51 protein-coding genes (2 of these 51 only partly in view) are annotated in these 57216 nt (G+C 73.1%); 20 read left to right on the forward strand and 31 right to left on the reverse strand.

Annotated elements, in window-relative coordinates; translation table 11 throughout:
* The 14 genes from ACWF79_RS14690 to ACWF79_RS14755 all read right to left on the reverse strand — a co-directional run.
* On the reverse strand, positions 1-134 hold the 5' end (the start) of the coding sequence (locus ACWF79_RS14690; RefSeq protein ID WP_453728464.1) for a sugar phosphate isomerase/epimerase family protein. Its footprint begins 766 nt before the window's first position; 134 of the gene's 900 nt are visible here — the first part of the coding sequence; the start codon lies at positions 132-134; its stop codon lies beyond the left edge, outside the window.
* Positions 131-1381 carry an SCO3242 family prenyltransferase gene (locus ACWF79_RS14695; protein WP_453728465.1) on the reverse strand — a complete coding sequence of 417 codons (1251 nt, stop codon included), beginning with the start codon at positions 1379-1381 and terminating at the stop codon, positions 131-133. The genes ACWF79_RS14690 and ACWF79_RS14695 overlap by 4 nt, the downstream gene beginning before the upstream one ends.
* On the reverse strand, positions 1378-2490 hold the full coding sequence (locus ACWF79_RS14700) for an inositol-3-phosphate synthase (protein ID WP_453728466.1): 1113 nt from the start codon (positions 2488-2490) through the stop codon (positions 1378-1380). Before ACWF79_RS14700 ends, ACWF79_RS14695 begins: the two co-directional genes overlap by 4 nt.
* Positions 2491-2573: 83 nt before the next feature.
* Positions 2574-6257, reverse strand: coding sequence for a ThuA domain-containing protein (locus ACWF79_RS14705; RefSeq protein ID WP_453728467.1), 3684 nt, complete (start codon positions 6255-6257; stop codon positions 2574-2576).
* Between the two features lie 262 nt (positions 6258-6519).
* A complete protein-coding gene (locus tag ACWF79_RS14710; protein ID WP_453728468.1) occupies positions 6520-7524 on the reverse strand; it encodes a sugar phosphate isomerase/epimerase family protein in 1005 nt (334 codons plus the stop codon).
* A 13-nt stretch (positions 7525-7537) separates the two neighbouring features.
* The gene (locus ACWF79_RS14715) at positions 7538-8770 is read right to left on the reverse strand and encodes a Gfo/Idh/MocA family protein (RefSeq protein ID WP_453728469.1); all 1233 of its coding nucleotides are present in this window, start codon (positions 8768-8770) and stop codon (positions 7538-7540) included.
* Between the two features lie 61 nt (positions 8771-8831).
* Entirely contained in the window at positions 8832-9869 is a 1038-nt protein-coding gene (locus ACWF79_RS14720; protein ID WP_453728470.1) for a substrate-binding domain-containing protein, read from the reverse strand.
* A 53-nt stretch (positions 9870-9922) separates the two neighbouring features.
* Complete coding sequence (locus ACWF79_RS14725; RefSeq protein WP_453728471.1) at positions 9923-10951, reverse strand: ABC transporter permease; 1029 nt, start codon at positions 10949-10951, stop codon at positions 9923-9925.
* Entirely contained in the window at positions 10948-12438 is a 1491-nt protein-coding gene (locus ACWF79_RS14730; RefSeq protein ID WP_453728536.1) for a sugar ABC transporter ATP-binding protein, read from the reverse strand. Before ACWF79_RS14730 ends, ACWF79_RS14725 begins: the two co-directional genes overlap by 4 nt.
* 269 nt (positions 12439-12707) lie before the next feature.
* Positions 12708-13889: an ROK family protein gene (locus tag ACWF79_RS14735; protein WP_453728472.1), complete on the reverse strand. Its 1182-nt coding sequence runs from the start codon at positions 13887-13889 to the stop codon at positions 12708-12710.
* A gap of 178 nt (positions 13890-14067) precedes the next feature.
* Complete coding sequence (locus ACWF79_RS14740) at positions 14068-14718, reverse strand: class F sortase (protein WP_453728473.1); 651 nt, start codon at positions 14716-14718, stop codon at positions 14068-14070.
* A gap of 80 nt (positions 14719-14798) precedes the next feature.
* Positions 14799-15455 carry a hypothetical protein gene (locus tag ACWF79_RS14745; protein WP_453728474.1) on the reverse strand — a complete coding sequence of 219 codons (657 nt, stop codon included), beginning with the start codon at positions 15453-15455 and terminating at the stop codon, positions 14799-14801.
* A 100-nt stretch (positions 15456-15555) separates the two neighbouring features.
* The gene (locus ACWF79_RS14750) at positions 15556-16233 is read right to left on the reverse strand and encodes a GntR family transcriptional regulator (protein ID WP_453728475.1); all 678 of its coding nucleotides are present in this window, start codon (positions 16231-16233) and stop codon (positions 15556-15558) included.
* Positions 16234-16441: 208 nt separating this feature from the next.
* Entirely contained in the window at positions 16442-17389 is a 948-nt protein-coding gene (locus ACWF79_RS14755) for a beta-ketoacyl-ACP synthase III (RefSeq protein WP_453728476.1), read from the reverse strand.
* 253 nt (positions 17390-17642) lie between these two features.
* On the opposite strand from ACWF79_RS14755, the gene ACWF79_RS14760 reads away from it, so the two are divergent.
* From ACWF79_RS14760 to fdhD, 5 genes are read left to right on the forward strand one after another with little or no spacing between them, the layout of a single operon-like run.
* Entirely contained in the window at positions 17643-18620 is a 978-nt protein-coding gene (locus tag ACWF79_RS14760; protein ID WP_453728477.1) for a 2-dehydropantoate 2-reductase, read from the forward strand.
* Positions 18617-20563 (forward strand): molybdopterin oxidoreductase family protein, encoded by a 1947-nt coding sequence (locus ACWF79_RS14765; RefSeq protein ID WP_453728478.1) that lies wholly within the window; start codon positions 18617-18619, stop codon positions 20561-20563. Before ACWF79_RS14760 ends, ACWF79_RS14765 begins: the two co-directional genes overlap by 4 nt.
* A complete protein-coding gene (locus ACWF79_RS14770) occupies positions 20544-22487 on the forward strand; it encodes an NADH-ubiquinone oxidoreductase-F iron-sulfur binding region domain-containing protein (RefSeq protein WP_453728479.1) in 1944 nt (647 codons plus the stop codon). Before ACWF79_RS14765 ends, ACWF79_RS14770 begins: the two co-directional genes overlap by 20 nt.
* Entirely contained in the window at positions 22484-23344 is an 861-nt protein-coding gene (locus ACWF79_RS14775; protein ID WP_453728480.1) for a 2Fe-2S iron-sulfur cluster-binding protein, read from the forward strand. Before ACWF79_RS14770 ends, ACWF79_RS14775 begins: the two co-directional genes overlap by 4 nt.
* A gap of 4 nt (positions 23345-23348) precedes the next feature.
* Positions 23349-24197 carry a formate dehydrogenase accessory sulfurtransferase FdhD gene (fdhD, locus tag ACWF79_RS14780; RefSeq protein ID WP_453728481.1) on the forward strand — a complete coding sequence of 283 codons (849 nt, stop codon included), beginning with the start codon at positions 23349-23351 and terminating at the stop codon, positions 24195-24197.
* Positions 24198-24281: 84 nt separating this feature from the next.
* On the opposite strand, the gene ACWF79_RS14785 is transcribed toward fdhD, so the two are convergent.
* The gene (locus tag ACWF79_RS14785) at positions 24282-25259 is read right to left on the reverse strand and encodes a quinone oxidoreductase family protein (RefSeq protein ID WP_453728482.1); all 978 of its coding nucleotides are present in this window, start codon (positions 25257-25259) and stop codon (positions 24282-24284) included.
* A 110-nt stretch (positions 25260-25369) separates the two neighbouring features.
* Here ACWF79_RS14785 and ACWF79_RS14790 point away from each other — a divergent pair, with 110 nt between their 5' ends.
* Positions 25370-25705: an ArsR/SmtB family transcription factor gene (locus ACWF79_RS14790; protein ID WP_453728483.1), complete on the forward strand. Its 336-nt coding sequence runs from the start codon at positions 25370-25372 to the stop codon at positions 25703-25705.
* Positions 25706-25762: 57 nt separating this feature from the next.
* Here the strand turns inward: ACWF79_RS14790 and ACWF79_RS14795 are convergent, their stop codons facing one another.
* From ACWF79_RS14795 to ACWF79_RS14810, 4 genes are all read right to left on the reverse strand, one after another.
* On the reverse strand, positions 25763-27253 hold the full coding sequence (locus tag ACWF79_RS14795) for a SulP family inorganic anion transporter (protein ID WP_453728537.1): 1491 nt from the start codon (positions 27251-27253) through the stop codon (positions 25763-25765).
* Between the two features lie 156 nt (positions 27254-27409).
* Positions 27410-27820, reverse strand: a complete 411-nt coding sequence (locus ACWF79_RS14800; RefSeq protein ID WP_453728484.1) for a (2Fe-2S) ferredoxin domain-containing protein — start codon at positions 27818-27820, stop codon at positions 27410-27412.
* Entirely contained in the window at positions 27817-28338 is a 522-nt protein-coding gene (locus ACWF79_RS14805; RefSeq protein WP_453728485.1) for an isochorismatase family protein, read from the reverse strand. The genes ACWF79_RS14800 and ACWF79_RS14805 overlap by 4 nt, the downstream gene beginning before the upstream one ends.
* Positions 28339-28431: 93 nt before the next feature.
* Entirely contained in the window at positions 28432-29457 is a 1026-nt protein-coding gene (locus ACWF79_RS14810; protein WP_453728486.1) for a bile acid:sodium symporter family protein, read from the reverse strand.
* A 108-nt stretch (positions 29458-29565) separates the two neighbouring features.
* On the opposite strand from ACWF79_RS14810, the gene ACWF79_RS14815 reads away from it, so the two are divergent.
* From ACWF79_RS14815 to ACWF79_RS14840, 6 genes are all read left to right on the forward strand, one after another.
* Positions 29566-30441: a LysR substrate-binding domain-containing protein gene (locus tag ACWF79_RS14815; RefSeq protein ID WP_453728538.1), complete on the forward strand. Its 876-nt coding sequence runs from the start codon at positions 29566-29568 to the stop codon at positions 30439-30441.
* Positions 30442-30836: 395 nt separating this feature from the next.
* Positions 30837-32666 (forward strand): AMP-dependent synthetase/ligase, encoded by a 1830-nt coding sequence (locus ACWF79_RS14820; protein ID WP_453728487.1) that lies wholly within the window; start codon positions 30837-30839, stop codon positions 32664-32666.
* 110 nt (positions 32667-32776) lie between these two features.
* Positions 32777-34024, forward strand: a complete 1248-nt coding sequence (locus ACWF79_RS14825; RefSeq protein ID WP_453728488.1) for an ABC transporter substrate-binding protein — start codon at positions 32777-32779, stop codon at positions 34022-34024.
* Positions 34025-34037: 13 nt separating this feature from the next.
* Positions 34038-36824 carry an ABC transporter permease subunit gene (locus ACWF79_RS14830; protein WP_453728489.1) on the forward strand — a complete coding sequence of 929 codons (2787 nt, stop codon included), beginning with the start codon at positions 34038-34040 and terminating at the stop codon, positions 36822-36824.
* Positions 36821-37582, forward strand: coding sequence for an ABC transporter ATP-binding protein (locus tag ACWF79_RS14835; RefSeq protein WP_453728490.1), 762 nt, complete (start codon positions 36821-36823; stop codon positions 37580-37582). Before ACWF79_RS14830 ends, ACWF79_RS14835 begins: the two co-directional genes overlap by 4 nt.
* Before the next feature lie 112 nt (positions 37583-37694).
* A complete protein-coding gene (locus ACWF79_RS14840; RefSeq protein ID WP_453728539.1) occupies positions 37695-38489 on the forward strand; it encodes an aldo/keto reductase in 795 nt (264 codons plus the stop codon).
* 65 nt (positions 38490-38554) lie between these two features.
* Here the strand turns inward: ACWF79_RS14840 and ACWF79_RS14845 are convergent, their stop codons facing one another.
* Complete coding sequence (locus ACWF79_RS14845) at positions 38555-39508, reverse strand: NADP-dependent oxidoreductase (protein WP_453728491.1); 954 nt, start codon at positions 39506-39508, stop codon at positions 38555-38557.
* A gap of 103 nt (positions 39509-39611) precedes the next feature.
* On the opposite strand from ACWF79_RS14845, the gene ACWF79_RS14850 reads away from it, so the two are divergent.
* Positions 39612-40664, forward strand: a complete 1053-nt coding sequence (locus tag ACWF79_RS14850; protein WP_453728492.1) for a GlxA family transcriptional regulator — start codon at positions 39612-39614, stop codon at positions 40662-40664.
* On the forward strand, positions 40661-41125 hold the full coding sequence (locus tag ACWF79_RS14855; protein ID WP_453728493.1) for an RICIN domain-containing protein: 465 nt from the start codon (positions 40661-40663) through the stop codon (positions 41123-41125). The genes ACWF79_RS14850 and ACWF79_RS14855 overlap by 4 nt, the downstream gene beginning before the upstream one ends.
* 32 nt (positions 41126-41157) lie before the next feature.
* Here ACWF79_RS14855 and ACWF79_RS14860 read toward each other — a convergent pair whose 3' ends face one another.
* Together ACWF79_RS14860 and ACWF79_RS14865 are read right to left on the reverse strand one after the other, a co-directional pair.
* Positions 41158-42054, reverse strand: a complete 897-nt coding sequence (locus ACWF79_RS14860) for a class I SAM-dependent methyltransferase (RefSeq protein ID WP_453728494.1) — start codon at positions 42052-42054, stop codon at positions 41158-41160.
* 62 nt (positions 42055-42116) lie between these two features.
* Complete coding sequence (locus tag ACWF79_RS14865; protein ID WP_453728495.1) at positions 42117-43049, reverse strand: cupin domain-containing protein; 933 nt, start codon at positions 43047-43049, stop codon at positions 42117-42119.
* Positions 43050-43144: 95 nt separating this feature from the next.
* On the opposite strand from ACWF79_RS14865, the gene ACWF79_RS14870 reads away from it, so the two are divergent.
* Positions 43145-44005 carry an NmrA family transcriptional regulator gene (locus ACWF79_RS14870; protein ID WP_453728496.1) on the forward strand — a complete coding sequence of 287 codons (861 nt, stop codon included), beginning with the start codon at positions 43145-43147 and terminating at the stop codon, positions 44003-44005.
* Here ACWF79_RS14870 and ACWF79_RS14875 read toward each other — a convergent pair.
* Entirely contained in the window at positions 43992-44753 is a 762-nt protein-coding gene (locus ACWF79_RS14875) for a class I SAM-dependent methyltransferase (protein WP_453728497.1), read from the reverse strand. The two genes, ACWF79_RS14870 and ACWF79_RS14875, sit on opposite strands and share 14 nt — an antisense overlap.
* 23 nt (positions 44754-44776) lie before the next feature.
* Positions 44777-45082, reverse strand: coding sequence for a 4a-hydroxytetrahydrobiopterin dehydratase (locus ACWF79_RS14880; RefSeq protein ID WP_453728498.1), 306 nt, complete (start codon positions 45080-45082; stop codon positions 44777-44779).
* Between the two features lie 91 nt (positions 45083-45173).
* On the opposite strand from ACWF79_RS14880, the gene ACWF79_RS14885 reads away from it, so the two are divergent.
* Complete coding sequence (locus ACWF79_RS14885) at positions 45174-45983, forward strand: helix-turn-helix domain-containing protein (protein ID WP_453728499.1); 810 nt, start codon at positions 45174-45176, stop codon at positions 45981-45983.
* Here the strand turns inward: ACWF79_RS14885 and ACWF79_RS14890 are convergent.
* Positions 45973-46392 (reverse strand): hypothetical protein, encoded by a 420-nt coding sequence (locus ACWF79_RS14890; RefSeq protein ID WP_453728500.1) that lies wholly within the window; start codon positions 46390-46392, stop codon positions 45973-45975. The two genes, ACWF79_RS14885 and ACWF79_RS14890, sit on opposite strands and share 11 nt — an antisense overlap.
* 250 nt (positions 46393-46642) lie before the next feature.
* Here ACWF79_RS14890 and ACWF79_RS14895 point away from each other — a divergent pair, with 250 nt between their 5' ends.
* The 3 genes from ACWF79_RS14895 (at position 46643) to ACWF79_RS14905 (ending at position 49825) form a co-directional block, all read left to right on the forward strand.
* Positions 46643-47734, forward strand: a complete 1092-nt coding sequence (locus ACWF79_RS14895; RefSeq protein WP_453728501.1) for a mechanosensitive ion channel family protein — start codon at positions 46643-46645, stop codon at positions 47732-47734.
* 94 nt (positions 47735-47828) lie between these two features.
* A complete protein-coding gene (locus ACWF79_RS14900) occupies positions 47829-48512 on the forward strand; it encodes a beta-glucanase (RefSeq protein ID WP_453728502.1) in 684 nt (227 codons plus the stop codon).
* 110 nt (positions 48513-48622) lie between these two features.
* The gene (locus ACWF79_RS14905; RefSeq protein ID WP_453728503.1) at positions 48623-49825 is read left to right on the forward strand and encodes a low temperature requirement protein A; all 1203 of its coding nucleotides are present in this window, start codon (positions 48623-48625) and stop codon (positions 49823-49825) included.
* A 49-nt stretch (positions 49826-49874) separates the two neighbouring features.
* Here ACWF79_RS14905 and ACWF79_RS14910 read toward each other — a convergent pair whose 3' ends face one another.
* The 6 genes from ACWF79_RS14910 to ACWF79_RS14935 all read right to left on the reverse strand — a co-directional run bounded on the left by ACWF79_RS14910 (position 49875) and on the right by ACWF79_RS14935 (position 56686).
* Entirely contained in the window at positions 49875-51725 is a 1851-nt protein-coding gene (locus tag ACWF79_RS14910; protein ID WP_453728504.1) for an alpha/beta hydrolase, read from the reverse strand.
* Positions 51726-51780: 55 nt separating this feature from the next.
* Positions 51781-51933 (reverse strand): hypothetical protein, encoded by a 153-nt coding sequence (locus tag ACWF79_RS14915; RefSeq protein ID WP_453728505.1) that lies wholly within the window; start codon positions 51931-51933, stop codon positions 51781-51783.
* A gap of 51 nt (positions 51934-51984) precedes the next feature.
* Positions 51985-52353, reverse strand: a complete 369-nt coding sequence (locus tag ACWF79_RS14920; protein ID WP_453728506.1) for a hypothetical protein — start codon at positions 52351-52353, stop codon at positions 51985-51987.
* Between the two features lie 66 nt (positions 52354-52419).
* Positions 52420-53880: an amino acid permease gene (locus tag ACWF79_RS14925; RefSeq protein WP_453728507.1), complete on the reverse strand. Its 1461-nt coding sequence runs from the start codon at positions 53878-53880 to the stop codon at positions 52420-52422.
* A gap of 66 nt (positions 53881-53946) precedes the next feature.
* Positions 53947-56082: a phage holin family protein gene (locus ACWF79_RS14930; RefSeq protein WP_453728540.1), complete on the reverse strand. Its 2136-nt coding sequence runs from the start codon at positions 56080-56082 to the stop codon at positions 53947-53949.
* Positions 56083-56281: 199 nt separating this feature from the next.
* A complete protein-coding gene (locus tag ACWF79_RS14935; RefSeq protein WP_453728508.1) occupies positions 56282-56686 on the reverse strand; it encodes a hypothetical protein in 405 nt (134 codons plus the stop codon).
* A 347-nt stretch (positions 56687-57033) separates the two neighbouring features.
* Here ACWF79_RS14935 and ACWF79_RS14940 point away from each other — a divergent pair, with 347 nt between their 5' ends.
* Positions 57034-57216 carry the 5' portion of an MBL fold metallo-hydrolase gene (locus ACWF79_RS14940; protein ID WP_453728509.1) on the forward strand. Its footprint extends 594 nt past the window's final position, so the window shows 183 of its 777 coding nt (coding positions 1-183); it begins with the start codon at positions 57034-57036; its stop codon lies beyond the right edge, outside the window.

Below are 57216 nucleotides of genomic sequence, written 5' to 3' on the forward strand. Positions count from 1 at the left end.
TGCATGTGGTCGAGGGTGAGGCCGACGCCGTCGTATCCGAGGTCGGCGAGGAGGGCGAGAGCGTCGTCGAGCCGGAGGTCGGTGAGGCCGTTGGTGCCGTAGCCGAAGCGGACGGCGGGTTGTCCGGGGTTCATGTCGGGCTCACCTTCCGGGCGAGAGCGCGGGCGAGGGGGGCGAGGCCGAGCACCAGGAGCGCGGTGCCGGGCGCGCCGGCCCGGGCGGCGAGGGTGGCCTGGAGCGGGATCAGAGCGCGGATACCGGCGCCGACGGAGCGCTGGGTGAGGGGTGGTGACGGGTTCAGGGCGGCGTGGAGGAGGGGCGTCGCCGGGGTGCGGGCGTAGGTGGCGGCGAGGGCGGTCGTGACAAGCGGGCCGGCAGCGGTGGCGACGCGCGCGGCCACCGTGCCGGGCGTGCCGAGCGGACCAGCCGGGCCGGAGGTGCCGGCCGAACCGGACGGGGCGGACGGGGCGGACGGGCCAGAGGTGCCAGACGGGAAGAAGGCCGCTCGGGCCGAGGGTCCGGCCGTGAGCGCGGTGAGGGCCACGGTGGTGGCGAGGGCCAGCAGGGGGGTCCGGGTCGAGCCGCCCTGGGTCTCGTGGCGGGAGACCGCGGTGACCGCGTAGGTGTGGGCGCCGACGACGGCGGCCGCGTGAAGAGCGGCCGCTCGCAGGCCGGTCGGGTGGGGGCCGGTGCCTGCCACGCGGAGCCCGGCCGCACCGGGGCCTGCCGCTCGGAGGCCGACCTCGCGGGGCCCGGCCGCACGGAGGCCTGCCGCTCGGAGGCCGACCTCGCGGGGCCCGGCCGCACGGAGGCCTGCCGCTCGGAGGCCGACCTCGCGGAGCCCGGTCGCACGGAGGCCCGCCGATCGGAGGCCGGGCGCGCCGGCGCCGGTGCGGTGGGGATGGTGGGCTGAGGAGGTGTTCGATGTGGCGATGGTGCCGAGGAGGAGGTTCAGGGCGCGGGCCGTGGCCATCGTGGCGGGGGCCGCCGGGGTGTGCTTGAGGTGGAGGTCGTAGGACCAGACCGTCGCCGCGAGGGCGGTGGCCGTCGCCAGGGTGGGGCGCCCGGCGCGGGCGGCGAGCGCGAGGCCGGCGGCCGTGAGGGCGGCGGAGGCGGCGAGCGCAGCGCCTGGGGTGACGCGGCCCGACGGGATCGGGCGGTGGGGGCGGTCGACGGCGTCCTCGGCGCGGTCGGCCCAGTCGTTGAGCGCCATGCCCGCCTCGTACAGACAGAGGGAGGAGCCGATGGCCAGGAGCGTCGAGCGGTTGGGGCGCAGGCCCGCGGCCGCCGCGCCCGCGAGGGCGTCGCCCGGCACCGTCGCCAGCGCGGAGACGCGCAGCAGTTCCGCCCAGGCCGTGACGCGCCCGCGCGCCCGGCTCACCGGGCCTCCCCCAGGCGGGCCGCGAAGGCCACGAGGCGCGCGTACTGGTCCGCGAGCCCGGCCGGGGCCTCGCCCTCCGGGTCCTTGAAGTAGAAGGCGAGATCGCCCAGCGGGCCCGAGAGGCCCCTCTCGTGGGCGCGGGCCGTCAGGCGGGCCAGGTCCAGGACGAGGGGCGCCGCCAGGGCCGAGTCGCAGCCCTGCCAGGTCGTCTGGAGGACCATCCGGGAGCCGAGGAAGCCCTCGAAGGCGATGTGGTCCCAGGCTGTCTTCCACTCCCCCAGGGCCGGCACGTCGTCGATGTGGACCTCCCCCTCCGGGGCGTGGCCGAAGACGTCCGCGAGGACCCGTTCCTTGCCCGCGTTCTTGGCGGCCGCGGCAGCCGGGTCGGCGAGGGCGGCCCCGTCGCCGCCGCCCAGCAGGTTGGTGCCCGACCAGGCCCGTACGGTCAGGGCGCGCTGGAGGAACATCGGGGCGAGGACGGAGCGCAGCAGGGTCTGGCCGGTCTTCCCGTCACGGCCCGCGTGGGGAAGACCGCCGGCCGCGACGGTGTCGGCGAGGGCAGGGTGGCGCAGCCCCGTCGAGGGCGTGAAGTTGACGTAGGGGCAGCCGGTGCGCAGGGCGGCGGCCGCGTAGAGGGAGCTCGGAGGAAGCTCGGCGCCCCCCGACGCCGGCTCCGTGGAGGCGACGTTCACCACCACGACTCGGTCGAGGTCCAGTCGGACCCGGAAGTCCGTCAGGTCTGCCGCGAAGGAGGCGATCAGTTCCTCCTCCGTCCGGTTGTCGCCCGGCAGGGGGCCGCCGGGGCGGATCTCCGCGTCGGCGGCCCGCAGTTCACCGGCGACGGCGGCGGCGAGGCCGTGCGGGAGGACGCCCGCGAGGTCAAGCTCCTCGGCCCGTTTGGGCAGGGGACACGTCGCCGTGTCGTGTCCGCCGAAGACGAGGGAGGCGAGCGGTGGGAGGCCCGCCCCCGCGAAGGGGGCGGTCTCGGTCACCATGCCGGTCGGTGGGTGCAGGCCCGCCGTGGTGGCGGCGCAACCGGCCACCGCCGTGGTGGCGACGGAGCCGCGCGCTCCGACGAGCCAGACTCCCGTACGTGTTCCTGTGGTCACGACCCTGCCTCCCTGGACTGTGGTGGAGGCGGCGGGCGGGGGGTACGGCGCCTCCCCGCCCGCCGCCGGCTGGGCAGGGGGCTCTACGAGGGGAGCTCCCTGAGCTTGATGGCGCGGAACGACACCTGGTCGTCGGCTCCGTGGTTCTGGATGCCGATGTGGCCGTCCTTCAGGCTCCGCGCCGGATCGGTGTTGGTGAAGTCGTTGATCTTCACCCCGTTGAGGAACACCTGGAGCCGTTCGCCCTGGACGCGGATCTCGTAGCTGTTCCACTGGCCCGGCGGCCGCAGCACCGCGTCGCGTGCCGTGAGGTTGGCGGACTTGAAGCCGTAGACGGCGCCGGTGGTCCGGTCGGCGGCGTCGGTGGCGTCGATCTGGATCTCGTACCCCTTGTTCACGGCGGACCAGGGGTCGTCGGAGGCGGGGAAGCCGACGAAGATGCCGGAGTTGTCGTCGCCCGCCATCTTCCAGTCGAGCGTGAGGGAGTAGGAGGAGAACTCCTTGGCCTGGTACCAGAGCATCCCCATGCCGCCCACGGAGCGCAGTTCGCCGTCGACGACGTCGAAGCTGCCGGGCCCGGCCTGCTTCCAGCCTTCGCGGGTCTCTCCGTTGAAGAGCGCGCGGTAGCCGGTCTGCGGCCGGCAGTCGGCCGCGGTCTGGCCGGTGGCGTACTTCAGCCCGCCGAGGAGGTGCTGCCGGAAGGCCGGCTCGGCGTACGACTCCTTGGTGTGGCCGCCGCCGGTGTAGAAGGAGCGCCCGCCGCCGTACGACTTGCACCAGGCGATCGGGTGGTCGCCGTTCATGGTGCCGCCCTGGTAGCTGGTCTCGTCGAGGGTGGCGAGGATCCGGGCCTGACCGCGGGGATTGGTGCGGTAGTTGTACCACTCGTCGGTGCGCTGCCAGGTGGCGTCGAGGTGCTCGGTGGCCGGGTGGCCGTGGTCCTCGACCCGGACGGTCGCGGGCTGGATGTGCGGGTGCGAGGCGAAGTGGGCGCCGACGAGCCCGCCGTAGAACTCCCAGTCGTACTCGGTGTCGGCCGCCGCGTGGACGCCCATGTAGCCGCCGCCGGTGGAGACGTAGTGCTCGAAGGCGGCCTGCTGCTCGGTGTTGAGGACGTCACCGGTGGTGGAGAGGAAGACGACGGCGTCGTAGCGGGCGAGGTTGCTGGTGGTGAACTGGCGCGGTTCCTCGGTCGCGTCGACGGTGATGCCGCTCTGTGCGCCGAGTTCCTTCAGCGCGGTGATGCCGCTGCCGATCGAGTCGTGGCGGAAACCGGCGGTACGGGAGAAGACGAGGACGCGCTTGGCGTTCCGGTCGACCGGGGCGCTGGAGATGGTGAAGTCGTCCACGTCGTAGAGCGCGCCCGCGCCGCCCTTGAAGACGAGGAAGAGTTCGGTGGTCGCGCGGGGCACGTTGCGCAGGGGCACGTCGATGTCCTGGAGGGTCTCCCAGCCTCCGGTGACGGGGACGGGCGCGGAGCCGTGCAGGGCGCCGGTGGGCGATCCGGTGCGGACTTCGAGGAAGCCTCCGGCGCCGCCGGAGGAGACGCGTGCGGTGAGCTTGGTCGCCCCGCTCAGGTTGTAGGGCTTGAGGGAGATCCAGTCGCCGTCGTGGATGTCTCCGACGGTCCGTCCGCCGTTCGCCGGGGCCTTGTCGATGACGGCGACGCCGTTCTGGGCGTCGAAGTGCTCGGCCTGGCGGTGGCGCGGCTGGAGCTTGGCCTGGTCGTGGGTGGTGAGGGCGGCCTGGCCGCCGCCTCCGCCGTCGGTGTACTCGGCGTCGAAGACGGCGAAGATGTTGGCGTCGTCGTCGTGGCCGCCGTCGGAGGACGTCTTGATGGTGCCGGTGCAGCCGTTGGCCGAGGTGACCGGGTGGCCGTGGCTGTCGTGGCCGAGGACGTAGGTGACCTTGACCTTGGCGCAGTCGATCACGCCGTCCTCGGGGTCGGTGACCTTCACCCGGAAGGGGATCTCGTCGCCGAAGGCGAAGAGGGCGCCTTCCGCCGGTAGTTCGAGGGTGACCTTGGGCGCGGTGTTGCCGACGACGACGTGGACGGAGGCGGAGCCCGTACGGCCGGAGGGGTCCTTCGCGGTCACGGTCGCCGTGTACGTGCCGTTCTTCCTGTACGTGTACGTGGGGTTGGCGGCCGTCGACGTACCGCCGTCACCGAAGTCCCAGCTGTAGGTGAGGGCGTCGCCGTCGCCGTCGGTGGTGCCGGCGGAGGAGAAGGCGACCTTCAGGGGCGCCGTGCCGGAGGTCCTGCTCGCGCTCGCCTCGGCGACAGGGGAGCGTCCGCCGGTGGCGTTCTCGATGCGGTAGAGCCCGGAGTTGTGGTCGCCGCCGAACCAGGCGGTACCGTAGTCGAGGACGTACAGCGCGCCGTCGGGGCCGAAGGCCATGTCCATCACCTGGGTGCCGGTCCACGGCACGGGATTGATGGACTGCACGGCGCCGTCGGCGCCCTGCTCGATGCGCTTGATCCAGCGCCGTCCGAACTCTCCGGCGAAGAAGTCGCCGTCGTAGGCCTCGGGGAACTTGACGGGGGAGGTGGACGCCGCGTCGTAGCGGTAGACCGGTCCGCCCATCGGGGACTCCGATCCGGTGCCGAACTCCGGTACGGAGCCGCCGTCGTACGGGAGCCAGGCCGGCTCGGCCGGTGGGAGGTCGACGAGTCCGGTGTTGTACGGCGAGTCGTTCTTCGGCGCGCCGCAGTCGAAGGCCGCGCCGGACTGCTTGGTGGCGAAGTCGTAGTCGACGTAGGCGTCGTTCTTGCCGGTGCAGAACGGCCAGCCGAAGTTGCCGGGCTTGGTGATCCGGGCGAACTCGACCTGTCCGGCGGGTCCGCGCTTGGGGTCGGCGGCACCGGCGTCGGGGCCGTAGTCGCCGACGTAGAGGACGCCGGTCGCCTTGTCGACGCTGAAGCGGAAGGGGTTGCGGAAGCCCATCGCGTAGATCTCGGGGCGGGTCTTCGCCGTGCCGGGGGCGAAGAGGTTGCCGTCGGGGACGGTGTACGTGCCGTCCTCGGCGACCTTGATGCGCAGGATCTTGCCGCGCAGGTCGTTGGTGTTGCCGGAGGTGCGACGGGCGTCGAACGCGGGGTTGCGGCCCGGGCGTTCGTCGATGGGCGTGAAGCCGTCGGAGGCGAAGGGGTTGGAGTCGTCGCCGGTCGACAGGTAGAGGTTGCCCTGGGCGTCGAAGTCGATGTCGCCGCCGACGTGGCAGCAGATGCCCCGGGTCGCGGGGATGTCGATGACCTTCTTCTCGCTGGCGTTGTCCAGCGTGCCGTCGGCCTTCAGGGTGAAGCGGGAGAGGCGGTTGACGCCGTCGTACTTCGCGAAGTCGGCGGCGGTGCCGTTCTCGGGGGCATCGCCCGTGGGGGTGTCCAGCGGCGGGGCGTAGTAGAGGTAGATGGCCCTGTTCCGGGCGAAGTCCGGGTCGAGGCCGATGCCCTGGAGGCCTTCCTCGTCATGGGAGTAGACGGGGACGGTGCCGATGACCGTGGTGTTGCCGGCGGCGTCGGTGCGGCGCAGCTCTCCGCCGCGCGAGGTGTGCAGGACGCTGCGGTCGGGGAGCACGGCCAGCGACATCGGCTCGCCGACTTCCTCACCGCCCTTGGCGAGCGTGACCTGCTGGAACTCCTCGGCGGCCGCCGCCGCGGGCGTGGCTTCCGGCTCGGCCGCGAGGGCCTGCTGGCCGCCGAGGGCGAGGAGTCCGGCGGCGAGGAGGGCGAGGGGCTTTCTGGCTCGGGGGCGTTTCTTGCTGTGCACGGAATGTCCTCCGGAATAGGGCCGGGTGAGTGCGGGTGTCCGGGGACCGGCGCGCGCCGTCACGCTGGTCGCAACCTTCGAGTCACGTCATGTACACATCAGGGACCGTAGCGGGGTTCGTCCAGGACGGAAAGCCCTTGCACACTGCCTCCGTCGAACTTTTCACCGCCACAGGACAAAGCCGGACGAGGGCAGGGCGGAGGAACCCGGGTGGCGCCACCACCACCCGGGGATCCACCTGGGCCTGAGCCGCCAGGCCGCGTCAGTCGCGACCGCCGAAGGCCGCGTCGAAGGAGGCCGCGGGCGGGTCGAAGTCGAACCGCTTGAGGTGGGCAAGCGCTTCCGGAGCACCGGTCAGCCGGTCCATCCCCGCGTCCTCCCACTCCACCGAGACGGGCCCCGCGTAACCGATCGAGCGGAGCATCCGGAAGACGTCCTCCCACGGCACGTCGCCGTGCCCCGCCGAGACGAAGTCCCAGCCGCGCCGGGGATCGCCCCACGGCAGGTGGGAGCCGAGCCGCCCGTTGCGCCCGTCGAGGCGCTTGCGGGCCTCCTTGCAGTCCACGTGGTAGATCCGGTCGCGGAAGTCCCAGAGGAAGCCGACCGGGTCCAGGTCCTGCCAGACGAAGTGGCTCGGGTCGAAGTTGAGGCCGAAGGCCGGCCGGTGGTCGACCGCTTCGAGCGCCCGCCGCGTGGTCCAGTAGTCGTACGCGATCTCGCTCGGATGGACCTCGTGCGCGAAACGCACGCCCTCGGCGTCGAAGACGTCCAGGATCGGGTTCCAGCGCTCCGCGAAGTCCTCGTATCCGCGCTCGACCATGCGCTCCGGGACCGGCGGGAACATCGCCACCAGGTGCCAGATCGACGATCCCGTGAAGCCGATGACGGTGTCGACGCCCAGCGCGCCGGCGGCCCGGGCGGTGTCGGCGAGTTCGCGCGCCGCCCGCCGCCGTACGCCTTCGGGCTCACCGTCGCCCCAGATCCGGGGCGGGACGATGGCCTGGTGGCGCTCGTCGATGGGGTGGTCGCAGACCGCCTGGCCCACCAGGTGGTTGGAGATGGCCCAGCATTTGAGGCCGTACTTCTCCAGGAGGGCGCGCCGGCCGTCGACGTACGAGGGATCGGCCAGCGCCTTGTCGACCTCGAAGTGGTCGCCCCAGCAGGCGAGTTCGAGGCCGTCGTACCCGAAGTCGCGGGCGAGCCGGCAGACCTCCTCCAGCGGCAGGTCGGCCCACTGGCCGGTGAAGAGGGTGAAGGGACGGGACACGGTCGCAGTCCTCCTAGAGCGGTACGGGGGTGTAGACGGCGTTCTTCTCGGCGCTCTCCTCCACGGCGGCCAGCACCCGCTGCACCTGGAGCCCGTCGGCGAAGGACGGGGCCGGACCGGTCCCGGACGCGACGGCGAGGACCAGGTCGCGGGCCTGGTGGACGAAGGAGTGCTCGTAGCCGAGCCCGTGGCCGGGCGGCCACCAACCCTCCAGGTACGGGTGGTCCGGCTCGGTCACCAGGATCCGGCGGAAGCCCGCGGCGGCGGCCGGCTCGGTGTGGTCGTGGAAGGACAGCTCGTTCAGCCGCTCCAGGTCGAAGGCGAGCGAACCCCTCTCGCCGTTGATCTCCAGCCGCAGCGCGTTCTTCCGGCCCGCTGCCATCCGGGTCGCCTCGAAGGAGGCCAGCGCCCCGGACGCGAGCCGCCCGGTGAACAGGGCGGCGTCGTCCACCGTCACCGCCCCGTACGCCCCGCCCGGGCCCGAGGCGGCGCCCGAGAGCCCGGCCGACACGCCCGCGAGCAGTGGCCGCTCCCGTACGAAGGTCTCGGTGAGCGCCGAGACCCCGACAAGGAGCTCCCCCGCGAGGTACTGGGCGAGGTCGACGGCGTGCGCACCGAGGTCGCCGAGGGCCCCGGACCCCGCGTGCTCGCGCTGCAGGCGCCAGGTCAGCGGGAAGGCGGGGTCGACGAGCCAGTCCTGCAGATAGGCGACCCGGACGTGCCGCAGCGCGCCCAGTCGGCCGTCCGCGACGAGCCTGCGGGCGTACGCGATCGCCGGCACGCGCCGGTAGTTGAAGCCGACCATGGCGACCTGGCCACGGGCGGCCGCCGCCTCGGCCGCGGCGACCATCGCCTCGGCCTCGGCGACGGAGTTGGCGAGCGGCTTCTCGCACAGGACGTGCTTGCCGGCCTCCAGGGCGGCGACGGCGATCTCCGCGTGGCTGTCGCCCGGGGTGCAGACGTCCACGAGCTGGACGTCCTCGCGGGCGACGAGCGCACGCCAGTCGGTCTCGGCGGCGGCCCAGCCGTGCTTGGCCGCCGCCGCCCGCACCGCGGCCCGGTCTCGGCCGGCGACGGCGGCGAGGACGGGCCGTAGCGGCAGGTCGAAGGCGCGCCCCGCGGTGCGCCACGCCTGGGAGTGGGCGGCGCCCATGAACGCGTAGCCGACCATGCCGATGCCGAGCGTCGGCGCCGGGGCCAGGCCCGTGTCCGGGGCCTCGCCGGCCTCGCTCTCCCGCTGTTCCATACGGTTCCTCCTCGTCGGTTGCACGGTGGGGGGTGCCGGGCTCGGTCCGGCCGGAGGCCGGTCAGCTGAAGCCGGTGGGCAGGTACTCGTCGACGTTCTCCTTGGTCACGACGGCCGAGTAGAGGGTCAGGGAGGCCGGGATCTCCTGCTCGGACATGCCGCTGACGCCCTTCTTCTGGCCGAGGGCGCGGGCCAGGTCGATGGCGGAGGCGGCCATGGTCGGCGGGTAGAGGACGGTGGCCTTGAGCACGCCGTCGTCGGCCTTGATGGCGTCCATCGCGGACTTGGCGCCCGCGCCGCCCACCATCAGGAAGTCCTTGCGGCCGGCCTGGGCGATGGCCCGCAGCGCGCCCACGCCCTGGTCGTCGTCGTGGTTCCACAGGGCGTCGAACTTCGGCTGTGCCTGGAGGAGTTGGGCCATCTTCGCCTGACCCGACTCGACGGTGAAGTCGGCCGCCTGGCGGGCCACCTTGCGGATGTTGGGGTAGTTCTTCAGGGCGTCGTCGAAGCCCTGGCTGCGCTGCTTGGTCAGCTCCAGGCTGTCCATTCCGGCGAGTTCGATCACCGTGGCGTTCGGCTTGTCCTTGAGCTGCTCGCCGATGTAGCGGCCGGCGTTGAGGCCCATGCCGTAGTTGTCGCCGCCGATCCAGCAGCGGTAGGCCTGCGGGGAGGCGAAGATCCGGTCCAGGTTGATGACGGGGATGCCCGCCTTCATGGCCTGGAGGCCGACCTGCGTGAGGGCCTTGCCGTCGGCGGGGAGGATGACGAGGACGTCGACCTTCTTGTTGATGAGGGTCTGGATCTGGCCGATCTGGACGGCGGTGTCGTTGGAGCCCTCGGTGATCTCCAGGGTGACGTCGCTGTACTTCTTCGCCCGCTCCTTGGCGTTCTGGTTGATGGCGTTGAGCCAGCCGTGGTCGGCCTGGGGGCCTGCGAAGCCGATGGTGACGGGCGTGCCGGGCTTGTCGTCGCCGGCGGGCGCGTTGCTCGCGACCGGCGCCTGGTTCTTGGGCTCGTTGCTGGTACAGGCGGTGAGGAGGGCGCCGGCGGAGACGGCGGCGGTGCCGAACAGCAGTCCTCTGCGGCTGGTTTCTGGCATGGCGAGGGGTCCCTTCGGGGGTGAGGGAGGTACGGGCGGGGGAGTCGGGCGGGTCAGGTGGCTTCGCCGTGGCGGGCGGTGCGGTGCTGGACCAGGACGGCGGCGACGATGATCGCGCCCTTGGCGATCTGCTGGACGTCGCTCTGCAGGTTGTTGAGCGCGAAGATGTTGGTGATCGTGGTGAAGACGAGGACGCCGAGGACGGAGCCGACGATGGTGCCCCGGCCGCCGCTGAGGAGCGTGCCGCCGATGATCGCGGCGGCGATGGCGTCGAGTTCGTACAGGTTGCCGTTGGTGTTCTGGCCGGAGCCGGAGAGGATGATCAGCAGGAAGGCGGCGATGCCGCAGCACAGGCCGGAGAGCAGGTAGAGGTAGAGGCGCTGGCGGCGGACGTCGATGCCGGCGAGGCGGGCGGCCTCCGCGTTGCCGCCGACGGCGACGGTGCGGCGGCCGAAGGTGGTCCGGTTGAGGGTCAGCCAGCCGAGGACGGTGACGGCGGCGAAGACGAGGACGAGCGGCGGGATCCCGAGGATGTAGGCGTCGGGGACGCCGAGGTCGAGGACCGGGTCGACGGTGACGATCTGCGTCCGGCCGTCGGTGATCTGCAGGGCGAGGCCGCGGGCCGAGGCGAGCATGGCGAGGGTCGCGATGAAGGGGACCATCCCGCCGTACGCGACGAGCAGCCCGTTCACCAGGCCGCAGCCCACGCCGACGACGACAGCCGTGAAGAGGATGCCGGCGAATCCGTACTCCTGTGTCGCCAGCGTCGTCGCCCAGACGGAGGCGAGGGCGACGATCGCGCCGACGGAGAGGTCGATGCCGCCGCTGGTGATGACGAAGGTCATGCCGACGGTGACGACACCGATCACGGAGGCCTGGGTGAGCACGAGTTGGAGGTTGGAGACGGCGAGGAACTCGTCGGGGCGGGTGAGTCCGCCGACCGCGATCAGTACGGCGAGCACGCCGAGCAGGGAGAGGTTGCGGACGTCGGCCCGCAGACCGAGCGGGCGCCGGCCGCCGTCCTGCGCGGACGCCTCGGTGGTCTTGGCGGTCTTGGCGGTCTTGGCGGTGGACAGCGTCATGAGCGGGGGCTCCCTTCCATCACGAGGTCGAGTACGCGGTGTTCGTCGAGCTCGCGGGCGGGTGCCGTATGGACGACACGTCCCTCCCTGAGCACCAGGACGCGGTCGGCCAGGCCCAGGACCTCGGGCACTTCGCTCGACACGAGGAGGACGGCGAGGCCGTCGTCGGCGAGGCGGCGGATGACCGCGTACAGCTCGGCGCGGGCGCCGACGTCGACGCCCCGGGTCGGCTCGTCCAGGAGCAGGACGCGGCAGCCGCGCAGGATCCAGCGGGCGAGGACGGCCTTCTGCTGGTTGCCGCCGGAGAGGGTACGGATCGGGGCGTCGGGGTTGTCGGGCCGCAGCGACAGCTCCCGGGTGGCGGCCCGGGTGGCTTCGCGTTCGCCGTCACGGTCGATCCAGCCGGCGCGCGCGAAGCGGGCGAGCGTGGAGACCGAGACGTTGCGGGTGACGGACTCCAGCATCAGCAGGCCCTGGGCCTTGCGTTCCTCGGGGGCGAGTCCGAGCCCGGCTCGGACGGCGGCGCGGACGCTGCCGGGGCGCAGGGCGCGGCCGTCGACGAGGACCTGGCCCGCGGTGGCCTTGCGGGCACCGTAGATCGTCTCCAGGATCTCGGAGCGGCCGGAGCCGACGAGCCCGGCCAGGCCGACGATCTCACCGGGCCGCAGTTCGAGGTCGACGGGGTCGAACTCCCCTTCCCTGGCGAGCCCTTGGACCTTCAGCACGGGTGCGGCGGCCGGGGGTTCGGCGGGGCGGGGCGGGAAGACGTACTCGACGTTCCGGCCGGTCATCAGGGCGACGATGTCCCGCGTCGGCGTGGACGCGGCGGGCAGTCCGCCGGCGACGGCGCGGCCGTCCTTGAGGACGGTGACCCGGTCGCCGATGCGGCGGATCTCCTCCAGGCGGTGGGAGATGTAGACGACGGCGACGCCGGCTCCGGTGAGGTCGGCGACGATACGGAAGAGGTTGTCGACCTCGTCGGGGTCGAGGGCGGCGGACGGCTCGTCCATGACGATGAGCCGGACGTCGTGGGAGAGGGCGCGGGCCATCGACACGATCTGCTGCTGGGCGGCGGAGAGGTCGCCGACGCGGCGGGCCGGGTCGATCTCGGGGTGCCCGAGCCGTTTGAGGAGGGCGGCGGTGGACGCGCGGGCGGCGCGGCCGCGGACGACGAAGCCGGCGGTGGTGGGTTCGTGGCCGAGGTGGACGTTCTCGGCGACGGAGAGCCCTTCGACCAGGTCGAGTTCCTGGTAGATGGTGGCGATGCCGAGGCGCATGGCGGCGATCGGCGAGCGGAGCTGGACGGCCTCGCCGCGCCAGGTGATCCGGCCGCCGTCGGGCTGGTGGGCGCCGGCGAGGACCTTGATGAGGGTGGACTTCCCGGCGCCGTTCTGACCGAGGAGGCAGTGGACCTCGCCGGGGGCGACTTCGAGGTCGACGCCGTCGAGGGCGCGGACGCCGGGGAAGGACTTGGTGATGGCGGACATGGTGAGCAGGGGTGGTTGCTGGTCTTGGGGCATGGGTGAGGTCCCCTCGGCGGGTGCGGGTGGGCGCCTGCGTGGGTGCGGGGTGGGGCGGTCCGGCGGGTGCGGGTGGGCGCCTGAGCGGGGTGCGGGGTGGGGCGGGTCGGCGGGCGCGGGTGGGCGCCTGAGCGGGTGCGGGGGTGAGGTGGTGCGGGCGGGTGCGGGCCGGTGGGTGGTCGTGCCCGCCCGTGCCGCCCCGGCGGCACGCATGCCCACAACCAAACGCCGAACGGTTACGCCGGGGAGAAGAGGTGGTCGCTGATGAGGCGGGCCGCGCCGGTCACTCCGGCGGTCTGGCCCAACTCGCCCAGCACGATGGGGAGGTTGCCGGTGGCCAGCGGGAGGGACTGGCGGTAGACCTGGGTGCGGACACTGGCGAGGAGGTTGTGACCGAGGCCGGTGACCCCGCCCCCGATCACCACCAGACCGGGATTGAAGAAGCTGACGAGTCCGGCGATGACCTGCCCGACCCGGTTGCCGCCCTCACGGATGAGGGCGAGCGCGGTGGCGTCCCCGGCGGCGGCCGCCGCGGCGACGTCGACCGCCGTGAGCCCGCCGGCCGCCGCGAGGCGCGCCGCGAGCTCCTCCGACCGGCCCGCGCGCGCCGCGTCCTCGGCGTCGCGGGCCAGGGCGGCGCCGCTGAAGTGGGCCTCCAGGCAGCCCCTGTTGCCGCACGCGCAGGCGCGGCCGTCCGGTTCCACCTGGATGTGCCCGATGTCGCCGGCGCTGCCCGTCGTACCGCGGTAGACGTCCCCGCCCACGACGATGCCGCAGCCGATGCCGGTACCGATCTTGACGCAGAGGAAGTCGGCGACCGAGCGGGCGACGCCCGCGTGCTGCTCGCCCATGGCCATGAGGTTCACGTCGTTGTCGACCATGACCGGGCAGCCGAGTTCCTGGCTGAGCGCCTCCCGGACGGGGAAGCCGTCCCAGCCGGGCATGATCGGCGGCGCGACCGGGATGCCCTCGGGAAAGCGGACCGGACCGGGGACGCCGACGCCGGCTCCGTCGAAGCCTTCGGCAAGCCCGGAGGCCCGGAGTTTCGCCGCCATGGCGAGGGCCTGTTCGAAGACGGCGACGGGTCCCTCGCGGACGTCCATGGGGTGGTTGAGATGCCCGAGCACCTCCAACTCGGCGTTGGTGACGGCCACGTCGATGGACGTGGCACCGATGTCGACGCCGAGGAAGCGGAGTTCGGGGGCGAGCCGGATGTTGTGCGAACGACGGCCGCCGCGCGAGGCGGCGAGGCCGTCGGCCACGACGAGACCGGTCTCGAGGAGCCGGTCCACCTCGACGGCGAGCCGGGAGCGGGACAGGTCGATCTGATCGCCGAGCTGCGCGCGGGAGTTGGGTCCTCCGTCGCGCAGCAGACGCAGCAGTCGCGCCTGGTGCGCGTTGGCGGGTCGTGCGGTCATGCGTCTCACGCGCCCCTCCCCTAGCGAGTCGGCGAAACCCTTCGGGCGGATCGCCGCCGGGCTTTCGAGGGGGAACGTAGCAGTGGTGTCCGGGGGTGGGAAGAAGTCGCGCAGCAATCCGTGCAGACTTTTTCCCGCGTGAGGACAAAGCCGGGCCGGGGAGGAGCTCCGATCGGTCTCAGCGCACCTCGGCCAGGCGGGCGGAGACGACGACGTTGCCGTCGTACCCGCGCTGCCGGGAGAAGCTCCCGCCACACGTGAGGACGCGCAGCTCGGGGTAGGGGGAGGCCCGGTAGATCCGCTCGGCCGGGAAGCGCTCCTTGGGGACGACCTCGATGCCGTACACGGAGAAGACGGCGGTCCTGCCGTCCTGGCGGAGGATCTCGACGCGTTGGCCCTTGGCCAGGGCGCCGAGGTCGTGGAAGACCGACCGGCCGGCGGGGGTGTCGACATGGCCGACGACGACCGCCGTACCCCTCTCCCCCGGGGTGACGGCGCCGGTGAACCAGCCGGCGAGGTTCTTCTCGTCCGCGGGCGGTGTGTCGATCCACCCCTCGGCGTCGAGGCCGACGGCCGTGACGGGCGCGTCGATCCGGACGGCGGGGACGCGTACCCGGGCCGGGCGGGAGGCCGGCAGCGGGTCGGGGGCGCTCGCCGGGGCCGGGGCGAGGGCGGCGGCGTGGTCCGGGGCCGCGGCGGCGAGCGGCTGCGGCGGCCCACCGGTGCTCCACTCCTGCGTGCCGCCCCGCACGAGATGGATGCCGATGAGCAGGACGACGACGACGACGCCCCAGGCGCCGCGCCTGGACGGCCTGTTCGACCCCTGCACGATGTGCGCTCCCGGTTCTCGCCGTACGCGATGGCGCTCCTCCGCCCCGGACCTCGTCACCCCAGGGCGGAGGAGCCGTTTCAGGTGCGGTCGTCCGCGCGGCGGCGGCGCAGCAGGAGAACGCCCCCTGCGCCGACCGCGCCCGCGATGAGGGCGGTTCCGGTGACGACCTCGGTGGTGCCCATGGCGTCGGCCGCGCCGCCGTAGCCGGCCTTGACACCCTTGTGCACGCCGGCGTCGGGCGTGGTGTGACCACCGGCCTCATGACCACCGGTTTCGTGGCCGCCGGTCTCATGACCACCGGTCTCCTTGCCGCCCGTGTCACCACCGCCGGTCCCGTGGCCGCCGGCAACGGTGAGGGTGGCGGTGCCCTTCTCGCCCTTGCAGTCGAAGGTCACCGGGTACTCCGCGCCGACCTTCGCGTCGGCGTCGACCTTGGCGGTGCCGGCGCGGCCCTCCTTGAGGGTGACGGAATCGAAGACCCCGGACGTGACGGTCACGGCGGGGGCCTCGCAGCCGTCGGACTTCAGCGTGACGGTGCCGCCGGGGGCGACGGTCTCCGGCGAGACGGAGAAGCCGAACGACGTGATGGAGTGACCGGTGCCGTCGCCGGTGTCCTCGGCCACGCCCGCACCCTCGCCCCACGGGTCCTCGTCGCCCGCGGCGGCCGTCGGCGCGGCGAGGCAGAGGGCGGCGGTGGCGAGCAGGGCCGTGGCGGCACCACGTATCGCGCGCATGGCGGTCGATCCTCCCGGTCACGCGAGGGCGGGTGTGCCCCTCGCCCGTCCGAAGCTAGGACGGCCCTGGGGGCCTCGCCACCGGGCTCCGCCGAACGGGTCAGCCCTGGCTGTGCTCGCGGTACGTCGTCCGGGTGTGTTCCGTGTGGGCGCGCATGACCGTCGTCGCGCGCGATTCGTCGCGGGCCGCGATGGCGGCGATCAGCTCCCGGTGCTCCTTCCAGGACTGCTCGCCGCGCTGGCGGGCGACCGGGGTGTAGTACCAGCGGACGCGGCGGTCGACCTGGCCGGCCAGCTCGGAGAGCACGAGGTTCCCGGCCAGTTCCATGACCTTGGCGTGGAAGGCCGCGTTCGTCGCCACGGCCAGGTCGACGTCGTCGTCCGCGACCGCCTGCTCGCCCTGGGCGCAGAGCTCCTCCAGGGCGGCGATCCCGGCCGAGCCGGAGTTCGCGGCGGCGAGCCGGGCGGCCTCCGCCTCCAGAAGCGTACGGACGGAGAGCAGCTGGTCGGCCTCCTCGTCGGTCGGCTCGTGGACGAAGGCCCCCTGCGCCGGCCGCAGGTCGACCCAGCCCTCGGTGTTCAGCCGCTGGAGCGCCTCACGGACCGGCTGGCGGGAGACGCCGAGGTGGCCGGCGAGTTCGCTCTCGACGAGGTGCTGGCCGGGGCGCAGGGCCCGGGTCGTGATCAGTTCGAGCAGCGCCTCGTAGACCCGGTCGCGCAGCGGCCCCGGCCGCTCCAGCCGGGGCACGGCCCCCTGCGGCAGTCCTGCGGACAACATCGCGGCCCCCTCGTACGCCGTAGGCGATCAGCACGGATTGGCTATCGTCTACAGTCTACCGACGCGGAAGTCCAGGCATGCGGCCTGCCGTGATCTCGGCTGAAACCACCCCGCGGCCGAAACCCGCTCCACCGCCGGAGAGCCGCCGTCGGAGAGCCGCTGTCGAGAGCCGTCGTCGAGAGCCGCCGTCGGAGAGCCACCGCCGGAGCTACGGGACCCGGACGACCTGTCCCGCGTACGAGAGGTTGCCGCCGAAGCCGAAGAGCAGGGTCGGCGCCCCGGACGGGAGCTCCCCGCGCTCGACCAGCTTGGAGAGGGCCAGCGGGATGGAGGCGGCCGAGGTGTTGCCGGACTCGACCACGTCCCGGGCCACCACGGCGTTGACCGCGCCGATCTTCGCGGCGAGCGGCTCGATGATCCGCAGGTTGGCCTGGTGCAGCACCACGCCGGCGAGGTCCTCCGGCGCGAGCCCCGAGCGCTCGCACGCCTGGCGGGCGAGAGCGGGCAGCTGCTGGGTGGCCCAGCGGTAGACGGACTGACCCTCCTGCGCGAAGCGCGGCGGGGTCCCCTCGATCCGGACGGCGTGCCCCATCTCCGGGACGGAACCCCACAGCACCGGGCCGATGCCGGCCTCCGCACCGTCCGGCACCGCCTCGACGATCGCCGCGCCCGCACCGTCGCCGACGAGCACGCAGGTCGTGCGGTCGGTCCAGTCGGTGACCTCGGTCATCTTGTCGGCGCCGATGACCAGGGCGCGGCGGGCGCCACCCGCCCGGATCGCGTGGTCGGCGGTGGCGAGGGCGTGCGTGAAGCCCGCGCAGACCACGTTGAGGTCCATGGTGGCGGGCGAGGCCATGCCGAGCCGGGCGGCGACGCGGGCCGCGGTGTTGGGCGAGCGGTCGATCGCCGTCGAGGTCGCGACGAGGACCAGGTCGATGTCGGCGGCGCCGAGGCCGGCAGTGGCGAGCGCCTTGCCGGCGGCGTGCGCGGCGAGCTCGTCGACCGGCTCGTCGGGTCCGGCCATGTGGCGGGTCTTGATGCCGACCCGGCTGCTGATCCACTCGTCGCTCGTGTCGACGAGCGCGGCCAGGTCGCCGTTGGTGAGCACCTTGGCGGGCTGGTAGTGCCCGAGCGCGGCGATACGAGTGCCCGTCATGCTCGGGACCCCCTTGGGTTCAAGTGGAAGCAGGACCTCCCATCCTGACCAGCGACTGATCGGTAACCAGGCACGTAAACCACCAAGATTCGCCCGTAGGTGTTGGGAGACCGTGACAACGGACGTAACCGCGCCCCTTGTCGACCCTCCTTCCATACTGTAGACAATATTTCGTCGACACTCCCCTTCCTCCTCTACGCAAGCCCCTCCCGGTTCCCGCGAACGGTTCCCTCGACCGAACGGAGATCCGCACGTGAAGGTCGCAGTCCTCGGCGCCGGTGCGATCGGCGCCTATGTCGGAGCCGCGCTCGACCGCGCCGGCGCCGACGTCCATCTGATCGCCCGTGGACCGCATCTCGCGGCCATGAGGCAGCACGGCGTGCGGGTCGAGAGCCCGCGCGGCGATTTCACCGCCCGGGTCCACGCCACCGACGACCCGGCCGACGTCGGCCCCGTCGACTACGTCTTCCTGGGCCTCAAGGCCCACGCGTACGCGGCGTGCGGGCCGCTCGTCGCGCCGCTCCTGCACGACACCACGGCGGTCGTCGCCGCCCAGAACGGCATCCCCTGGTGGTACTTCCACCGGCACGGCGGCCCGCACGACGGCCATCGCGTCGAGAGCGTCGACCCGGGCGGCGCCGTCTCGGCCGTCCTCGCCCCCGAGCGGGCCATCGGCTGCGTCGTCTACGCGGCGACGGAGCTGAGCGGCCCCGGCGTGGTCCGCCACCTGGAGGGCACCCGCTTCTCCATCGGCGAGCCCGACCGGTCGGCGTCCAAGCGCTGCGAGATGTTCGCGGAGGCGATGCGCGCCGGTGGCCTGAAGTGTCCGGTCGAGGCGGAGCTGCGCCACGACATCTGGATCAAGCTCCTCGGCAACATCTCCTTCAACCCCATCAGCGCGCTCGCCCGGGCGACGATGCGCCAGATGTGCCGGCACGACGGCACGCGGCAGGTGATCGAGCAGATGATGCACGAGACCCTGGCCGTCGCCGCGGCTCTCGGCTGCCGCCCCGACATCTCCGTCGAACGCCGTCTCGCCGGTGCGGAACGGGTCGGCGACCACCGCACCTCCACCCTCCAGGACCTGGAGGCGGGCAAGCCCCTGGAGCTGGACGTGCTCCTCGCGGCCGTGGTGGAGCTCGCCGACGTCACCGGCGTACCCGTACCGACGCTCCGTACCGTCCACGCCCTGTCGGACCTGCTCGCGAACCAGTCCAGGAGCACCCCATGAAGCAGCGGAACCGCAACCGCGACGCCAAGACGTACACCCGGCTCACCCACCCGCTCGTCCGGGACGAGAAGGGCGGGCCGCTGCGGCGGGCGAGCTGGGACGAGGCCCTGGACCGCGCGGCGGCCGGGTTCCGGGCGGCGCGCGGCGCGTTCGGGATGTTCTCCTGCGCGCGTGCGACCAACGAGATGAACTACGTGGCGCAGAAGTTCGCGCGGGTGGTGATGGGCACCAACGACGTGGACTCCTGCAACCGCACGTGTCACGCGCCGAGCGTCGCCGGGCTGTCGGCGGTCTTCGGCTCGGGCGGCGGCACGTCCTCGTACGAGGAGATCGAGCACACCGACGTGATCGTGATGTGGGGCTCCAACGCCCGCTTCGCGCACCCGATCTTCTTCCAGCACGTGCTGAAGGGGATCCGGAACGGCGCACGGATGTACGCGGTCGACCCGCGCCGCACCTCGACCGCCGAGTGGGCCGAGAGCTGGCTCGGACTCGACGTCGGCACCGACATCCCGCTCGCCCATGCCGTCGGCCGCGAGATCATCCACGAGGGCCTGTACAACCGGGCGTTCGTGGAGCGGGCGACGAGCGGGTTCGAGGAGTACCGCGAGCTGGTCGAGCCGTGGACGCTGACGGCCGCCTCGAAGGTGACGGGCGTACCGGCCGCCGCCATACGGGAGTTGGCGCATGCCTTCGCCCGTGCGGAACGGGCCCAGCTGTGCTGGACGCTCGGCATCACCGAGCACCACAACGGCACCGACAACGTCCGGGCGCTGATCAACCTGGCGCTCCTGACCGGTCATGTGGGGCGGTACGGCTCCGGGGTGCAGCCGCTGCGCGGCCAGAACAACGTGCAGGGCGGCGGTGACATGGGCGCGATCCCGAACCGGCTGCCCGGCTTCCAGGACATCCTGGACGCCGGGGTGCGGGCGAAGTTCGAGTCCTTCTGGGGCACGTCGATCCAGCCGCGCCACGGGCGGACGCTGACCGAGATGTTCGAGGCGATGGAGAGCGGCGAGCTGCGGGCCGTGTACTGCGTCGGCGAGAACCCGGCGCAGTCGGAGGCGGACAGCGCGCAGGCGATGGCGCGGCTCGCGAAGCTGGACTGCCTGGTGGTCCAGGACATCTTCCTGACCAGGACCGCCGAGTTCGCGGACGTGGTCCTGCCGGCGACGGCGGCCTGGTGCGAGACGGACGGCACGACGACCAACAGCGAGCGGCGGGTGCAGCGGGTACGGAAGGCGGTCCGGCCGCCGGGCGAGGCCCGCGAGGACATCGACATCATCTGCGAGCTGGCGCGGCGGCTGGGTCACGAGGAGTGGGCGTACCCGGACGCCGAGACCGTCTGGAACGAGCTGCGGGCGCTCTCCCCGGACCACTGGGGCATGACGTACGACCGCCTGGAGGAGCACCAGGGCATCCAGTGGCCGTGCCCCGATCTTGAGCGGCTCGAACCGTCCTTCCTGCACGGCAGGTTGTGGGAGAGCGAACCCGAACGCCGGGGCCCGCGCGCTCCGTTCGGCATCGTGCGGCACGACCCTCCGGTCGACCTGACCGACGAGCGGTATCCGATCCGGCTGACGACCGGGCGGCGGCTCGACTCGTACAACACCGGTGTGCAGAGCGGAAGTTTCGCCTCGCCGCTGCGGCGCGGTGAGTACGTGGAGCTGTGCCCGGAGGACGCGGAGCGGTACGGGGTCGCGGTGGGCCAGGAGGTCCGGGTGACGTCGCGGCGGGGGTCGGTGGTGGCGCCGGTGTGGGTGGACCCCGCGCTCCGGCCGGGACTCGCGTTCATGACGATGCACTTTCCGGACGAGGTCGACACCAATCAGCTGACGATCGAGGCGAACTGTCCGATCGCGGGCACGGCGGAGTTCAAGGCGTCGGCGATACGGATCGAGAGGGTGACGGAGGTGGCGGACGATGGATCTGCGCTTCGGTGACGGCAAGCCTTCGGAGGAGGAGCGAGAGGCCGTGGACGCGGTCCTCGGTCCGCCGGACTCGGCGTGGGAGGGCGCGGACGACCGCTCGTCGGCGGATCTGCGGTGGGCGCGGGGCGGGCGGGAGGCCCGGGAGCGCCGGGACCTGCTGCTGCCGGGGCTGCACGCGCTCAACGACCGGGTGGGGTGGATCAGCGAAGGGGGCCTGGCCTACTTGTGCCGGCGTCTGACGGTGCCGCCGGCGGAGGCGTACGGGGTGGCCACGTTCTACGCGATGTTCGCGGTGCGGCCGCGTCCGGCGCAGGTCCTCCACGTCTGCACGGACCTGGCGTGCGCGGCGCGGGGGTCGTCGGCCTTGACGGAGGGCCTGGCGGCCGAGGGCGTGGCCTTTGAGGCGAGCCCGTGCCTGGGCCTGTGCGAGAGGGCTCCGGCGGCGCTGGTGGTGCGGGCGGGGGCCAGGGGGGCTCCTGCGGCGGGCCCGTCCCCCACCCCTCCCCTTCCCGAAGTGGGGGCAAGCCCCCATACCCCCGTACGGCCTCCGGCCGTGTCCTCGAACGCCGGACGGGCTGAATGGGAACCGGGAAAGGACGGCGTGGGGAGAGACGACCGTCACGCCACCGCCGTCGTCGCGCCCGCAACCCGCGACGCCGTCGCGGCCGCCGCCCGCGCCCCGCACGCCGCGCCTGCCGAGCCCGGCGCCGCGGACGCCGCGCCGCAGGCCGGACAGGACGGGCTCGTGCTCCTGCGGCGCGTCGGTCTCGTCGATCCCGCGAGCGTCGACGACTACCGGGCCCACGGTGGGTACGCCGCGCTGCGGCGGGCGTTTGCGCTCGGGCCCGGCGGGGTGATCAGGGAGGTCACCGAGGCCGGGCTTGTCGGGCGGGGCGGGGCCGCGTTCCCGACGGGGAGGAAGTGGCAGGCGACCGCCTCCCAGCCCGAGGGCCCCCACTACGTCGTGTGCAACGCGGACGAGTCGGAGCCGGGCACGTTCAAGGACCGGGTCGTCATGGAGGGCGACCCGTACGCGCTCGTGGAGGCGATGACCGTCGCCGGGTACGCCGTCGGCGCCCACCTGGGCTACCTGTACCTGCGGGGCGAGTACCCCCGGGCGTACGAGCGACTCGCCCACGCCGTCGACGAGGCCCGGGCCCGTGGGCTCCTCGGCGCGGACATCCTCGGCAGCGGTTTCGCCTTCGACATCGAGATCCGGCGCGGCGCCGGCGCGTACATCTGCGGCGAGGAGACCGCCCTGTTCAACTCCATCGAGGGATACCGTGGCGAGCCCCGCTCCAAGCCGCCGTTCCCCGTCGAGAAGGGCCTCTTCGGCAAGCCCACCGCCGCCAACAACGTCGAGACGCTCGTCAACGTCCTGCCGATCCTGACCCAGGGCGCCGAAGCGTTCCGCTCCGCCGAGACCAAGCTGTTCTGCGTGTCCGGGAACGTCGACCGGCCCGGTGTGTACGAGCTTCCGTTCGGCGCCACCCTCGGCGAACTCCTCGACCTCGCCGGGAAGCCCGAGGACCTGCGCGCGGTCCTCCTCGGCGGCGCGGCGGGCGGCTTCGTCCGCCCCGACGAGCTGGACATCCCGCTCACCTTCGAGGGCACCCGCGCCGCGGGTACCACGCTCGGCTCGGGAGTCGTCCTCGTCCTCGACGCGTCCGTCGACCTGCCGAGGATCCTGCTGCGCATCGCCGAGTTCTTCCGTGACGAGTCCTGCGGCCAGTGCGTGCCCTGCCGGGTCGGCACGGTCCGCCAGGAGGAGGCGCTGCACCGCATCAAGGACCGTACGGGCGGCGCGGCGGCCGCCGACATCGCCCTGCTGCGCGAGGTCGGCCAGACCCTGCGCGACGCGTCGATCTGCGGTCTCGGTCAGACCGCGTGGAACGCCGTCGAATCCGCCATCGACCGTCTGGGGGTCTACCGGTGACCACGATTCCGCTCGCCCCGCCCCGCCGTCTCCTGGAGTTCACGCTCGACGGCGCGCCCGTCCGGGTCCCCGAGGGGGCGACGATCCTCGACGCCTGCCGCGCGGCCGGTACCGACGTGCCGACGCTCTGCCACGGCGACACGCTCACCCCGAAGAACGCCTGCCGGCTGTGCGTGGTCGAGGTGGAGGGGGCCAGGACCCTCGCGCCGGCGTGCTCGCGCCGCGCCGAGCCCGGCATGGTCGTCCGTACCGACACCGCGCGCACCCGGCACAGCCGCAAGGTCGTCCTGGAGCTGCTCGCCTCCTCGGTGGACCTCTCCACCACCCCCGGGGCCGCCGAGTGGATCAAGGAGTACGGGGCGGAGCCCGACCGCTTCGGCCCCGAGGCGCGCCGTCTGGGCGAGGAGCCGCGCATCGACAACGACCTCTATGTGCGCGAGTACGACAAGTGCGTGCTCTGCTACAAGTGCGTCGACGCCTGCGGCGACCAGTGGCAGAACTCCTTCGCGATCTCGGTGACCGGCCGCGGCTTCGACGCCCGGATCGCCGTGGAGCACGACGGGCCGCTCACGGAGTCGGCGTGCGTGTACTGCGGCAACTGCATCGAGGTGTGTCCGACGGGCGCCCTGAGTTTCAAGCGGGAGTTCGACATGCGCGCCGAGGGCACCTGGGACGAGGCGGCGCAGACGGAGACGACGACGGTCTGCGCGTACTGCGGGGTGGGCTGCAACCTGACCCTGCACGTGCAGGACAACGAGATCGTCAAGGTCACCTCGCCGCACGACAACCCGGTGACCCATGGCAACCTCTGTATCAAGGGCCGTTTCGGCTTCCAGCACGTACAGAATCGGGTGTAACCACATGGGACGGGTCACCGAGCGACGGCGCGTCATCCGGATCCGGGGCGCGGCCGTCAACGAGCGCCCGGACACGCTGGTGGCCGAGGAGCCGCTGGAGATCCGGCTGAACGGCCGGCCGCTCGCGATCACGATGCGCACGCCCGGCGACGACTTCGCGCTGGCGGCCGGGTTCCTGGTCAGCGAGGGGGTCCTCGGCGCCGCGTCGGACGTGCGGAACATCGTGTACTGCGCGGGCGCCAAGGACGACGGCACCAACACGTACAACGTCGTGGACGTCCAGCTGGCGCCCGGGGTGCCCGTCCCGGACATCACCCTGGAGCGGAACGTGTACACGACGTCGTCGTGCGGGCTGTGCGGCAAGGCCAGCCTGGACGCGGTCCGCACCACGGCCCGCTTCCCCATCGCCGACACTCCCCCGGTCCGGCTGACGCCCGACCTCCTGGCCCGCCTCCCCGACCGGCTGAGGGCCGCGCAGCGGGTCTTCGACCGGACCGGGGGGCTGCACGCGGCGGCGCTGTTCTCGGAGGACGGCGAGCTGCTCGACGTACGGGAGGACGTGGGCCGGCACAACGCGGTGGACAAGCTCGTCGGACGCGCTCTGAGCGACGGGCGGCTGCCGCTGTCCCGGGCGGTCCTGCTGGTCTCGGGCCGGGCCTCGTTCGAGCTGGCGCAGAAGGCGGTGATGGCGGGCATCCCGGTGCTCGCCTCGGTCTCCGCGCCGTCCTCGCTGGCGGTGGACCTGGCCGCCGAGACGGGGCTCACGCTGGTCGGCTTCCTGCGCGGGCAGGACATGAACGTGTACGCGGGCGAGCACCGGATCGCCCTCGGGGCCGCGGCCTCGCACGGCTGACCGGCCGCGCCCGCCGCACGGGTCGGGCCATCGGCCGGCGGGGAGCGCCCCCTGCGCCGGCCGGTCCCGCACCCCTCCTTGACGTCAGTGCCCGGAGACGGCCAGGAGCAGCTTCCCCGTGCTCGTCCGTGTCCCCATCAGCCGGTGGGCCTCCGCCGCGTCCGCCAGGGCGAATTCGGCGGTGACGGGGAGGGTGACGGTGCCGTCGGCGACCGTCGTGAACGCCCGCTCGGCCAGGGTGCGCAGGGCCGCGGGAGCGGTCGTCGCCAGGCTCAGGATGGAGAAGCCCGCGACGGACACACCGGTCGGGTACAGCTCCGGCTGGCCCACGCTCCACGGCTCGGCCGAGCTCGCGTTCCCGAACGAGACCAGGCGGCCGTAGACGGCGAGCGAGGCCAGGGCGGCGCGGAAGGTCTCGCCGCCGACCGGGTCGAGGGCCAGGTCGACTCCGCGTCCGGCGGTGGCCTCCCGTACGGCCTTCTCGAAGTCGCCGACGAAGACCTCGTCGTAGCCGTGGGCGCGGGCGTACTCGGCCTTCGCCTCGGACGACACCACGCCGTACAGGGAGCCGGCGCCCGCCGCCTTCGCCAACTGCCCCACCACCGTGCCGATTCCGCCCGCCGCACCCTGGACGAGGACGCTCTCGCCGGCCTGGAGACGGCCGACGGTGTGCACGAGGGCGTAGGCGGTCGGCAGGACCGTGGGCAGGGTGGCGGCCGTCCGCAGGTCGACGCCGGCCGGGAGCGGGAAGACGGTCGTGGCGTCGGCGACCGCCACCTCCGCGTACCCGCCGCCGGCCGTCAGGGCGCACACCTGCTGTCCCAGGGTCAGGCCTTCGACACCCGCGCCCAGGGCGCGGACCCGTCCGGAGACCTCCAGGCCGGGGCGGAAGGGAAGGGCGGCCACCCGGTAGCCCTCCGCCCGCGCCTTGAGGTCCGCGAAGTTCACGCCCGCGTAGGCGACGTCGATGCCGACCTGACCGGGTCCCGGCTCGGGCGCGTCGGTCTCCACCGGCCGCAGGACGTCGGGGCCGCCGTACTGCTGGATCTCGATCGCGCGCATGCCACACTCCAGGGTCGACTGTTCGATGAAAAGCGAACAGTCGGGAGTGTATGGTTTTCATCGAACACTCGGCAAGCCGCCTCGGACGCGGTCTCACGGAGGGAGGGGCCATGGCCTCGCGCAGCCCCGGTCACCGCGCCGCCCCGGACCACACCCACCCCGACGACGTCCCGGTCCTGACCGCACTGGCCGCCCTGGCGGACCCCGTCCGCCTCACTCTTGTACGGGAGTTGGCGGGATCGCTCGAGTGGACACGGACCTGCGGAAGCTTCGACGTGCCCGTCGGGAAGCCGGCCCTCAGCCACCACTTCGCCGTGCTGCGCGCCGCCGGCCTCGTCGAGCAGCGCGACGAGGGCCCCAGGCGGGTCAACCGGCTGCGCCGGACGGAGTTCGACGTCCGCTTCCCCGGCCTCCTCGAGCTGGTCCTGCGCGCGGACACGACCTAGGAGTTCCGGACGCGACCCAGGCGCGACCGGCGGTGAAGGCCGCGCGTCCGATCACGGTCAGGGGCCGGGCGTGAGCTCGCCGGAGAGGCGGCCGTGGAGCGCGGCGCTCGGGTCGTTGAGGCCGATGATCTCGACGGTCTTGCCGCGCTGGGCGTACTTCGTCTCGATGGCGTCGAGTGCCGCGACGGAGGAGGCGTCCCAGATGTGCGCGTCGGACAGGTCGATGACGACCTTCTGCGGGTCACCCGCGTAGTCGAACCGCCCGACGATGTCGTTGGAGGAGGCGAAGAAGAGTTCGCCGGTGACCCGGTGGACGACGGTCCTCCCCTCCGTGTCGACGACCGAGGTGACCTCGGCGAGGTGGGCGACGCGCCTGGCGAAGATCACCATGGCGGTGACCGAGCCGACGACGACACCGACGGCGAGGTTGTGGGTGGCCACCACGGCCACCACGGTGATCACCATCACGGCGATCTCCCCGGCCGGCAGCCGCTTCAGGGTCTTCGGGGCGACGGAATGCCAGTCGAAGGTCGCGAAGCACACCATGATCATGACGGCGACCAGGGCCGCCATGGGGATGTCGGAGACGACCGGCCCGAAGGCGATGCAGAGCACCATCAGGAACGCTCCCGCCAGGAACGTGGACAGGCGGGTACGGGCGCCGGAGACCTTCACGTTGATCATCGTCTGGCCGATCATCGCGCAGCCGCCCATGCCGCCGAGGAAGCCGGTGACGACGTTGGCGATGCCCTGGCCGACGGACTCGCGCGTCTTGCTGGACGGGGTGTCGGTGATCTCGTCGACCAGCTTCGCGGTCATCAGCGACTCCATCAGCCCGACCAGCGCCATCGCGAAGGCGTACGGAGCGATGGTCGTCAGCGTGTCGAGGGTGAACGGCACGTCGGGCAGGCCCGGCACGGGCAGCGAGGACGGCAGCGCGCCCTTGTCACCGACGGTCGGCACCGCGATCCCCGCCGCCACGGTGATCAGGGCGAGGATGCCGATGGAGACCAGGGGCGCCGGGACGACGGTGGTGATCCTCGGGAAGAACACCATGAGCGCCAGGCCTGCGGCGACCAACGGGTAGACGGCCCAGGGGACGTCGCGCAGCTCGCGGATCTGGGCCATGAAGACCAGGATCGCCAGGGAGTTCACGAAGCCGACCATCACCGAGCGCGGGATGAACCGCATCAGCCTCGCCACCCCCAGTGCGCCCAGCGCGATCTGGAAGACACCGGCGAGGATCACGGCGGCGATCATGTACCCGAGGCCGTGCTCCCGGTTGAGGGGAGCGATCACGAGCGCGACCGCGCCGGTCGCGGCCGAGATCATGGCCCGCCGCCCGCCGACGATCGAGAGCGTCACGGCCATCGTGAAGGAGGCGAACAGACCGAGCGTGGGATCGACGCCCGCGATGATCGAGAACGAGATCGCCTCGGGGACGAGCGCCAGGGCCACGACCAGACCGGCCAGGATCTCGGTGCGCCAGACCTTCGGGTCACGCAGCCAGTCGGGCTTCAGACCGCGAAGGAACGCGGCCGGGGACACGGCGGAAGAGGGCAAGGAAGGGGAACCTGTCGTGCTCGGGAAGGGTGAGGCGGCGACCGCCGCTCTCACGACCCGACAACCCTACCGGCCACCGATCGCACACCCTTCCGTACAGGTTCGGCCTTCCGTACGGTGCGGGTCCTGCCCCGCTCGCTCTCAGCGACCGCGACGGGCCGTGCGGGCCGTCTCGGCGGGCGGGTCGATCATCTGGAGCGCAAGCGTGGCCGGGGGTTCGGCGAGGCCCGGGCCGCCCGCCGCCGTCCAGGCCAGGATGTCGTCGAGGCAGTCGTCGTCCGTCGCGAACCCGATCCAGGCGGCGCGCCCGCCCCGGCGGCGGCCCTCGGTGGAGGGCTGGACGACGACGATGTTGGCCTGGGCGCAGGGGCCGAGGCAGTCGCTGGTACGGACGGCCAGCCGGCCGCCGGATTCCGCCGCCGCCTGCCGGAGCCGGGCGAGCTGGCCGGCATGGTCGACGCCCGGGTTCTTGACCGCGTCGCCGCAGCAGCAGCCGCGGCAGACGACCAGCGAGCAGGGGCGGGCGCCGTACCGTATCGGGACGGGCGTCACTCGGGGCCGTCCAGGGTGATCGCGTCGACGGGGGCGACGGTGCCGAGGCGCGGGAAGTCCAGGGTCACCGAGGCGTGGTGCTCGTCGGCGGTGAACGCGGTCATGGCGTCCTCGGCGAAGACCGGTGCGTAGCCGAGGTCGCAGGCGGCGCGGGCGGTGGACTCGACGCCGAGGTTGGTGGCGATGCCGCCGAGGACGATCGTGGTGACGGAGTGCGCGGCGAGGAGCTCGTGGAGTCCGGTGTCCTGGAAGCCGCCGATGGTCCGCTTGACGACGACATGGTCGCCCGGGTGGACGAGGGAGGCGACGAGGTCGCTGCCGGGCGGCTGGCTCTCGACGTTCGGCCGCTCGACCCTGATGTGGACGACGGGCGCGCCGGCGGCGCGGAAGGTCTCGGCGAGCCGGGTCGCGGCGGCGACGACGTCGGTTCCGGGGCGGGGAGCGAGGGGCAGCGCGACGATGCGTTCCATCAGGTCGACGAGGACGAGTGCGCTGCGGCCGGGATCGAGTGCGGGCATGGGAGCACGGTAGCGGGCCCGTTGATCTTCATGGCGGGGGCGGGGCGTGATCCCGCCACCGCGGGCGCGCCGCGTTCGACCCGCGGGCCGCGCTCAGCCCCGGGTGGCCACGAACTCCGGCTCCGCCCGCACCTCGGCTGCGGGCTCCGGGTCCCGGGCGCGGCGCTTCGCGATCACCGCGCAGACCATCAGCTGCATCTGGTGGAAGAGCATCAGCGGCAGGACCGCGAGCGCGGCCTGCGGCCCGAACAGCACGCTCGCCATGGGAAGCCCGGCCGCCAGGCTCTTCTTCGAGCCCGCGAACTGGATCGCGATCCGGTCCTCCCGGCCGAAGCCCAGCCGCCGCGCGCCGAACCAGGTCAGCGTCAGCATCACGGCGAGCAGGACCGCCTCGACCGCGAGCAGCAGCCCGAGTCGCGCCGGGGTGACCTGGTGCCAGATGCCGGCGACCATGCCGTGGCTGAAGGCCGTGTAGACGACGAGCAGGATCGAGCCCCGGTCGACGTACCCCAGCACCTTCTTGTTCCGCAGGACGAACCCCCCGACCCAGCGCCGTAGCAGCTGCCCCGCCACGAACGGCACGAGCAGCTGGAGCACGATCTGTGTCACGGAGTCCGCGGAGAAGCCGCCCGCCGTGGAGCCGAGCAGCAGCGCGGCGAGCAGCGGCGTGAGCACGACCCCGGCGAGCGAGGAGAAGGAGCCCGCGCAGATCGCGGCCGGAACGTTGCCCCGGGCGATCGAGGTGAACGCGATCGAGGACTGGACGGTGGACGGCACGAGGCAGAGGAAGAGCAGCCCGCTGTGGAGCGGGGGCGTGAGAACGGCCGGTACCAGTCCCTTCGCCGCGAGTCCGAGGAGGGGGAAGGCGACGAAGGTGGCCGCGAGGACGGTGAGGTGCAGCCGCCAGTGCCGGAGGCCGTCCAGCGCCTCTCGGGTCGAGAGCCGGGCCCCGTAGAGGAAGAAGAGCAGGGCGATGGCCGCCGTCGAGGCGCCGTCGGCGACCGTCGCCGCGCCGCCGGACGCGGGCAGCAGGGCCGCCAGGCCGACCGTGCCGAGGATCGCCAGGATGTAGGGGTCGATCGGCAGCCAGGACGGCAGGAGGGTGGTACGGCGGCTCATGTGCTCCACTGCTTCCGGACGAAAGATCGTGCCTCCCCATCCTGCTCCTCGGGGCAGCGATCGGGAATCCCGTACAGCGCTCTGACTGTCATCACGGAACGCGATAGCCTGGCCCGTGTGTACGACCCGGCCCAGCTCCGCACTTTTCTCACGGTCGCCGAGACCTTGAGTTTCACGCGGGCCGCCCACCGGCTCGGCGTCCGCCAGTCGACGGTGAGCCAGCATGTGCGGCGCCTTGAGGACGCCACCGGGCGTCCGTTGTTCACCCGGGACACCCACAGCGTGGAGTTGACGGAGGACGGCGAGGCGATGCTCGGCTTCGCCCGGACGATCCTGCACGCCCATGAGCGGGCCGCCGCCTTCTTCACCGGAACGCGGCTGCGCGGACGGCTGCGGTTCGGCGCCTCGGAGGACTTCGTGGTGACCCGGCTGCCCGAGATCCTGGAGTCGTTCCGGCGCGAGCACCCCGAGGTGGACCTGGAGCTGACCGTGGAGCTGTCCGGGACGCTCAACGCCCGGCTGGAGGCGGGGCGGCTCGACCTGATCCTGGCGAAGCGGCGCGCCGAGGAGAGCGGGGGCGAGCTGGTCTGGCGGGACACGCTGATCTGGATCGGGGCGCCGCGGCTACGGCTCGACCCGGACCGCCCCGTGCCGCTGATCGTCTTCCCGCCGCCCGGCATCACGCGGGCGCGGGCGCTCGAAGCCCTGGAGGCACAGGGCCGCGCGTGGCGGATCGCGTGCACGAGCAGCAGCCTGAGCGCCAACATCGCGGCGGCGCGCGCCGGGCTGGGCGTGATGGCGCACACGCGGGGGCTCGTTCCGCCCGGCCTGACGGAGGTGGCCGCCCGGGCGGGGCTGCCGGACCTGGGCGACGTCGACTTCGTGCTGCGCACGGGACGGCGGCGTGGGGCGGCGCAGGAGGCGGCCGACGCGCTGGCCGCCGCGATCCTGGCGGGCGGGGTCCGACTGCACCGACCCGGCTGATCGCCGGTCGCCCCCCTCACCCCCACCCGCCGCGCGTCGCCCGCCGCGCGTCGCCCGCCGCCCGTCGCCCGTCGCCCGTCGCCCGTCGCCCGTCGCCCGTCGCCCGTCGCCCGTCGCCCGTCGCCCGTCGCCCGTCGCCCGTCGCCGACAACCGTCCGCCGGGTCGCGGGAACGTGAGCGGCCGGTACAGATTCGGTGGAGATTGCGGCCCGCCCTACTTACTCAGCGGTCAGTAACCGCTCCCGGCGGCCCGCCACTTACCCCCTCACCCTCCCCTGACCTGTGACAACAACCGATGCACCGGCTTGGTGAAGGCCCTCCCGCCCGCCAGTCGGGTGGGGTACCGTCACCCGCGCCGTACAGAGCGCGACAGCGAGCGTTCGAGGAGCAGGTCTTTGCGCGAGTTCACCGTGCCGCCCATCGAGGCGGCGCCTCAGGTCGGCGGTCTGGCGGACGCCGTGTTCGACCGTGCCGAGCAGACGCCCGACCACGTCGCGCTCGGCCGCAAGGACGCCACCGGGCAGTGGCGTGACGTGACGTCGGCGCAGTTCCGGGACGAGGTGCTCGCGCTCGCCAAGGGGCTGATCGCGCACGGCGTACGGTTCGGCGACCGGGTCGCCATCATGGCCAGGACCCGTTACGAGTGGACCCTGTTCGACTTCGCGCTGTGGACGCTCGGCGCCCAGCCGGTGCCGATCTATCCGACCTCCTCCGCCGAGCAGGTCTACTGGATGCTGCACGACGCCGAGGTCACCGCCTGCGTGGTGGAGTCCGAGGACCACGCGATGACGATCGGTTCGGTGGTCGACCGGCTGCCCAGGCTCCAGCGGCTGTGGCAGCTGGACGCGGGCGCCGGCGCGGTCGCCGAGCTGACGGCGGCGGGCAGGGAGATCGACGACGACGTCGTGCAGCGGCACCGGCGCGCGGTGACGCCCGAGTCCGTGGCGACGATCATCTACACCTCGGGGACCACGGGCCGCCCCAAGGGCTGTGTCCTCACCCACTCCAACTTCATGTTCGAGACGGACATGCTCACCGGGCGCTGGGAGCCGGTCTTCCACTCCAAGCCGGGAGACGAGGCCTCGACGCTGCTCTTCCTGCCGCTCGCCCATGTCTTCGGGCGGATGGTGGAGGTGGCGGCGATCCTGAGCGGGGTGAAGCTGGGCCACCAGCCCGTCCTGCAGGCGTCCGCGCTCCTGCCGGACCTGGCGGCCTTCCGGCCCACGTTCATCCTGGCCGTGCCGTACGTCTTCGAGAAGGTCTTCCACGCCGCCCGTCGCCGGGCGGAGAGCGAGGGCAGGCTGGGGCCTTTCGACAAGGCGGTCGACGTGGCCGTCAAGTACGCGGAGGCGGCGGAGCACAAGGCCTTCGGGATCGGCCCGGGCCCCTCGGCGGCGCTGCGGATGCAGCACCAGTTCTTCGAGAAGGTCGTGTACGGGAAGGTCCGCGAGGCCATGGGCGGGCGGGTCCGGCACGCGATGTCGGGCGGCTCGGGCATGGACCGGCGCCTCGGGCTCTTCTTCGAGGGCGCCGGGGTGACCATCTTCGAGGGGTACGGCCTGACGGAGTCCTCGGCGGCCGCCACCGCCAATCCGCCCGAGCGGGTCAGGTACGGGACGGTCGGGCAGCCGATTCCGGGGACGACGGTGCACATCGCCGAGGACGGGGAGGTGTGGCTGTACGGCGGCCAGATCTTCTCGGGGTACCTCAACAACCCGCAGGCGACCGCCGCCGTCCTCAACGACGGCTGGCTCGCGACCGGCGACCTGGGGGCGCTCGACGAGGACGGCTATCTGACGATCACCGGGCGGAAGAAGGAGATTCTGGTGACCTCCGGCGGCAAGAGCGTCTCGCCGGCGGGTCTGGAGGAGCGGGTGCGGGCGCATCCGCTGATCGCCCAGTGCATCGTCGTGGGCAACGACCGTCCTTACATCGCCGCCCTGGTGACGATGGATCAGGAGGCGGTGGAGCACTGGCTGGCGATGCAGGGCCGCGCGCCGCTGCCGCCTGCCGAGCTGGTGCGCGACCCGAGCCTGGAGACGGAGATCCGGCGGGCCGTGGTCGCCGCCAACACCCTCGTCTCGCAGGCGGAGTCCATCCGGACGTTCCGCATACTGGCCCATCCGTTCAGCGAGGAGCACGGGCTGCTCACGCCCTCCCTGAAGCTGAAGCGGAAGGCGATCGAGCAGGCGTACGCGGCGGAGGTCGACGCGCTGTACGGCTGATCCGGGCGGTTGCCAAACCCTTCTGACGTGTCATCAATTGACGCTGCATCAGTTATTGACGGTTCATCAGCACGGTCACAGAATGCGGTCACCCGACGGAGGGATCGCCCGTGCCTCGACCGTTGCGCACCATCGCCGCCACGTTCACGCTGCTCCTCGTCACTGCCTGCAACTCCGCCTCCAGCGGCGGTACGACCACCTCCTCGGTACGCGGAGTCACCGCGGACACGATCAAGGTCGGCGGCATCGTCTCCATGACCACCGCGAGCGGCTACTCCAAGAAGGACACCGACCTCGGCGCCCGGGCCCGCTACGACCGGGCCAACACCGAGGGCGGGGTCAACGGCCGGACGATCGAGTACCTGGGCGCCGAGGACGACGGCCAGGACCCGGCCAAGAACCTCGCGGCGGCCCGCAAGCTCGTCCAGCAGGACAAGGTCTTCGCCGTCTCCCCCATGAGCTCGGTCACCTTCGCCGGAGCCGACTTCCTCAACGGCCAAAAGGTTCCGACCGTGGGCTGGGGCACGCTCCCCTCGTTCTGCGGCCCTGAGTACATCTACGGCTTCAACGGCTGCCTCGTCCCCACCCCCGGCGGCACCCTCAACCAGACGTGGCCGGAGGGGCTCGCCGCCGTTCTCGGCGGCGCACGCGGCAAGTCGGTCGCGCTGATCGCGGGCGACAACGACGCCGGCAAGTTCGGCATCCGTACCTTCACCCAGGGCTTCAAGGCGGCCGGCTTCCAGGTCCCGTACGCCAAGGCCGTGGTGCCCGCGACCTCGATGCCCAGCGACTGGTCGGCGTACACCAAGGAGATCCTGCGCTCGGGCCCGGGCGGCCGCGCCCCGGACGCCGTGGTGTCCGTGATGCAGACGCCGTACAACATCGGCCTGTTCACCGCGCTCAAGCGCTCCGGCTACCGGGGCGTGATCTCCGACCCGACGGACTACGACCCCGGGCTGCTCGCCAAGGACGCGACGAAGCAGGCGCTGGACGGCGTGCACGTCCTGCTCCAGTTCCAGCCCTTCGAGTCGGACAGCCCCGCGATGCGCCAGTTCAAGGCGGACATCAAGAGGGCTGCGGGCGGCAAGGACATACCCCTCAACATGCACATGTTGACGGGCTACATGTCCGCCGACCTCTTCCTCTCCATCGCCGCGAAGGCGGGCAAGGACCTCACCGTGGAGTCCTTCCAGAAGGCCGCGTCCCAGTTCTCCGACACCGGCACCCTGGTGGGCGACCGCGCCGAGCCCAAGGGGCAGAAGGAGAGCTTCGGCTGCGGGGCGCTGGTCCAGTTGAAGAACGGGCGGTACGAGGTGGCCGTGCCGTTCACGTGCTACCCGCCGATCCCGTTCGGCTGAGGGGCGCGTTCGCGTGGGTGACCTGCTGGGCTTCGTCCTGAGCGGGCTGGTCTCGGGCGCGCTGTACGCGCTGCTCGCGACCGGGCTCGTCCTCTCGTACTCCGCCTCCGGGCTCTTCAACTTCGCGCACGGCGCCACCGCCTACCTCTGCGCGTTGGCGTTCTACGAGCTCCACTCCGGCTTCGGCTGGCCGGCCGTGCCGACCGCCCTGCTGCTGGTGTGCGTGGTCGCGCCGGGCCTCGGCCTGGGGCTCGACCGGCTGATGTTCCGGAAGCTGGCGGGCGTCGGCGAGACCGCGCAGATCGTGGCGACGATCGGTCTGCTCGTCGCCCTGCCGGCGGCCGGGCTGTGGGCGGTCGAGCTCCTCGAACGGGCCGGGGCGCCGGTCCTGCCCGCCGAGAACCAGTTCGGGCTGCCGGGGGTCGGGCCGAGTCCGGCGGTGTCCTGGCAGCCGCTCGACGGCGTCGGTATCGACTCCGACCAGCTCATCACGTGGGTCGCGACGGCGCTCGCGGCGGCCGGGCTCTGGGTGCTCATGCGGCGCACCCGGCTCGGGCTGCTGCTGCGCGCCGCTGTCGACAACCGCTCGCTGACGGAGCTGCGCGGTATCAGCGCGGACCGGCTTTCCTCGATCGCCTGGATGCTCTCCTCGGGCCTCGCGGGGCTCGCCGGGGTCCTCGCGACCCCGCTCCTCGGGCTCTCGGCCCACGACTACACCCTGTTCCTGTTCGTCTCGGCGACGGCGGCGGTGCTGGGGCGCTTCGTCTCCGTGCCCCTCGCGTTCGCGGGCGGGCTCGGCCTCGGGGTGGTGCAGAACCTGGTCGCCGGGTACTCCTCGTTCGCCGACGACCTCACCGGTTTCCGTACCGCCGTGCCCTTCCTCATCCTCTTCGCCGGTCTCGTCGTGCTCGCGCAGCGGCGGCGCGCGGCGGGTACGGCGGCGGCGGACCCGCCGCCGGTCGACTATCTGGCGGGGAAGGGCCGGGGCCGCCGGTGGGGGCCCTGGGTCGTGGCGGGGGTGCTGCTCGGTACGGCGTTCTACACCGTCACCACGCCGTTCTGGAGCGGGATCCTGGCCCAGGGGCTCGCCATCGGGCTCGTGTTCATGTCCTTCACGGTGGTCACCGGCCTCGGGGCGATGGTGTCGCTGGCCCAGGCGACGTTCGTGACCGGCGCCGCGCTGGTCGCGGGCCTTCTGATGAGCCACGGCCTGCCGTTCGTCGTGGCGGCGGCGGTGGGCACGGCCGCGGCCGCGGCGCTCGGCGCGGTGGTGGCTCTGCCCGCGCTCCGGCTCGGCGGGCGGTCGCTGGCGCTCGCCACGCTGGCCCTCGCCTTCCTCGCGGACCAGGTGCTGTTCCAGCTGGGCCGGCTGCGCAACGGCGACACCGGCTGGGAGATCCCCCGGCCGGTCGTCGGTCCGGTGGATCTGGGCGACGACCGGGCGCTCGGGCTCGCCCTCGTCCTGCTCTGCGCGGCGGTCGTGGCGCTGCTGACCTGGCTGCGCGGCTCCCGCTGGGGCCGGGCGATCCTGGCGGTGCGTTCGGCGCCGGAAGCCGCCGCCGCCTCGGGTGTGTCGGTCGTCCGGACGAAGCTGCTGCTCTTCACGGTGTCGGCGGGGCTCGCCGGTTTCGGGGGCGTACTGCTGGCCTCGTACAGCACACGGATCACTGCGACGGACTACACGGCGATGACGGGTCTGGTGTGGCTGGCCGTGGTGGTCGCGGCGGGCGTACGGCGCCCGCAGTTCGCGGTGGTGGCCGGTCTGGTCTTCGCGGTGGTCCCGCATCTGATGGCGACGTACGTGACGGAGTCCGCGCACCTGCCGGTGATCCTCTTCGGCCTCGCGGGCCTCGCCCTGGCGAACGACCCGGACGGGTACTGCGCGGCCTTGCCGTCGCGGCGGGCGGCGCGGGCCGCGGGGACGGCGGGGCGGGCGGGGCGGGAGCCCGCGCCGGGGGCTGTTCCCACCCGCCGCCCCTTCCCGGAACCGGCGGCAGGCCCCCCGGCCCGCCAGGCACCCCGGCCCAGGAAGGGCGGCGGCTTCGCGGCGCGGAGCGAGACCGGCGCGGCCGAGCGGTCGGGCGGCGGGCCGCGGCAGGCGGCGCCCGCGCTCGAACTGCTCGGCGTTCACGCCGGGTACGGCGGCGCGGCCGTGTTGCACGCGGTGGACCTGTCGGTGCGCGCGGGTGAGGTGCTCGTGCTGCTCGGTCCCAACGGGGCGGGGAAGTCCACCCTGTGCCGCGTGGCCGCCGGTCTGCTGCGGCCCACCGAGGGGCTGGTACGGGTAGGGGGCCAGGACGCCACCGGGGACACGGCGGTCGCACGGGCGCGGCGCGGAGTGCGGCTCGCGCCCGAGGGGCGGGGGATCTTCGCGGGGCTCTCCATCGAGGAGAACCTGGCCCTGCACCTGCCGGCGGCCGAGGACCGGGACGCCGTCTACGCCCGCTTCCCGGTGCTCGCCGCCCGCCGCACCGTCCACGCCGGGTCCCTGTCGGGCGGGGAGCAGCAGCTGCTGGCCCTCGCCCCGCTCCTCCAGCACCCGCCGGAGGTCCTCGTCGCCGACGAGCCCTCCCTCGGTCTCGCGCCCCGGGTCGTGGACGAGGTCTTCGGCCTCCTCACCGAGCTCAGGGCGCAGGGGACCGCGCTGCTCCTGGTCGAGGAGAAGGCCGCCGAGGTCCTCGCCCTCGCCGACACCGTCGCGTACCTCGCCCAGGGCGAGACCGCCTGGTCGGGTCCGAGGTCCGAGGTGGACCCCGACCGGCTCGCCGAGGCCTACCTGGGGACGGGAGCCCGCCGATGACCGCCGCCCTGCTCCACGCGCACGGGATCGACGTCCGCTTCGGCGGCGTCCACGCCCTGCGCGACGTGACCCTCGACGTCCGTCCGGGCGAGGTCTGCGGCCTCATCGGGCCCAACGGCGCGGGCAAGACGACGCTCTTCGACGTCCTGTCGGGGATCCGCCGTCCGGACGCGGGCGGCATCGTGTACGCGGGGGCGGACATCACCCACCGCTCCCCCGTCTGGCGGGCCCGCCACGGCATCCGCCGGACCTTCCAACGCCAGCAGCTCTTCGGGCAGTTGACGGTGGCCGACAACCTGGTCGTGGCCCAGGACTGGCGGGGCGGGCCGCGCCGGGGCGCACACCGCCGGGAGCGGGCGGCCGCCGTGCTCCACGAGTGCGGGCTCGACGCGCTCGCCGGTGCGTACGCGGGCGCGCTGCCCGTCGGGCAGGCCCGCATGGTCGAGCTCGCCCGGGCCCTCGCCGACCCGCCCCGTGTCCTGCTGCTCGACGAGCCCGCGTCCGGGACGACCGCCGAGGAGCGCCGTCAACTGACCGCCGTCATCCGCCACATGGCCGACGAGGAGAACTGCGCGGTGCTGCTCGTCGAGCACGACGTGGCGTTCGTGATGGAGCTGTGCTCGCGGGTCGTCGTACTCGACCTCGGCCGGGTCCTGGCCGAGGGAACCGCCGCAGAGGTACGGGCCGACCCGGCGGTACGGGAGGCGTACCTCGGCACGCCGTCCACGCCCGAGCCCGCTCCCGGACAGCGGGAATGAGATCACCGGCGCGTACGTTGCCGTAGGGAGTACACCCCCCGAACGTAAGGATCGACCGCACGTGAGCACGGACAACAAGGTCCCTTCCCTCACCCTCAACAACGGCGTGGAGATGCCGCAGCTCGGCTTCGGCGTCTGGCAGGTGCCGGACGCCGAGGCGACCCGGGCGGTGGCGACCGCCCTGGAGGCCGGTTACCGCTCCATCGACACCGCTGCGATCTACGAGAACGAGCGGGGCACCGGCCGCGCGATCGCCGCCTCCGGCGTCCCCCGCGAGGAGCTGTTCGTCACCACCAAGCTGTGGAACAGCGAGCAGGGCCACGACTCGACGCTGCGGGCCTTCGACGACTCGCTCGACAAGCTGGGCCTGGACTACGTGGATCTGTACCTGATCCACTGGCCGGTGCCGGCGAAGGACGCCTACGTCGACACGTACCGGGCGTTCGAGAAGATTCTCGCCGAGGGCCGGACGAAGGCGATCGGTGTCTCCAACTTCCTTCCGGAGCACCTGGAGCGGCTGATCGGCGAGACGTCGGTCGTCCCCGCCGTCAACCAGATCGAGCTGCACCCGCACCTTCAGCAGAAGGAGTCGCGTGAGGCGCACGCCCGGTACGGCATCGCGACCGAGGCCTGGTCGCCGCTGGGTCAGGGCAAGGGGCTGCTCGAGGTCCCGGCGATCGTCGCCGTCGCGCAGAAGCACGGCCGCACGCCGGCCCAGGTGGTGCTGCGCTGGCACCTCCAGACCGGGAACGTGGTCATCCCCAAGTCGGTGACCCCGTCCCGTATCCGCGAGAACCTCGACGTGTTCGGCTTCACGCTGGACGACGAGGACATGGCCGCGATCGCGGTCCTCGACGAGAACCGGCGCCTTGGCCCGAACCCGGGCGAGTTCCACGTCGGCGCCTGAGCACGACCACACGGCCCGGGGTGGGGGGCCGGGGTCCGGCGCCCACCCCGCGCGTGTACGGCGGGTCAGACGGTCAGGACGAGCTTGCCGCGCGTCCGGCCCGACTCGCCGAGTTCGTGCGCCTTGGCCGCCTCCGCGAGCGGCAGGACGGTGTCGACCACCGGCCGAAGCTGTCCGGACTCGACCAGCGCGGCGAGGCCGAGGAGTCCGGCGTAGTCCGGCTCGACCAGCGTGAAGCCGGTGCGGATGCCACGCTCGGACGCCGGTACGAAGTCGGGCGAGGGCAGCGTCACCAGCGTGCCGCCCTCGCGAAGGACGGGCAGCGAGCGCGTGCCGTAGTCGCCGCCGTGGCCGTCGAGGACGATGTCCACGTCCCGTACGGTCTCGGCGAAGTCGGTCGTCGCGTAGTCGATCGGCTCGTCCACGCCGAGGGAGCGCAGGAAGTCGTGCTTGGCGGCGCTCGCCGTGCCGAGGACGTAGGCGCCGTGGGCCTTGGCGATCTGCACCGCGAGGTGGCCGACGCCGCCGGCCGCCGCGTGGATCAGGACCCGCTGTCCGGCGCGCAGGCCGGCGGTCCCCACGAGCGCCTGCCAGGCGGTGAGCCCGGCCAGCGGCAGGGCGGCGGCCTCCACGTGGCTGAGGCCGGCGGGCTTGCGGGCGAAGTGCCGGGCCGGTGCGGCGACGTACTCGGCGTAGCCGCCCGCCTGCTGCGGGAACTGCGGCATGCCGAAGACCTCGTCGCCGGGCGCGTAGAGGGTGACGCCGAGTCCTACGGCCTCGACGACGCCGGAGACGTCCCAGCCGAGGACCGGGGTCTCGCCCCACAGGTCGAACCCGCCGCCGATGCGGGACTTCCAGTCGATCGGGTTGACGCCGGCCGCGTGGACCCGGACGAGGATCTCGGTCGGGCCCGGCTCGGGGCGGGTGAGCCGGGTCTCGGTGAGGACCTCGGGGCCGCCCCAGGCGGTGGCGGTGATCGCACGCATGGTGGCGGGGGCCGGGGTGGCGGTGTCGTTCATGAGCGGGGCTCCTGGTGCCGGTGGTTCCTGATGACCACCAGCCTCCGCCGAGCTCTCCTCGGCCGGTACTGGCCAGATAGCCATGATGTGACAGAATCTGGCCATGAGCTCCTGTGTACCACCCCCGGACGGGCCCAGGCCCGCCGGCGCCCCGCCACTCCACAGGGTCGCCGTGCTGGCGTTGGACGGGGTCATCCCCTTCGAGCTGAGCATCCCCTCCCGCATCCTCGGCGGCGCGCGCACCGAGGACGGCTGGCCCCTCTACGACGTGCGCGTCTGCACGGTCGACGGCGCCCCGGTCCGTACGTCCGAGTCCTTCTCCGTCGTCCCCGAGCACGGTCCGGAGGAGCTGACGGAGGCAGACACCGTCGTCATCCCACCCGCGCAGGATCTGCGGACGCTCGCCGAGGAGGGCGGCCTCGCCGAGGCGGTCGGCGACGCCCTGGCGCGGATCAGGCCGGGCACGCGGGTGGTGTCGATCTGTTCGGGCGCGTACGCGCTGGCGGCGGCCGGACTCCTCGACGGCCGGCCGGCCACCACCCACTGGTGGGAGGCCGCCGCGTTCCAGTCGCTCTTCCCCGAGGTCCGACTCGACGAGGACGTGCTCTTCGTGGACGACGGGGACGTCCTGACGTCGGCGGGGGCGGCGGCCGGGGTCGATCTCTGCCTGCACCTGGTACGGCGGGACCACGGCAGCGCCACCGCCAACGCGGTCGCGCGGCACTGCGTCGTCCCGCCGTGGCGCGACGGCGGTCAGGCGCAGTACATCGAGCGCCCGGTCCCCGAGCCGACCGCCTCCACGACCGCGCCCACGCGCGCGTGGGCGCTGCAGCGCCTCGACCGGCCGCTGACGCTGACCGAGCTGGCGGAGCACGCGAGCATGAGCGTACGGACGTTCACGCGCCGCTTCCGGGACGAGGCGGGGACGACGCCCGGGCAGTGGCTGACCGCCCAACGGGTGGAGCTGGCCAAGCAGTTGCTGGAGACCAGCGACCTGACGGTGGATCACATCGCGGACCGGACGGGCTTCGGCAGCGGGAACTCGCTGCGCCAGCACATGCGCGCCCTGGTCGGGACCTCCCCGGCCGCCTACCGGCGCACCTTTCATCGCACGTCCAGAGAAATGACAGTCAGGGAAAAGGAGTTCGCCCAGTGAGCGGTTCGCCCACACCGGTCGACGAGGGTCTCTACCGCGTACGGAACGTGGCCAGCGGTCTCCTCCTGGAGGTGTACGAAGGGTCGAGCCGCAGCGGCGCCAACGTGCAGCAGGGCAAGGAGAACGGGACGCCCGGCCAGCACTGGCACATCCTCCCCGTGGAGAACGGCGGCGGCCTCCACCACCTGGTGAACGCGGCCAGCGGCAAGCGGCTCGACGTGGCGAACGCCTCGACGGAGAACGGCGCCAACATCCAGCAGTGGAGGGCGAACAACTTCGGTGCGCAGGAGTGGATCATCGAGCAGGACCTCCAGTCGCCGGGCACGGTCACGCTCGTGAGCTTCATCAGCGGGCTGCTGCTGGAGGTCGAGGACGGCTCGATGGACGACGGCGGGAACGTACGACAGTGGGAGGACACCGACTCCCCCTCCCAGTGGTGGCAGTTGGAGCCGATGACCTGACCGCCGCGGGCCGCCGACCCGCCGGGTGACGCTCAGCCCTTGCGGGCGGTGTGGACGGTGGAGGCGGAGAGCATGAAGAGGTCCGTGCGCCGGTGCACGGAGAGCGGGTCCGACGGGTCGAGCAACCGGGCGAGACTCGCCCGGTCCTCCGCGTCGAGCCGCGCGTCGAGCGGCTCCCGCAGGCGCGCGAAGTGGGCGACGATCTGTTCGCGATGGACGGCGGGCACGGGCGCCGGGACGTCGGTGAGGAAGGTGCGGGTGCCGGCGGGTGTGAGGCCCGCGGCCGCGAGCAGCGCACGCCAGTCGTCCGGCTCGTCCTTGCTGTCCGGGAGTTCGGCCCGCATGTCGGCGAACCAGTCGGCGTGCGCGGCCTCGATCCTGGTCTCCAGGCCGGGGCGGCCGAAGCCGATGTTCGCGGGCAGGTGGCGGGCGTAGAGCCCGCCCTCGACGAGGGCGATCAGTCCGCCGGGCCGCAGCAGGCCGGCGAAGGAGGCGAGGGCGGCGCGCTGGTCTCCGAGGTGGTGGGTGGAGTTGCCGGCCCAGATCAGGTCGGCCTCCCCCAAGCCGTCGAAGTCCGCGGGGAGTTCGGCGCGCAGGGTGGAGACGCGGCCGGCCAGGCCCTTGGCCTCGGCGCGCCCGCGCGCCCGCTCCAGGAGCTCGGGGGACGCGTCCACGGCGACGACCTCGGCGAACGGGAAGGCCTCGGCGAGGAGGGTGGAGATCACCCCGGGGCCGCTGCCGACGTCGAGGGCGCGGCGGACGCCGACGGCCGGGACGAGGTCGCCGAGCCAGGCGGCGGCCCGGGCGTAGAGCGGGCTGTTGATTTCGGCCTGGCGCTCCAGGAGCGGTGCCATCGCGGCCCAGTCGAGGTGGGTGGCGTGGTGGTGGCCGTGGCCGTGCTGGTGGTCGCGCTCGTGGTCGTGAGTCATGGTGCCAGCCTGCGACGGGCGCCCGAGGAACGCGAGTTTTGTTGCCGTTTCGGCAACGGCGGTCACGCCCGCCGCCGGAACTCCTGCGGGCTGACGCCCCGGACCCGCTTGAACGCGGCGCTCAGCGCGAAGGCGCTGCTGTAGCCGACCTGCCGGGCCACGGACTCGACCGTCGCGTCCGTCTGCCGCAGCAGGTCGGCCGCGCGGGCGAGCCGCCAGCCGGTGAGGTACGCCATCGGCGGCTCGCCGACCAGCTCGCCGAACCGGCGGGCGAGCCCGGCGCGCGAGACGCCCGCCTTCGCCGCGAGCGAGGAGACCGTCCAGGGGTGGGCCGGGTCGTTCTCCAGGAGGCGCAGGGCGCGGCCGACGACGGGGTCGGCCATGGCGCGGTACCAGGCGGGGGCCTGGGCGCCCGGCCGGGAGAACCAGGCCCGGACGGCGGCGATGAGGAGCAGGTCGAGGACCCGGTCGAGGACGACGCTCTGTCCCGGTTCGTCGCGGGAGATCTCCTCGTCGAGGAACGGCATCAGGGGGCAGTTCCACACCTCGGCGGGCAGATGGAGCAGGGGCGGCAGGGCGTCGAGGAGGCGGCGGCTGACCTCGCCGCCCATCTGGTAGGTGCCGACGAGCACGGTGTTCGCGCCGTCGAGGGCGTTGCCCCAGGTCCGTACGCCCAGGTGCATGGACTCGGCGAGCGGCTCCCCGCTCAGGGTGGTGCAGACGCCGCCGGGGCCGATCCTCGCGCGGGGCCGGGCGTCGGGCGCGTCCGCGACGGTGTACGGCTCCGGGCCGCGCGCGATCGCGATGTCGCCGGGGCGCAGCAGGACGGGGTCTGCCTGGTCGGGGACGATCCACGCCTCGCCTTCGGTGACGCACATCAGGCAGAGCGGTGCGCGGTCCTCGATCCGTACGGACCACGGCGGCTCCATGATCATCCGGAGCAGGAAGGCCCCTTTGGCCCGTGGTCCGTCGAGGAGTCCCGCGAGAGCGTCCATGGCCCGCAAGGGTAGACGGGCGGCGTAGACGCACGCGTATGGGAGTGAGTCCGTGGAGCATGGGAAGCGGGACCGGGTCCCGCGAGTCTTGAGCCATGACGACGCACACGAACAGCACACAGACAGTCCTGGTGACGGGCGCGACCGGAAAGACGGGCCGGCGGGTGGCCGAGCGGCTGACGGCCCGGGGCGCCACCGTCCGGGCGGGCTCCCGCTCCGGCGCGACCCGCTTCGACTGGGAGTCCGCGGCCACCTGGGGCCCCGCTCTGCGGGGCGCGGACGCCGCGTACGTGAACTACTACCCGGACCTCGCCGCCCCCGGCGCGGTCGAGGCGATGCGGACCTTCGGCGAACTGGCCGGGGCGAACGGCGTGCGGCGGCTGACGCTGCTGTCGGGGCGCGGCGAGCCGGCCGCGGTCCGCGCGGAGGAGGCGCTACGGATGGCACTTGGCCCCTCGGGCGCCGAACTGACCGTCGTACGGGCCTCGTTCTTCGCGCAGAACTTCACCGAAGGGGCGCTGGCGGACGGAGTCGCGGCGGGCACGATCGCCTTCCCGGCGGGCGGGACGGCCGAGCCGTTCGTCCACGCCGACGACCTGGCGGACGTGGTCGTCTCGACGCTGACCCAGGACGGCCACGCGGGTCTGGTGCACGAGGTGACGGGCCCCCGGCTGCTGACCTTCGCGGAGGCGGCGGCGGAGCTGTCGGCCGCCTCCGGCCGGGAGGTGACGTACGTCCCGATGAGCGAGGGCGCGTACGCCTCCCTGCTCCAGGAGTTCGGCCTTCCCGCGCCGGACGCGCAGTGGCTCTCGGCGCTCTTCTCGATGCTGCTCGACGGCCACAACGCCTCCGTGACGGACGGGGTGAAGCGGGTCCTGGGCCGCGAGCCGCGCGACTTCACGGCCTTCGCGACGGAGGCGTGCCCGGCGTCGCCGCCGGGGTTCAGTCGCGCGTGAGCCGTGCGTGACGGCGGTAGGCCACCAGCCGGTATGCGGGATCGTCACGGGGGCGGTCCTGGTCCGGCAGGGTGGCGAGCTCGGCGAGAAGGGTCGCCGTCGCCGCCGGGGAGCCGTCGAACCACGAGGCGTAGTAGCCGCGTCGCAGGTTCTCCGCCGTGCGGCGGGGGGTGGCGCCCTGGCCGTGGCCGGTGAACCGGGTCTCGCCTGTCGGGACGAGGCCGTGGGCGGCGGCGGTGGCCGTGATCCGGTCGCCCCGGTCGGTGGCCCGCTCGTGCGAGCGGTACGGGGCGAGGACGCGGTCGATGTCGCTGCCGACGTCGTGGGCGGCGTCCTTGTCGACCGTGGCGACGAACACCCCGCCGGGGCGCAGCACCCGGGCCGCCTCGGCGACGATCGCGGCCGGGAACGGGACCAGGTGGAGCAGCCAGACCGCGCTGACGGCGTCGACGCGGCCATCCGGGAGGGGCAGGGCGCGGGCGTCGGCGAGGACGACCCCGCCCCGGACGCGCCGGACCGCCTTGCGGGCCATGCCGGGCGCCGCGTCCGCGCCGTACACCCGCAGGCCCGGCCGGGTCATCCGCTCGGTGACGAGGCCGGTGCCGCAGGCGAGGTCGAGGAGCGTACGGGCGCCGGGCGGGACGAGGCGCAGGACGGCCTGCGCCGCCGCCTCGGCGCGCGGCACACCGCCACGCGTCTCGTCGTACCGGTCCGCCTCGGCGTCGTAGTCCAGCACCGTCTCCCCCATGGGGGAGACCTTAGTGACCCGGGTCAGCTCGCCCCGTGTCCGGGGGCGATGTCCTCGACCCGTGAGGCCAGTTCGAAGTCCTTCTCGGTGACCGCGGGACCGGCCGAGTGCGTGTTCACGGACACGGCGACGCTGTTGTAACCGAGCGTCAGGTCGGAGTGGTGGTCCAGCTCCTGCTGGATCTGCGCCACGTGGACGACCATGGCGGTGGCCGCGAAGTGGTCGCCCAGGCGGTACGTGCGGGTGATCCGGTCGTCCTCCAGGGACCAGCCCGGGAGCTCACGCAGCCGGTCCTCGATCTCCTTCTGCGACAGCGGCTCTGTGGCCATGTCCGTACTCCCTCCGGTCGGGGTTGCCCACGGTGACGATACGGTCCCGGGGACTCGATACCCGGGCCGACACCTGGGATAGCGTCGGAGCATGACTTCTGTCGCGACGGACTCCGGGGTGGGGCCGCTGCTGCGCGGCTGGCGCGAGCAGCGGCGGCTGAGCCAGCTGGAGCTGGCACTGCGGGCCGATTCCTCCGCCCGGCACATCTCCTTCATCGAGACGGGCCGCTCCCGGCCGAGCGAGCAGATGATCCTGCGTCTCGCCGAGCACCTGGACGTGCCCGTACGGGACCGGAACGCGCTGCTGCTCGCCGCCGGTTACGCGCCCCGGTACCGCGAGTCGACGCTCGACGACCCGCGCCTGGACACGCTCCGCGCGGGCATCGAGCAGTTGCTGCGCGGGTACGACCCGTATCCGGCGCTCGTCGTGGACGGCGCGTACACGGTGGTGGCGGCGAACGACAGCATCGGGATCCTGCTCGCCGGGCTGCCGGAGCACCTGCTCACCCCGCCGCTGAACGCGATGCGCATCACGCTGCACCCGGAGGGCCTCGCGCCCCGGATCCGCAACCTGCGGGAGTGGCGGGGGCATCTGCTGGCCCAGATGGAGCGGCAGATCGCCCTGTCCCGCTCGCAGCCCCTGCGTGAACTGTACGAGGAGGTGGCGGCGTACCCGCTGCCCGAGGGCACCGCCGATCCGGACGACCAGGAGGACCCGGAGCCGTACCCGTACTTCGCACTGCCCCTGCGGATCGAGCACGACGGCCGGGTGTTGTCGTTCGTGTCGTCGATCTCGACGTTCAACACCCCGATGGACGTGACCGTCGCCGAGCTGGCCATCGAGACGCTGCTCCCGGCCGACCCGGAGACGGTCTCCTATCTGCGCCTCCTCAGCGCGTAGCGGCCGCCCTGAGGGCGGACCACTGCAGGCCGGCGAAGCCGGCGACGGTCGCGGCCTGGACGAGCGTCCACAGCACACCGGCGGTGGTGGGCTGCAGCCAGCCGAAGAGCGCGACGACGCTGAGCGCGGTCCACAGGAGGTTGATGTCGACGACGAGCTTCACACCGAGGACCGGCGGCTCGGCGCGGCTCGCCACCAGGGCGACACCGGCGGCGTACGCGGCGAGGGCGATGCCGAGTTCGAGGAGCAGGGCCGGATCGACGCCGAACAGCTCGCCGAGCGGTCGGGAGGCGGCGACATAGGCGAGCGCGTTGGCTCCGGTGACGACGGCGTCGAGCGCGAGGAACCGGCGCACCATGGACTGCGGCCGAGTGGTGCGGGAGAGTCCGGCGAGCAGGGCCTGGGACATGGCGGATCAGCCTCCATCGGTGACGTCTTTGCTGGTGGTGGTCCCGAAGCTCGGCCGGAGTGCGCCGGCCGAGCTTCGGTGGACACCACGATGCCGCCGCGCCCGGCGCGGGTCGATTACGTGCGAGGTAATCCGCTGCCCGCCCGGCCGCGATGATCGAGCAGGGCCGCGCCAGGGGGTTTGACGGGCAGTTCGCTGGTGAGGCGAAGGACGATCCTGTAGACGTCCACGACTCATCGACTGGGGAGCCATGGAGAGCCTTCTTCGTCTGGCGCTCGTGCTCGGCGGTTCGGCGCTCATGACCTTCGCCGTCGGCCGCGCGGCCGACGTGTTCCTGCGGAAGGCGGACGCCCGCCATCCCGAGACCCCGCTCTGGGGGCTCCTGCGCCGCTGCCGTACACCGCTGTACGTCGTCCTGCTGACCGCCCTGCTGGGGTGGACCCAGCGAGCCTCGGAGTGGGGGCCGTTGCGCGAACACCGGGCGGGCGTCAGTCATGTCCTGCTGCTGTGCCTGATCGGAGGCGGCGCCTGGCTGGCCGTACGGGTCGCGTCGGCCGTCGTCGAGTCGTCGTACGCGCGGTACGCCGGCCGGTCCCGCGACCTGGCCCGGGTGCGCCGGGTCCGTACCCAGGTCACGCTGATCATGCGCGGGGTGGCCGTCGCCGTCGGCGTGATCGCCGCGGCCGTGGCCCTGGTCACATTCCCCTCCTTCCGCACGCTCGGCACGTCGCTGCTCGCCTCGGCCGGGATCATCGGCATCGTGGCCGGTGTCGCGGCGCAGTCCACGCTCGGGAACCTCTTCGCCGGATTCCAGATCGCGTTCGGCGACATGGTGCGCATCGGCGACACGGTCGTCGTCGACGGCGAGTGGGGACTCGTGGAGGAGGTGACGCTGACCTTCCTCACCGTGCGGACCTGGGACGAGCGCCGGGTCACGCTCCCCGTCTCGTACTTCACCTCCCGTCCGTTCGAGAACTGGTCGCGCGGCGGTGCGGAGATGACCGGCACGGTCTTCGTCCACTGCGACCATTCGACGCCCGTCGCGTCGATGCGCGCGCATCTGCGGGAGTTCCTCGAGACGTGCCCCACCTGGGACCGCCGGGGCTGGGACCTGGCCGTCACGGACACCTCGCCGACCGGGATAACGGTCCGCGCGCTGGTGACCGCGAAGGACGCCGACGACATCTGGACCACGCGCTGCGCCGTACGGGAGGAGCTCGTCCGCTGGCTCGCCCGCGACCACCCCGGCGCGCTCCCGCGTGTCGTCACCGCCCCGGCGCCCGGGACGCCGCCGATGGTTGCGCGGGACGTTCCCCAGGACGACCAGTCCTACACATCGTGACGATTTGACGACAAGGAGTGAGGGTCTCCGCATGTCGGAGGCCCTCACGGGCAGGAACCAGGTGGCACGATCCGTCCCACCGAGGAGCCCGCCCATGCCTCCCCCACCTCCCCCGCCTCCGGCCGCCGCGCCGGTCTTCACCGCCGACTTCACCTCACCGGAGCAGTGGACCGCCGGCCGCTCCTGGGCGTATCCGGACGGCGGACCGGTCAACCCCGGTGACAACAAGCTGGACCACCTGGTGGAGGACCCCTCCTACAGCCGTTCCGGGGTCTTCCGCGCGACCCGTCGGCGCGACGGGCTGTGGGACTCCGGGCTGCTGACGACCGAGGGCAGTCCGGAGGGGTTCGAGGTGCGCGCCGGGGACGTGCTGGAGGCGCGGGTGCGGCTTCCCGAGGAGACCGGCGCCTGGCCCGCGATCTGGACCTGGCGCGACGGCGGGCAGGAGGTCGACGTCTTCGAGTACCACCCCGACAACCCCGACCTGCTCGAACTGTCGAACCGCGTGCGCGGCGCGCACCGCTACCACCGCTCCGCCTCGGTGCGGCCCGGCGGCTGGATACGTCTGCGGACCGAGTTCGGGGCGCGGTCGGTGGTGTGGTGGCTGGACGACGAGCAGGTCTTCGCCGACGGACGCGGGGTCGGCCCGTCCTGGCACGCCTACCTGGTCGTCAACCTCTCGGTCTGCGCGGGCCGTTACCACCCCGCGCCGGACCCGGAGACGCACGAGATGTCCTTCGAGGTACGCGACCTGCGGGTGTTCCGGCCGGGCGGGTGACCGGCACCGTCCATCGGGGCGGGTGACCGGCGCCGCGGGCGGAACCGGCGCGCGCGTGGGTATTGTTCGCGCCGTGGCGGCGGGGGCCGCCGGGACGCGGGGAGACGCACATGGCGTGGCGCAGGGACCGGGCGCGGATGGTGGCGGCGGGGGACGAACACCGGGTCACCCCCGCCGAACTCTTCTTCGACCTGGTGTTCGTGTACGCGATCACGCAGGTGACCGCTCTGATGGCGGCCGATCCGTCGCCGGTGCGGGTGGTCGGCGCGATGATCGTGCTCGCGCTGCTGTGGTGGTGCTGGTGCTGCTTCGCCTGGCTGGGCAATGTCGTACGGGCCGACTCCGGCGCGCTGTTCGCGGTGCTCGTCACCGTGATGGCGGTCGTCTTCATCGTGTCGCTCGTGGTGCCCGAGGTGTTCGCGGACCTGCCCGGCGGGCTCTCGGCCCCGCTGCTCTTCGTGCTCTGCTACGGCGCCGTGCGCACGCTCCATCTGATCTCGTACCGGCTCTCCAGCCCGGACGACGCCGCCCTGCGGGCCACCCTGCGGCGCACGGCGCTGCTGTCGGTGGCGCCGCCGATGGTGCTGCTGCTGATCGGCTCCGCCTACACCGGCAAGGTCCAACTCCTGCTGTGGCTGGGGGCGGTGGTCATCGACTACGGCGGCATCTACGTGACGGGCGCCTCCGGCTGGCGGGTCAACTCCCCCGGGCACTTCTCCGAGCGGCACGGGCTGATCGTCATCATCGCGCTCGGCGAGTCCATCGTGGCGATGGGCGTGGGGGTGGCCGACTTCCCCGTCACGGTCGCCGTCCTCGGTGCGGCGGCCGCCGGTCTGCTGCTGTCGGCCGCCTTGTGGGCGCTGTACTTCCGGCGGCTCGCGGAAGGAGCGGAGCACCGGCTCGCCGCGCTGGAGGGCGACGAGCGGACCCGGTTCGCCCGGGACGTCTACACCTTCCTGCACCTGCCGCTCGTCGCGGGTGTCGTACTGTGCGCGCTCGGCATGAAGAAGGTCCTGCAACAGGTCGCCGACACCGGGCACTACGGCCTCGCCGAGCCGCTGCACGGCGTCGTGGCCTGGTCGCTGACCGGCGGGGTCGGGGTCTTCCTGCTCGGCGGCGCCGCGATCGTGCTGCGCTCCTCGGGCCGCCGCCCGACCGTCCTCGCCGTGGGCGGGGTGTGCGCGCTCGCGTCCGGCGCGCTCGTCGGCCTCGTCCCGGCCCTGGTGTCGCTGGTCGTCCTCGCCGCCGGTCTGACCGTGCTCGTCACCCTGCACGGCCGGGGCGTCGGCACACAGCACGTCCCGGCGTCCTGAACGCCCCTTCGTTCGGGGGCATTTGGCCCGGCACTCCACGTCCGACGCGTCAGTACGCGGCGGCGCGATGCTGGATGTAGGCGCGCAGCCGGGTCGTGTCGGCGGCCGTCCAGCCCTCCGGCGGGGCCACGGCCGCCCAGCCGTCCACGGCGCCGGCCCCGTAGCGGTGGCCGTGCGGCGCCTGCACTCCGTACGAGACGGCCATGTCGATCGAGGTCTGCCAGAAGGCGACGAAGGGGAACCAGTCGATCTCGGGGGTGATGTCCGGGCCGAGCGGGTCCGCCAGCCATGCGGGGCGCTCCAGGAGGAGGTCCGGCGACCACCAGACCACCGGGTCGGAGGCGTTCTGCAGATAGACCGCGCGCGGGAACTGCCAGCGGGCCGGGGGCCGGGCGAGGTCGGCCGCCGGGAACTGGGCGAAGCGCACCCGCGCGCCGCCCTCGTACTGCGGCCGCCAGACCGGGCTGCCGGGGTCGCGTTCGCGGCGGATCTCCTGGGACGTCGGGGAGAAGTTCGGAGTGCCGAGCAGCAGGGCCCCGTCGGTGCGGGCGAGCAGGTCGTCGGGGCCGTCGAAGGAGGCCTCCACGGCGTAGGCCCCCAGGCTCTCGCCGGTGACGAGGAACCGGGGCCGCCGCTCGGCGGGGAGCGCGTCGATCCGGGCCCGTACTGCCTGGACGAGCGCCCGGGTGGCCTGGCCGGCCTTCTCCTTGTCGACGAGGAAGGAGACCCAGCTCGGCAGGTACGAGTACTGGACGGCGACGATCGCGGTGTCGCCGCCGTACATGAACTCCAGCGGCTCGGCCACGTTCGGGTTGACCCAGCCCGTGCCGGTGGTCCCGGCGACGACGAGCACCTGCCGGTCGAAGGCGCCGGTGCGCTCCAGTTCGCGGACGGCGAGCCGGGCCTGGGCCGCGAAGGGGCGCTCGTCCGTGAACGCGGCGGGCAGCGCCGACGGTATGTAGACGCGGACGGGGTCCAGGGCGTCGCCGCCGCTCACGGCGGTGATGCGGGCCCGGGTGGGGACGGAGCCGGTGAAGTTGCGGCCCTGGAAGCCGAGGTCCTGCCAGGGGATGAGGGAGCCGGGGCCACCGGAGACATGACCCGAGACGGGCTGGTGGATGCCGTCCTTCGTACCGCCGTTGGTCGCCTCGGCGATCCGGTCGGCGATGTCGACGATCCCCCGGTCGAAGACCACGTCCCGCACGCCGACGAGGACGGCGAGGGTGGAGAGCAGCGCCCCGACGGCGAAGGCGACCGGCCGGGGCAGGAGCCGGCCGAGCAGCCGGATCAGCTTGGCCGAGCCGAGTCGTACCGTCCGGGCGACGAGGAGGAGCGCGAGCAGCAGTGCGATCGCCATCAGCGCGATCATCGGCGTGTGCCAGGTGAGGCCGGGTGGCAGGCCCTGCAGGACCCGGAGCTGACGCTGCATCCGGGCGCTCTCGGAGATCAGCCAGACCGACAGGACCGGGGCGATCAACCCGTACGCCTGCCAGCACCGGGCCCGCACGCGCTCGCGGGGCCGCCGGGACACGAGCGCCCGGAACAGCCAGGCGGCCGAGGAGCCGAGGGCGTACCCGATGCCGGCCGTGATGCCGCCGACGACGCCCTGGAGGTACCAGGGGCGCGGGACGAGCGAGGGGGTGAGGGAGGCCCAGAAGAAGAGCGTGGCGGCGCAGAGCGCGGTCAGGTCGGGCCAACGACGGATCAGGTACGAGGGGTCGGGGCGGTCCCAGTAGGGCCGGCGGACGAAGACCAGGAGCCGCTCGCCGAGCCGCCCGAGGGGACCGACGAGGCCGTCGAGAGGGCCGGCGAGCCCCTTGAGGCGTTCGGCGAGCGCTTGGTGACGGTCGGCGTGGCCGGCGGACCGATCGGTGGTGGGGTGCCGGTCGGTCGAGGTCATCGGCTCAGCCTCGCCCACCCGGGCACCGCCGCGCAACCGGCCCGCCGGCGGTCTCCTAGCGGGCGGGGCGTTCCTTCCGGGCCCCGCCGGCGGCCGGCTCGGGCGCTCGGGCCGAGGGACGTTCCGGTTCGGCGGGGGCGCCACGTTCGGCGCGTGCGGCCTCGGCGCGCAGCAGGGCGCGCAGGACGGCGAAGGGGTCGACGGGCATGGCGGAGCTCCTTGCGGTGGGGGGTGAGGTGCGCGGAGAGGTACCGGCCTCTCAGCAGCGCATCACCACATACCGCCGGGCGTCGCCGTGCGGACGGGGAGCGGGTACGGATCCGGGGTGGGCGGCGACGGCCGGGCCCCAGGCCGGGTCACGGCGCGGGTCGCGGGGGCGGACGCCCCGGCGCCGGGAGCGGAGCCGCCCTGGAGGCGTGGCCGCGGTCTCGGTGAGCTCCTGCGTCTCGCTGCCGGGGTCCGCCGGCTGGCTCGTGGCCGGGGGCCTGGCCTCGGCGGATGCAGGGCCGACGGCACCGGCGCCCGCACCGAACAGGGCGGCGAGCACCAGCGCCAGGACGAGCACGGCACGCCGCGCCGCGCCCGCCGGAGCGGCGGGCGCGGGGTGGGGCGTGGTGCCGGGCCTCATGGAGATGCGTACTGCCCCGGGGCAGGCCCGACGTGCCGGGAAGGGCGGCGGATCCGCCCGGGCGGCCTACGCCGGCACGCCCGAATTCACGCGCTCGGCCGCGCCGTCGGTCGTGGTCGCGGCGGGCACCTCGGGCGCTGCGGTCGTCCGTTCCGCGGCCGCCCGTTCCGCGGCCTCCGCCCGCCGTGCCTTGCGGGCCGACATCCAGGCGTAGGCGAGCACACCCGCGAAGAGGAACAGCACGCCCTGGTAGACGGCCGCGTATCCGGAGCCGGCCACCAGCCACATGGAGAAGCCGAACGCGGCGGCGGCCAGCACACCGTCGCGGACCAGCCGGGCGCGGTCGACGCGCTCGGAGCGGCCCGAGAGCAGGAAGTAGATCTGCGCGGCGGTGGACAGCAGATACGGCACGGTGGCGGTGAAGGTGGTGACGAGGACGAGGATCTCGAAGACGCCCTCGGTGCCGACCGTGTAGTTGTAGACCGTCAGGAGCGAGGCGAGGACGACGGTCACGAGGACACCGACCGTCGGGACACCGCGCCGCTTGCGGGCGAAGACCTGCGGGAAGAGCCCGTCACGGGCGGCGGCGTACGGGGTCTGGGCGCTCAGCAGCGTCCAGCCGTTGAGCGCGCCGAGCATGGAGACCAGGGCCATGCAGGCGATCGCGGTGCCGCCCCAGGAGCCGCCGAACATGACGTTCACGGCGTCCGAGAAGGGGGCGGTGGAGTCGACGAGCCGGTCGTGGGCGACCGTACCGAAGACGGCGACCGTGCCGAGGAGGTAGAGGGTCGCGGCGCCCAGGGTGCCGAGGACGGTCGCGCGGCCGACGTTGCGCCGGGGGTCGCGGACCTCGCCGGCGCTGACGGCCGCCGACTCGACGCCCAGGTAGCTGAAGAGCAGGATCGCGGCGGAGGCGGAGACCGCGCCGAGCGCGCCGTCGCCGCCTGCCTGGAACGGGCCGAGGTTGGCGCTGTCGAAGAAGAAGAGGCCGCCGACGGCGACCAGGAGCAGCGGGACGAACTTGAGGACGGTCGCGACCAGCTGCACCGCGCCGACGTAGCGGGTGCCGGCGAGGTTGGCGAGCGCCGGCAGCCACTGGAGCGTCAGCGCGGCGGCGATGGTGGCGGCCTTGGACTCGTGGACCGGGATCAGGACGTCGAGGTAGCCGACGGCCGCCACGGCGAGCGCCGCGTTGGAGACCCAGGCGGTGATCCAGTACGACCAGGCGGCGAGGAAGCCGGCGAAGTCGCCGAAGGCGGCGCGGGCGTAGACGTACGGGCCGCCGGTCCGCGGGTGGCGGTGGGCGAGCCGGCCGAAGACGAGGGCGAGGGCGATCGCGCCGAGCGTGAGGATGCCGAAGGCGACGAGACTGATCGTGCCGAACGGGGCGACGGAGGCGGGGAGCAGAAAGATTCCGCCGCCGATGATGTTGCCCATGACCAGGGCGGTGGCGATCGGGAGTCCGAACCGCCGGGCGTGCCTGGTCTCGGCTGCGGACGCGGACTGGTCGGGTGTGGCCGTGCTCATGGGGGGTGGTGCGCCTCTCGTCGTGCAAACCCGAACATGGTCCGGGAGGTGAGACGCCCCGCCAAATCAGCTCCTTTTCTCCGGTACCACCGGCCCGTCAACCGGAAGAAACGCTTCCGCATCGCCCATGGGCGGGGAAATCTCCAGCGGCACCTGCGGGCCCGTGCTCTCCCACAGCCAGCGGCGGAGCACCTGGTGCACCTGCTCCGCGCCCACCAACTCGGCCCCTTCCGGGACCGGCTCCGAGAGGTCCACGGGCCACAGCAGGAACGGATGCGCCTGCTCGCCGCCGAGGCCGCCGTGCGAGCCGATCTGCTCCTCGAAGGCGTGGACGGTCCCGGTCGCCGGGTCGTACATCGAGTTGACCATGATGTCGGCGACGTGCGGAAAGCCGTCCGTGCGCCGGACCGCGTCCGCCGCGCCCGGCCCGAAGACCGCGAGCGGACCGTCGTCGGCGAGCGCGGCGACCGGCACCTCCGCCCCGTCGCGCCCCAGCACGACCGAGCCGTGTTCGGCGCTCGCCACCAGCAGGAAGCCGATCCCCGGGTGGTTGGCGAGGGTGCGCAGCAGGGCCGGGTGACGGCGGTCGATCTCCTCGCGGGTCATCCGGTGCGGCACTCCGGGGAAGGAGATCAGCCCCAGGTTCCCCGAGGCGAGGACGACGGGTTCGGCCCTGTCCCGGGCCTCCTCGCCGGCCTGCATCCCGTCCTCGTCCTCGTCCACCGGCCGGTGCAGCGCGCTGCGTAGCGCGTCCCGGGCCGCGTCGCGGGCCTCCGAGCCTGCCCCGGACTCCGTCTGGGGGGACCCCCAGCGGGTCCGCCGGACCCTGCGCGGCACGGGCAGCCCGCAGCCGGCCCGGACGAGATCCCGCAGGGTCAGCCCGTAGGCGCCCTCGAAGGTCGCGCCGGGGCTCTGGCCGTGGTCGGAGAGGAGCACGATCCGGTACGGGCGGGGCGCGTGCTCGGCGACCTTGGCGATCAGCGCGATCGACCGGTCGAGCCGGGCGAGCACCCGGTCGGTGTCGTGGCCGTGCGGCCCCGAGTGGTGGGCCACCTCGTCGTACGCGACGAGATCGGCGTACACGGCGGTCCGCCCGGCCAGCAGGTCACCGATCACCGCCGCCACGACCACGTCCCGCTCGACGACGGTCGCGAAGGCCCGTACGAAGGGGTAGGTGCCGCCCCGCGAGACCCTCGGCGTCTCCTTGCGCAGGCGCGCCCGGATCGACTGGGCCACTTCGCGGACGGCCTCGGCGACGAACGAGCCCGCCGTACGGACGGCGTTGGCGGGGTCGGAGAAGTACGCGAAGTACCCGGCGCGGGAGCGGTTGCTGCGGCCCCGGCGCGCGGCCATCGACAGGACCAGCGCGAGCTGGTCCGCGCCGCCGCTGAACAGGTTGCCGCGCGAGGCGCCGTCGACGGTGAGCAGACCGCCGTCGCCGGTGCGGGCGATGGCCCGCCGCTGCAGCTCGACGGCGCTCGCGGGCCGGTTGGAGACCATCAGCCTGCCGGTGTCCTTCTCGTACCAGCGGAAGGCGGGCACGTCCTCGTTGGAGCCGTGCAGGATGCCGAGCTGACTGGCGCCGGTCTGGCTGGACCAGTCGGTGCGCCAGGGAGTGAGCCGGTGGCTGGTGTCGAGCCACTCGGCGACGGTCGGCATCAGCCCGTCGGCGATCGCGTCGCGGAGCACCCGGTGGCCGACGCCGTCGAGTTGCAGGAACAGCGTCCCGGGCGTGGCCTGCGGGCCTCCCCCCACGCCTGGCGGCGCGGCGGGCCCCCCGGACACGGCCCGGGGCCGCTTGCGGTCCGCCAGCCGGTAGAGGCGGCGGCGGTAGGCATCGTCGTCGCGGACCGCGAGGGCGGTGGAGGTGGCCGAGGCGACGGCCGACATGACGGCGGCGACCACGACGGCCGTCTCCGGGTCGGCGACTCCCCGCCCGTCGGGAACCAGCCACAGTGCGACGAGCAGCAGCGAACCGTTGAGGAAGAACACCAACAGGCCGAGAACCAGGGCCGGTACGAGCAGCAGCGCGCGGACGACGACGGGCCAGACGAGCGCGGTCAGGAGGCCGAAGGCGCCTGCTCCCCACACGGCGGTCAGAGCGGTGCGGGTGATGCTGTCGCCGTCGGGGGACTGGAGTTGGAAGTCCGGCAGCAGTCCGGCCAGGGCGAGCATGGTCAGGGTGGACACCGCCCAGACCACGATCACCCGCGCCAGGGAGCTGCCCGCGGTCCGCCAGCGGCCGGCGGTACGTGATCGCCCGGGGTCACGTGTTCGCCCGGGGGTGGTACGCCATCGCCCGTCACCCACGCCTGGTTCACCTTTCGCCCGTTACCTGCCTCAAGCGTGGCACATCACCCACGAGGTGGCGGGCCGGACGGTTCGCGGTGACCGGCCCGCGTCAGCAACCGTCGTAGCCGGCGGTGGGCATGGAGAGCCTGCGGTGGACGTCGGCCTTGCGCGCGGAGTCGTAGGACGGCTCGTCGAGATCCGCCGTCTCCAGCCGGACGCCGCGCCGCTCGCACTCGGCGAGGAAGCCGGACACATCGGTCAACGCCCGTGCGAGGACGCGTTCGTTGGGGGCGACGAAGAGGTCGACGTGCCCGGCTTCCACGTCCACCCACAGAGCGTCGTGGTCGGGCCGGATCCCGTAGAAGAGCAGTTGTCTGGTCACGACGTAGCCCTTGTCCAGGGCCCAGCTCGCGCACATGGCGTGCTGGCTGCGCGTGTCGACCAGGAAGGGGTCGCTGTCGAGTTCCTCGAGCGGGGTGAGGCTGGCGATCGCCGCCACCCGAACGTCGTCCATGGGCCGACCCTACTCCGTGCCGGAGCACCCGAGGAGACCCGTCCGGGCGGCGGGTCCGGCCCTGATGGCGGCGGGTCCGGACCTTGGCCGCGGGCCTCATGGCGGCGAGGAGTAGCCGCAGGTGTGGCAGATCTTCCAGCCGTCCTGGGTGACGGCCAGGACGCCCCCGCAGCGCGGACACTGCGCCGAATTGCAGGTCGTCCCCATCGTGCTCACCGCGACTCCCATCCCCTTGCCGACGGATGGCTACCCCCGCAGCCCACCGTAGACGCCCCGCGTCGCTCGCTGCGGACAATTACCCTCGTGACTGGCGCGTGGGAACGACCGGGCGGAAGGGTGGTGGGCCCGTGGAGGTCACCTGGTGGGGTCATGCCACCTGCACGGTCGAGGACTCCGGGGTCCGGTTCCTCACCGATCCGCTCTTCGCCCGCAGGCTGGCGCATCTGCGCCGGCGGCGCGGGGCACCGCCGCCGCCCGAGGCCGCGCGCGCCGAGGTGGTGCTCGTCTCCCATCTGCACGCCGACCATCTG

The organism is Streptomyces sp. NPDC054975, from assembly GCF_053609105.1.

Bases quoted from the DNA above. Each gene is read 5' to 3' on its own strand.
- ACWF79_RS14785 (WP_453728482.1), bottom strand. From the start codon at position 25,259: ATGCGCGCGATCGAGATCCAGCAGTACGGCGGCCCCGACGTCCTGCGG.
- ACWF79_RS14860 (WP_453728494.1), bottom strand. From the start codon at position 42,054: ATGACTCACGACCACGAGCGCGACCACCAGCACGGCCACGGCCACCAC.
- fdhD (WP_453728481.1), top strand. From the start codon at position 23,349: ATGGGACGGGTCACCGAGCGACGGCGCGTCATCCGGATCCGGGGCGCG.
- ACWF79_RS14750 (WP_453728475.1), bottom strand. From the start codon at position 16,233: ATGTTGTCCGCAGGACTGCCGCAGGGGGCCGTGCCCCGGCTGGAGCGG.
- ACWF79_RS14790 (WP_453728483.1), top strand. From the start codon at position 25,370: ATGGCCTCGCGCAGCCCCGGTCACCGCGCCGCCCCGGACCACACCCAC.
- ACWF79_RS14745 (WP_453728474.1), bottom strand. From the start codon at position 15,455: ATGCGCGCGATACGTGGTGCCGCCACGGCCCTGCTCGCCACCGCCGCC.
- ACWF79_RS14900 (WP_453728502.1), top strand. From the start codon at position 47,829: ATGCCTCCCCCACCTCCCCCGCCTCCGGCCGCCGCGCCGGTCTTCACC.
- ACWF79_RS14880 (WP_453728498.1), bottom strand. From the start codon at position 45,082: ATGGCCACAGAGCCGCTGTCGCAGAAGGAGATCGAGGACCGGCTGCGT.
- ACWF79_RS14730 (WP_453728536.1), bottom strand. From the start codon at position 12,438: ATGTCCGCCATCACCAAGTCCTTCCCCGGCGTCCGCGCCCTCGACGGC.
- ACWF79_RS14725 (WP_453728471.1), bottom strand. From the start codon at position 10,951: ATGACGCTGTCCACCGCCAAGACCGCCAAGACCGCCAAGACCACCGAG.
- ACWF79_RS14925 (WP_453728507.1), bottom strand. From the start codon at position 53,880: ATGAGCACGGCCACACCCGACCAGTCCGCGTCCGCAGCCGAGACCAGG.
- ACWF79_RS14865 (WP_453728495.1), bottom strand. From the start codon at position 43,049: ATGGACGCTCTCGCGGGACTCCTCGACGGACCACGGGCCAAAGGGGCC.
- ACWF79_RS14875 (WP_453728497.1), bottom strand. From the start codon at position 44,753: ATGGGGGAGACGGTGCTGGACTACGACGCCGAGGCGGACCGGTACGAC.
- ACWF79_RS14905 (WP_453728503.1), top strand. From the start codon at position 48,623: ATGGCGTGGCGCAGGGACCGGGCGCGGATGGTGGCGGCGGGGGACGAA.
- ACWF79_RS14910 (WP_453728504.1), bottom strand. From the start codon at position 51,725: ATGACCTCGACCGACCGGCACCCCACCACCGATCGGTCCGCCGGCCAC.
- ACWF79_RS14935 (WP_453728508.1), bottom strand. From the start codon at position 56,686: ATGGACGACGTTCGGGTGGCGGCGATCGCCAGCCTCACCCCGCTCGAG.
- ACWF79_RS14715 (WP_453728469.1), bottom strand. From the start codon at position 8,770: ATGGAACAGCGGGAGAGCGAGGCCGGCGAGGCCCCGGACACGGGCCTG.
- ACWF79_RS14835 (WP_453728490.1), top strand. From the start codon at position 36,821: ATGACCGCCGCCCTGCTCCACGCGCACGGGATCGACGTCCGCTTCGGC.
- ACWF79_RS14845 (WP_453728491.1), bottom strand. From the start codon at position 39,508: ATGAACGACACCGCCACCCCGGCCCCCGCCACCATGCGTGCGATCACC.
- ACWF79_RS14890 (WP_453728500.1), bottom strand. From the start codon at position 46,392: ATGTCCCAGGCCCTGCTCGCCGGACTCTCCCGCACCACTCGGCCGCAG.
- ACWF79_RS14755 (WP_453728476.1), bottom strand. From the start codon at position 17,389: ATGACGGGCACTCGTATCGCCGCGCTCGGGCACTACCAGCCCGCCAAG.
- ACWF79_RS14735 (WP_453728472.1), bottom strand. From the start codon at position 13,889: ATGACCGCACGACCCGCCAACGCGCACCAGGCGCGACTGCTGCGTCTG.
- ACWF79_RS14840 (WP_453728539.1), top strand. From the start codon at position 37,695: ATGCCGCAGCTCGGCTTCGGCGTCTGGCAGGTGCCGGACGCCGAGGCG.
- ACWF79_RS14805 (WP_453728485.1), bottom strand. From the start codon at position 28,338: ATGCCCGCACTCGATCCCGGCCGCAGCGCACTCGTCCTCGTCGACCTG.
- ACWF79_RS14720 (WP_453728470.1), bottom strand. From the start codon at position 9,869: ATGCCAGAAACCAGCCGCAGAGGACTGCTGTTCGGCACCGCCGCCGTC.
- ACWF79_RS14765 (WP_453728478.1), top strand. From the start codon at position 18,617: ATGAAGCAGCGGAACCGCAACCGCGACGCCAAGACGTACACCCGGCTC.
- ACWF79_RS14850 (WP_453728492.1), top strand. From the start codon at position 39,612: ATGAGCTCCTGTGTACCACCCCCGGACGGGCCCAGGCCCGCCGGCGCC.
- ACWF79_RS14895 (WP_453728501.1), top strand. From the start codon at position 46,643: ATGGAGAGCCTTCTTCGTCTGGCGCTCGTGCTCGGCGGTTCGGCGCTC.
- ACWF79_RS14770 (WP_453728479.1), top strand. From the start codon at position 20,544: ATGGATCTGCGCTTCGGTGACGGCAAGCCTTCGGAGGAGGAGCGAGAG.
- ACWF79_RS14870 (WP_453728496.1), top strand. From the start codon at position 43,145: ATGACGACGCACACGAACAGCACACAGACAGTCCTGGTGACGGGCGCG.
- ACWF79_RS14885 (WP_453728499.1), top strand. From the start codon at position 45,174: ATGACTTCTGTCGCGACGGACTCCGGGGTGGGGCCGCTGCTGCGCGGC.
- ACWF79_RS14915 (WP_453728505.1), bottom strand. From the start codon at position 51,933: ATGCCCGTCGACCCCTTCGCCGTCCTGCGCGCCCTGCTGCGCGCCGAG.
- ACWF79_RS14920 (WP_453728506.1), bottom strand. From the start codon at position 52,353: ATGAGGCCCGGCACCACGCCCCACCCCGCGCCCGCCGCTCCGGCGGGC.
- ACWF79_RS14810 (WP_453728486.1), bottom strand. From the start codon at position 29,457: ATGAGCCGCCGTACCACCCTCCTGCCGTCCTGGCTGCCGATCGACCCC.